This is a genomic window from Kitasatospora sp. Xyl93, assembly GCF_055383135.1.
Map to the genome: position 1 here is coordinate 1,703,962 of NZ_AP029185.1, position 55,364 is coordinate 1,759,325.

The window sequence follows — 55,364 nt, forward strand, 5'->3', positions numbered from 1 at the left end:
GTGCACGTCCTCGTCGGCGACGGTGCCGGTGAAGGTGCCCGCCTCGACGTCGGCGAGCAGCCGGTCCAGGCCGGCCAGCATGCCGGCCAGCTCCTCGTCGGAGAGCAGGCCCGCCTTGTGCAGGACCCGGGCGTGGGCCCTGGAGCCCGCGATGTCGTACGGCGCGAGGCGCCAGTCGAAGTGGACCGAGGCCGAGAGCCGGGCCAGCGCCTCGGACGGGCCGTCGGCGAAGCGCGCGCCCCAGAGGCGGACGTCGGAGGACTGCTCGGCGGTCATCGCGTGGCTCCTTCATGGATGTACGGTGGTTGGCATAAGTATGCACGAGGGCGTATGAAAAACAAACCCCGGCCGGACGGTCTCCGTCGGCCGGGGTCGTGGGGGGTCGGGCGGTGCCGCGCTCGCCGCGGCGGGGCCGCTACTGCGCCTTCGCCTGGGCGAGTTGCATGAGGTGGTCGGCGAGCGCCTGGCCGCCGGCCGGGTCGCGGCTGATCAGCAGGACGGTGTCGTCGCCGGCGATGGTGCCGATGATCTCGAACACCTCGGCCTGGTCGATCGCCGAGGCCAGGAACTGTGCGGCGCCCGGCGGGGTGCGCAGCACCACGAGGTTGCCGGAGGCCGTCGCGGAGACCATGAGCTCGCCGGCCAGCCGGGCCATCCGGCCCTCGCTGGCCGACTCCCCCATCGGGGCGCGCGGCGTGCGGTCGCCGCCCTCGGCCGGGACGGCGTAGATCAGCGCGCCGTCCCGGTTGCGGATCTTGACCGCGCCCAGCTCGTCCAGGTCCCGGGAGAGGGTGGCCTGGGTGACCACGAGTCCGTCGTCGGCGAGCAGCTTGGCGAGCTGGCTCTGCGAACGCACGGGCTGGCGGGTGAGCAGGTCCACGATCCGCCGGTGGCGCGCGGTGCGGGTCTGCGGGACCTGCGGCGTCGGGCCGGCGGCGGATGGGCCGGAGTGGGATGCGGTCATGTGATTATTCTCCCGGACGGCGGTCAACTCGCATCGGCCGGGGCGCCCTCGCGCACCGTCCGGAGGATGCCCGGCAGCGCGGCCAGGAACGCGTCCGCCTCCTGTTCGGTGAGCACCAGCGGCGGGGCCAGCCGGACGGCGTCCGGGACGGCCGCGTTGACCAGGAAGCCCGCCTGCTGCGCGGCGGCCTGGACCTCGGCCGCGACCGGCGCGGTCAGCACGATGCCGAGCAGCAGTCCCGCGCCGCGCACGTGCGAGACCAGCGGGTCGCCGAGCGCCTCGACGCCGTGCCGCAGCCGCTCGCCGAGCTTGCGGGCGTGCTCCAGCAGGCCCTCGGACTCGATGGTGTCCAGCACCGCGAGCCCGGCCGCGGCGGCCACCGGGTTGCCGCCGAAGGTGGTGCCGTGCTGGCCCGGGGTCAGCAGCTCGGCGGCCGGCCCGAAGGCGAGCACCGCGCCCATCGGCAGGCCGCCGCCGAGCGCCTTGGCCAGGGTGACCACGTCCGGCTCCACGCCCTCGTACGCCTGGTGGGCGAACCAGTGGCCGGTGCGGCCGACGCCGGTCTGGATCTCGTCCAGGACCAGCAGGGTGCCGGTGGCCCGGGTGATCTCGCGGGCCGCCCTCAGGTAGCCATCGGGCAGCGGGACGGCGCCGTTCTCGCCCTGGATCGGCTCCAGGAAGACGGCGGCGGTCTCCTCGGTGACGGCCGCGCGCAGCGCCTCGACGTCGCCGAACGGGACGTGGGTGACGTCGCCGGGCAGCGGGCGGAACGGGTCCTGCTTGGCGGGCTGCCCAGTGAGCGCGAGGGCGCCCATGGTGCGGCCGTGGAAGCCGCCCTGGAGGGCGACCACGTGGGTGCGGCCGGTCCGCCGGCCGATCTTGAAGGCGGCCTCGTTGGCCTCGGCGCCGGAGTTGCAGAAGAACACCCGGCCGCCGGGGCGGCCGTCCAGCTCCAGCAGCCGCTCGGCGAGCGCGATGGTGGGCTCGGCCATGAAGAGGTTGGAGACGTGGCCGAGGGTGGCGATCTGCCGGCTCACCGCCTCGACGACGGCCGGGTGGGCGGTGCCCAGGGCGTTGACGGCGATGCCGCCGAGCAGGTCGGTGTACTCCTTGCCGTCGGCGTCCCAGAGCTTGCTGCCCTCGCCGCGCACCAGCGGGATGCGGGGGGTGCCGTAGTTGTCGGTGAAGGAGTGCTGCCAGCGCTCGGCGAGCCGCTCGTTGTGGGTCGTACCGGTCCCGCCGGTCGTGCCGGTCCCGCCAGTCGTGCCAGTCATGCCAGTCCCCCGGTCACGGTCGGTTCGTCGTCCGGCACGACCATCGTGCCGATGCCCTCGTCGGTGAAGATCTCCAGCAGCAGGCTGTGCTGCACCCGGCCGTCCAGCACGCGGGCGGTGCCCACGCCGGAGCGGACGGCGCGCAGGCAGCCCTCCATCTTGGGGAGCATGCCGCTGGCCAGGTCGGGCAGCAGCTCCTCCAGCTCGCTCGCGGTGAGCTGGCTGATCACGTCGTCGGAGTTCGGCCAGTCCTTGTAGAGGCCCTCGACGTCGGTGAGGACGACGAGCATCTCGGCGCCGAGCGCGACCGCGAGGGCGGAGGCGGCGGTGTCGGCGTTGATGTTGTAGACGTGGCCGTCGGTGCCGCGGGCGATCGAGGAGATGACCGGGATGCGGCCGTCGGCGATCATCGCCTTCACCGCGCCGGCCTCGATGTTGACGATGTCGCCGACCAGGCCGATGTCGACCTGCTCGCCGTCCACCACCGCGTAGCGCTTGACCGCCGTCATGGTGTGGGCGTCCTCGCCGGTCATGCCGACCGCGAACGGGCCGTGCTCGTTGAGCAGGCCGACCAGCTCGCGCTGCACCTGACCGGCCAGCACCATCCGGACCACGTCCATGGTCTCCGGGGTGGTGACCCGCAGGCCGTTGGTGAAGCTCGACTCCAGGCCGAGCCGGTCGAGTTGGGCGCTGATCTGCGGGCCGCCGCCGTGCACCACGACCGGGTGCAGGCCGGCGTAGCGCAGGAAGACCACGTCCTGGGCGAAGGCGGCCTTGAGGCTGTCGTCCACCATGGCGTTGCCGCCGAACTTGATCACGACGGTCTTGCCGTGGAAGCGCTCCAGCCACGGCAGCGCCTCGATCAGCGTCATGGCCTTGGGCAACGCGGTGTTGTTGCGGGCCTGTTCGCCCTTGGGTGCGATCTGCACGGGTTCCCTCGTCGATGGGGGTCCCCCGGCCGGAGGCTGGGGGAGGATGTCGCGGATCAGGTGGCGCGGGCCGGGTGGCGCGGGTCCGGTTCCGCGGACCGGGTGGCGCGGCTCCGGTTCCGCGGACCGGGTGTCGCCGCTCAGGGTGCCGCGGAGGAAGTGACGCGGATCAGGTCGAGTAGGCGCTGTTCTCGTGAACGTAGTCGGCCGTCAGGTCGTTGGTCCACAGCGTGGCGCCCGCCGTACCGGCGTTGAGGTTCGCGGTGACGACGACCTCGCGGCCCTTCATGTCCACCAGGTCGCGGTCCTCGCCCACGCCGCCGGCCCGGCAGACCCAGACGCCGTTGATCGCGACGTCCAGCTCGTTCGGGTCGAACGCCGCGGAGGTGGTGCCGATCGCGGCCAGCACCCGGCCCCAGTTGGGGTCCTCGCCGTGGATGGCGCACTTGAGCAGGTTGTTGCGGCTGATCGTCCGGGCGACCTCGACCGCCTCGTCCTCGGTGGCGGCGCCGGTGACGTCGATCCGGATCTCCTTGCTCGCGCCCTCGGCGTCACCGATCAGCTGGCGGGCCAGGTCGGCGCTGACCGTCCGGACGGCCTCGGCGAACTCGGCCTGCTCCGGGGTGATGCCGGAGGCGGCGGAGGCGAGCAGCAGCACGGTGTCGTTGGTCGACATGCAGCCGTCGGAGTCGATCCGGTCGAAGGTGGTGCGGGTGGCGCCGCGCAGCGCGGCGTCCAGGCCGGCGCTGTCGACGGCGGCGTCGGTGGTGAGCACGACCAGCATGGTGGCGAGGCTCGGGGCGAGCATGCCCGCGCCCTTGGCCATGCCGCCGACCGTCCAGCCGGCCGGGCTGGTGAACCGGGCGGTCTTGTGCACCGTGTCGGTGGTCTTGATGGCGATCGCGGCGGCCTCGCCGCCGGCCTCGTCGAGCTCGCCCGCGGCCAGGGCGACCCCGGGCAGCAGGACGTCCATCGGCAGCCGCACGCCGATCAGGCCGGTGGAGGCGACGGCGACCTCGCCCGCGTTGAGGCCCAGCTCCGCGGCCGCCTTCTCCGCGGTGGCGTGGGTGTCCTGGAAGCCGAGCGGGCCGGTGCAGGCGTTGGCGCCACCGGAGTTGAGGACGACGGCGGAGACCCGGCCGCCCTTGAGGACCTGCTCGGACCAGAGCACCGGCGCGGCCTTGACCCGGTTGGCGGTGAAGACGCCGGCCGCGGCGAGCGAGGGGCCGTCGTTGACCACCAGGGCGAGGTCGGGGGTGCCGGAGGCCTTGATGCCGGCGGTCACACCGGCGGCGCGGAAGCCCTTGGCCGCGGTCACCCCGATGTTCGTGCTGTTGCTCACGGTGCGACTCCGTTCACGGGAAGGCCCAGCTCCTCGGGCAGGCCCAGGGCGATGTTCATGCTCTGCACCGCGCCGCCGGCGGTGCCCTTGACCAGGTTGTCGATCGCGCTGATCGCGATGATCCGCCCGGCGGCGGCGTCCAGGGCGACCTGGACCAGGGCGGTGTTGGCGCCGTAGACGCTGCTGGTCTGCGGCCACTGCCCCTCGGGCAGCAGGTGGACGAAGGGCTCGTCCGCGAAGGCCTCGGTGTACGCGGCGCGCAGGCTCCGGGCCGTCACCTCCGGCCTGGCCTTGGCCGAGCAGGTGGCGAGGATGCCGCGCGGCATCGGGACGAGGGTGGGGGTGAAGGAGACGGTGACCGGCTCGCCGGCGACCGGGGTGAGGTTCTGCGCCATCTCCGGGGTGTGCCGGTGGACGCCGCCGACGCCGTAGGGGCTGACGCTGCCCATCACCTCGCTGCCCAGCAGGTGCGGCTTGGCGGCCTTGCCGGCGCCGGAGGTGCCGGAGGCGGCGACCACCACGGCCTCCGGCTCGGCGAGCCGCGCGGCGTACGCGGGGAACAGCGCCAGGGAGACGGCCGTCGGGTAGCAGCCGGGGACGGCGATCCGGTTGCTGCCCTTCAACGCGGCGCGGTGGCCGGGGAGTTCGGGCAGGCCGTAGGGCCAGGTACCGGCGTGCGCGGAGCCGTAGAACTGCTCCCAGTCGGCGGCGGCCCTGAGCCGGAAGTCGGCGCCGCAGTCGATCACCAGGACGTTCGGGCCGAGCTCCTCGGCGACCGCGGCGGACTGGCCGTGCGGCAGCGCCAGGAACACCACGTCGTGGTCGGCCAGCACCTCGGGGGTGGTGGCCTCGAGGACGCGGTCGGCCAGCGGGAGGAGGTGCGGTTGGAGCGCGCCCAGTCTGGTGCCCGCGTTCGAGCCGCCGGTCAGCGCCCCGATCTCCACCTCCGGGTGGCCGAGCAGCAGGCGCAGCACCTCACCGCCCGCGTAACCGCTCGCGCCGGCGACGGCGACTCGCAATGCCATGGCGTTCCTCCTTCGACTTGGCATGAATATACGCCCGACGGAAAATTCATGCAAGGAGTTCATGCCGCATCCCGGCGGGGCGGAGCCGCCCGGGTCAGCGCTTGACGGCCCGCAGCACCACGAACTTGGGGTTGCCGGCGACGAGTTGGCAGTTGCCGAAGAGGCGGCGCAGCTTGACGTGGTAACCGAGGTGGCGGTTGCCGACCACCCAGAGTTCGCCGCCGGGCCGCAGCGCCCGCCTGGCGCCGGTGAACATCCGCCAGGCGGTGGCGTCGGTGGTGGCCTGGTGGGAGTGGAACGGCGGGTTGTTGAGCACCAGGTCCACCGAGCCGGCCGCGACCACGTCCGGGGCCAGGGCGTCGGCGGCCAGGAACTCGGCCGGGGCGTCCGGGCCCAGGTTGAGGCGGAAGGTCTCCTCGGCGGAGGCCACCGCCTGGTGCGACTCGTCCACGAACACCAGCTCCGCGCCGGGCCCCGCCAGCGCCGCGGCCGTGCCGACCACGCCGTTGCCGCAGCCGAGGTCCACCACCCGGGCGCCGGGGGCCGGGACGGGCAGGTGGGCGAGGAGGAAGCGGGTGCCGATGTCCAGCCGTTCGGCGCAGAAGGTGCCCGCGTGGTTGACGACGGTACGGCCGGAGGCGGGGCCGATGTCCGGGGGCAGCGCGTAGCGGTGCGGCCACGGACTGGGGCCGGGGTCGAGGGTCCGGTCCGGGGTGCAGAAGATCAGTCGGGCCTTGCGGACCGCCAGCGAGGTGCGGGTCGGGCCGAGGATCCGCTCGAACAGCTGGAGCGTGGAGGTGTGGATCTCGGTGACCATGCCGGTGCCGATCACCACGGTGCCCTCGTGGACGGCCGGGGCGAGCCGGTGCAGCTGGTCCTCCAGCAGGGCCAGGCTCTTGGGGACGCGCACCAGCAGCACGTCGATCCGCTCCGGCACCGCGTCCCGGGTGGTCAGCAGCCGCGACTCGTCGACGGCGGCGCCGGCCCGGGCCAGGTTGGCCAGGGTGGCCCGCCGGCCGAGGTGGGAGTCGGTGATCTGCAGCGGCCGGTGCCCGGCGAGCGCCGTGGTCAGCGCGCCCCAGCGGTCGCCGAGGACGACGACCGTGCGGCCGGCCAGTTCCGTCGCGGCGCCGGCCGCGCTGTCGGCCTCGCCCGCGAGGTGGCGCAGCAGGTACTCGTCGGCGGCGTCCCAGGCCCGGAGCCGCTCGCGCGGGTCCACCGGGAAGCGGGTCAGCTCCAAGGTGCCCCACGGGGTGGCCATGGTGGTGTTCGACGGGGTCGCGGCGGGCGTGGTCTGGGAATTCATCGTGCCCTCAGGCTATCCGACAGCCCCCGGGGGCGATTACGGACGGATACTGGAAGAGCCCGACCGAGAGGGGTGAGGGCGATGGAGTGGAGACTCGAAGTCGTGGTGGTCCCGGTGTCCGACGTGGACCGCTCGAAGCTCTTCTACGAGGAGCAGGTCGGGTTCACCGTCGACCACGACACCCTGCTGCGGGACGGGATCCGGGTGGTCCAGCTGACTCCCCCCGGCTCGCCCTGCTCCATCGTGGTGGGCAAGGGGGTGATCGACTCGCCGCCCGGATCGGTGAAGGGCCTCCAGCTGGTGGTGCCGGACATCGACAAGGCGCACGCCGAACTGACGGCGCGGGGCGTGCCGGTCAGCCCCGTCCAGCACTTCGTGACGGGGGGCCGGGTGGACGGGCACGGCGAGGCGTGGAACAACTTCGTGTTCTTCAACGACCCGGACGGGAACGGCTGGGCGGTCCAGGAGGCGCCGCGCGCCGGATAGGTCTTGGGTAGGCTCCGAGGATGGCTGAACACGAGGGAAGCGTGCGGGTGGACAGCTGGATCTGGTCGGTCCGGCTGGTCAGGACGCGGGCGCTGGCGGCCGCCGCGTGCCGGGCCGGGCACGTCCGGGTGAACGGCGAACGGGCCAAGCCCGCCCAGGCGCTGAAGCCCGGGGACGAGGTCCGGGTCCGCGAGGAGGGCTACGAACGGGTCGTGGTGGTGCGGAAGCTGATCCGCAAGCGGGTCGGCGCCGCGGTCGCCGCGGAGTGCCTGCTCGACAACAGCCCGCCGCGGCCGCCGCGCGAGTTCGTCGCGGCGGCCGGGACGCGGGACCGCGGCACCGGGCGGCCGACCAAGCGGGAGCGCCGCGAGCTGGACCAGCTGCGCGGACACTGAGAGGTACCGGTCCGTTACGCGGCGGCGGTGGCGAGCACCTTGTCGAGGAAGCCGCCGAGGTTGCCCACCGTACGGTCGATCTGCAGCTCCAGCGGCAGCGACTCGTCGGGCCGGGTGACCAGCGTGGACTTCTTCAGCCCGCGCACGTACAGCGAGCAGGCCAGGTCGGCGCAGATGTAGGTGCCGACCGTGTTGCCCTCGCGCCCGGCCGTCCCGGCCCGGCGGGCGGCGAGCAGCGCCACCCCTGACCCGGCGTGCGCGGTGATGCACAGCGAGCACACGTTGGTCTTGGTCAGGCTGCGCCGGATCACCGGCGAGCGCAGCGTCACGCCGACGAGCTCGCCGCCGTACGGCGCCACCAGGTACGCGCGGTCGGGTGCGCCTTGATCCCGCCAGCCGAGGAAGTCCAGGTGCTCCCAGGGCAGTTCGGCCAGGCCCCGGGGCAGGTTGAGCCGGCGGGCCTCGCCCTTGGAGCAGTTGACGAAGGACGCGCGGATCTCGTTCTCACTCAGGGGTTCCATGTCGCGGAAGCTAACACCGACCCGTCCGCCCTGTCGCGCCGTTTTCACCCGGTGCGCACCGGATGGGCGGCCTGGACGGCCAGCCGCCGCGGGGCGTCCTCGCCGATCCGGGTGAGCAGGTCGTCCAGCGCGAGGAAGTCCTCCCAGCGCCCCCTGCCGCCGGCGGCGAGGAGGTCCACCACGCGGTCCTCCAGGTCCTGGACGCGCTTGTTCTTCCAGGCCTTGTCGGCGAGGCTGACCAGCAGTTCCTCGACGGTCACCCCGGGTGCGCCCCAGCTCGCGTGGCTGCGGGCGAAGCGGGCGAGGTACTCGGGGACGCCGCGGGAGAGCAGCAGCCGGTGTCCGGCGGCCTCGTGCAGGGAGCCGGGGCCGGAGAGCTCCTCGGGGTGGAGGACCTTGCCGATGTCGTGGGTGGCGGCGCCGTAGCGGACCGCCTCGCGGTCGAAGGCCAGGCCCTCGCGGGCGCAGAAGTCGGCGATCTCCTCGGCCGCCTCGTGCACCAGCGCGAGGTGGGCGACCAGTCGGGGCGGGGCGTCGACGGCCCGCAGGAGGTCGGCGACGTCCGGGGGCAGCGGCGGCAGGGACTCGGTCACAGCGGCGGGCCGGCTCCGGGTGAGGGGATGTCAGTGAGGGTCCGTAGGCTTCTGCCGTCCGGTCCCGGCGCAGGAGGGAGGCGCCGGGGCCGGACGCGGCGGAGCGGGGAGGGGGCTACTTCTTGAAGGCGACGCCGGCGTACGCCGAGACGTCCTGCCAGCCCTCGGGGAGTTCGGAGGTGGGCACGTGGCCGGCGGTGGGGCGCCAGAGCGGGAGCTGGACGAGCCCGGGGCCGGCGAACTCGAAGTCGCCGAAGAAGGGTTCGACGCCGGAGCGCGGGCGCAGCACGAGCGGGGCGCTGGCGCTCCGGTAGATCCGGGTGCCCTCGGCGGCGCTCTCGCGGGAGGCGAAGTCGGGGCTGCCGTGGGAGAGGATCAGCGCGCTGCCGGGGGCGAGCGCGTCGCGCAGGGTGCGGACGATCCGCTGCGCGCCGTCCTCGTCGCGGATGAAGTGCAGGACGGCGACCAGCATCAGCGCGACCGGCTGGGAGAGGTCGACGGCGCCGGCCAGCGCGGGGTGGCCGAGGATCGAGGCCGGGTCGCGCAGGTCGGCCTCGATCACCGAGGTGTGCCCGGCGGGGTGGCTCGCCAGCAGGGCGCGGGCGTGGGTGGCGACGATCGGGTCGTTGTCCACGTACACCACCCGGGCGTCCGGGGCGACGCGCTGGGCGACCTCGCTGGTGGAGCCGACCGCCGGGATGCCGGTGCCGATGTCGACGAACTGGCGCACGCCCCGGCCCGCCACGAACTCCACGGCGCGTCCGAGGAACTGCCGGTTGGTGCGGGCCAGCAGCGGCAGCGCGGGGTAGGCGGATATCGCGGCCTGGGCGGCCTTGCGGTCGGCCTCGAAGTTGTCCTTGCCGCCGAGGTAGTAGTCGTACATCCGGGCGGTGTGCGGGACACCGGTGTCCAGCTCGCTCGGCGGCTGCCAGTCGTCGGCTCTGGCCCAGTCCCACTCGGTGCCCGCGCTCCGGCCGGTCGCCGCGCTGTCCTCGTACATCCTGTCCGCCCCCAATGCGCAATGCCGGAAGAGTCTGGCCACCGCCCGTCACGCGGTGCGCGGTGATCGTATCCAAGGACACTCCGCGGAAACAGCGGGAGTTCAGGTTCACGCAACACCCGGTGACGGACGGTGTCCACGTCAAGGGCCGGTGCGGCCGGTCGTACCGGATCGCCCGGCCGGACCGCGCTCTCTATGCTGGCTGCCGATGACTGCCGACCGCCGCACCGTGCTGCGCACCACCGCCCGACTCGCCGCCCTCGCCGCCACCGGCGGCCTGCTCACCGCCTGCGGCACCGGAACGCGCCGCCGGGCCGATCCGGGGGCGCTCTCCGCGCACCCGGGCACCGTGGACCCGCAGCACACCACCGACCCGGCCTGGAACGGCGGCGAGGGCCCGGGCTCCCCCGCGCCCTCCGCCCCGGCGGAGCCCGCTCCGGCCGGTGGCCCGACCGCCGCCGCGGCCGCCGCCACCCAGCCCTCCGCCCCGCCGGCCCCGCCCGCGCTGCCGCCGCTGGCGCCCGGCACCCCGGTCGAGGTCGCGTACGGGCCGCGCACCGGCCGGAACGTGGCGCTCACCGTCCACGGCAGCGGCGACCCGAAGCTGGCCACCGCCCTGCTGGAGGCCGCCGAGCAGCGCGGCGCCCGGCTGACCGTGATGGTGGTCGGCAGCTGGCTCGACCAGCAGCCGCAGATGGCCCGGCGGATCCTGGACGGCGGCCACGAGCTGGGCAACCACACCCAGAACCACCTCAACATCTCGGCGATGACGCCGGACCAGGCGCGCGCCGAGATCGCCCAGTGCGCGGAGCGCCTGCAGCGGCTCACCGGCTCGATCGGCCGCTGGTTCCGCCCCTCCGCCGCGCAGTACGCCACGCCGATGGTGCGCGAGCAGGCCAGGGCGGTCGGGTACGAGCACGTGCTGTCCTTCGACGTCGACCCGCGCGACTACGGCGACCCGTCGGCCGCCGAGCTGCAGCGCCGGGTGCTGAACTCGGTGCGCGGCGGCTCGGTGGTGGCGCTGCACATGGGGCACCAGTGCACGGTGGACGCGCTGCCCGGGATCCTGGACGGGCTGGCCAAGGCGGGGCTCAAGCCGGTGACCGCCAGCCAGCTCTGCGCCTGAGGACGCGTTCAGAGCATCGGGTCGTCGTCCTTGTACGGGCGCAGCCGCAGCGTGCGGGCGTCCGCGGCGCGGATCGCGTCGGCCCGGTTGACCAGCTCCTCCAGGTTGTCCCGGCCGGCGTGGATGAACCGCCCGTGCAGTGCGTCGAAGCGGCCGCGGGCGGCGTCCACGGTGACCGCGACCATGTACGGGATGGAGTCCCAGGACCTGGCGTCCTTGAACATCGGCATCCCGGCGGTCATGTCGGTGGCCACCGCGCCCGGGCTGATGTCGAGGACGACGATGCCGTTGCGGGCGAGCGAGTCCGCCATGTTGTCGGAGAGCTGGAGCAGCGCGCCCTTGGAGGTGGCGTACGCGGTGTAGTGGCCGTCCGGGCGCAGCGCGAAGCCGGAGTTGAGGTTGACCACCCGGCCGCGCCGGCGGGCGACCATGCCGGGCAGCACGCAGCGCAGCAGGTTGTAGGGGCCGCGCAGGTTGGTCTCGACCACCTGCCACCACTGGTTGGCGTCGGTCTCCCAGAGCGGCACCTCGGCGCGGTCGACCAGGCCGGCGTTGTTGACCAGCAGGTCGATCGGCCCGAGGTCGCGCTCGACCACCCGGACCGCCTCGCGCACCGACCCGGGGCGGGTGACGTCGGCGGTCACGGCGACGCCCCGGGAGCCCCGCCTGACGCACTCCTTGAGGGTGTCGGTCAGCGTCTCGTGGGTGCGGCCGACCAGGCCGACGGCCATCCCCTCGGCGGCCAGGCCGATGGCGAGCTCCCGGCCGATGCCCCGGCCGGCGCCGGTGACCAGGGCGACCTGTCCCGCGAGCGATCCCGTCGACACCCTGTGCTCCCTTCGGGCCCCCGGTCCGGTCCGCTTTCCGCCCCCTCCCCGTCTGCGGCATTCTGTCGGCCGCCGGGCGGAGCAGGCCCCGGGCACACGGGTCCGGGGGCGCCGCGTCACTCGTTCGGGGGATTCCCGGTGGTGGCACCCTGCCGGGGAGGGGGTGACCTACTGGCCGGTACGGAGTAGTAACGTCGTCGGGGCGGTGACCGGTGCACCCATTCCGGTACACCGGCCCGTCGTCCAGCAGCTCGCTGGGCCACCCGTAGCTGGGCGACCCCCAGCACCGTCGAAGGGCAACTGAGTGAGTGACATCGCGCGCGTCGGAGTGATCGGCTGCGGCCTGATGGGGTCGGGTATCGCCGAGGTCTTCGCCCGGGCCGGGCTGGACGTCCTGGTGTCGGAGGCCAGCGGTGAGGCCCTGGAGTTCGGCCGCACCCGGCTGACCAACTCCCTGGACACGGCGGTCAAGCGCGGCAAGCTGACCCCCGAGCAGCGGGACGAGGCGATGGCCCGGCTGTCCTTCACCGTCGACCTGTCCGACTTCGCCGACCGCGACCTGGTGGTCGAGGCCGTCGCCGAGCGCGAGGACGTCAAGGTCCGGATCTTCGAGACCCTGGACCGGGTGGTCGAGCGCCGCGACGCGATCCTGGCCTCCAACACCTCCTCGATCCCGATCGTGAAGCTGGCCGCCGCCACCACCCGCCCGGAGCAGGTGATCGGCCTGCACTTCTTCAACCCGGCGCCGGTGCAGAAGCTGGTCGAGGTCATCCCGACCCTGACCACCTCGGCGACCACCACCGAGCGGGTCGAGGCCTTCGCCTCCCAGGTGCTCGGCAAGGAGCCGATCCGCGCCCGCGACCGGGCCGGCTTCGTGGTCAACGCGCTGCTGGTGCCGTACCTGCTGTCCGCGGTGCGGATGTTCGAGTCGGGCGTGGCCACCGCCTCCGACATCGACAAGGGCATGGAGGCCGGCTGCGCCCACCCGATGGGCCCGCTGCGGCTGTGCGACCTGATCGGCCTGGACACCATCGTCTCGATCGCCGAGTCGATGTACGACGAGTACAAGGAGCCGCTGTACGCCGCTCCCCCGCTGCTGTCCCGGATGGTCGACGCGGGCCTGCTGGGCCGAAAGTCCGGCCGCGGCTTCTACGACTACACCGCGAGCGCCTGACCTGCGCGGCGCACCGGACACCAGGGGCCCGGCGGCCGGTTCACGGCCGCCGGGCCCCTCCGGTGCGGTGCGGCGTCAGCTGTTGATGGCGTAGCTGTCGCCGTAGACCTTCCACTTCAGCGGCGGGTTGAGGTCGAAGTTCTTCGCGTTGAGGAAGACCAGCTGCTCGGTGTCGACCCGGCTGGTGTCGGAGTGCGCCTCCTCCTTCTTCATGACCACCTTGCGGGCGTCCAGGAAGGCCTTGAGGTAGGTGGCCTCGTCGCCGCCCTGGGCGGGCGTCTTGGCCTTCTTCATGGCGGCGGCGCGGATGCCGCCGAAGCTGTCCGAGCTGTTGCCGGGGCCGTGCATGACGATGGCGTCGTAGTAGGCGAACTGGCCGAGCGCGCGCAGGCCGTCGCTCTTGGCCTGGTTGACGGCGGGGTTGAAGTACACCCGGTCGCGCTCGTCGTTCTGCGCCTGCTGGAAGACGGAGTCCTTGGCGGCGGTGGCCCAGGCCTTCTCGAACGCGGAGCCGAGGCCGGCGTGCGAGTCGGAGCCGTTGACCTTCTCCAGCGCCGGCAGGAACTTGGCCAGGACGTTGCCGGGCTTGAGGTCGGTGTAGTGCTGGACCAGCTCCAGCATGTCACCGGTGCCGGAACAGAAGCCGATGATGCCGGCGGTGTAGCCGCGGCCGTCCTTGATGTCCTCGATGTACTTGTACTGGGCCTTCCAGTCCAGCGACGAGTTCTCCGCGCTGGACACCAGCTGCATCGCGATGTCCTTCTTGTGCGGGTCGTCCAGCCCGACCCCCTTGAACTGGACGGCGGCGGCCGGCGACGGGGCGGCCTGGGCCGCCGAGGTGGCCGCGACGGTCAGGGGAGCGGCCACCAGGGCGGCGGCGAGGGCGATGCGGAGGGCACGACGGGGCTGAGGGCGCATGGGACGCTCCGATTCCTCGTGGGGTTAGGAAACTTTCCTAACGAGAAGTAGGAATACGCCTCCGGCCGTGCTCCCGCAAGGGTTTTGACGGAACGTCTTCAAGAGATCTTGGGCGGCCCGGCACCACGCACCCGGGCACCACGCGCCCGGGCAACGGAAAGGGCCCCGCCCCGGACGCGTGGTCCGGGCGGGGCCCTTGGGGCGCTGCCGCGTCAGGCGCCGCGCAGCACCGCGCCGGTGCGGGCGACGGCCTCGGCGACGGCCGCCTCACGGGCGGCGGTGGCCTCGTCGGCGGTCAGCGTGCGGTCGACCGCGCGGAAGCGCAGCGCGTACGCCAGCGACTTCCTGCCCTCGCCGACCTGCTCACCGGTGAACACGTCGAACAGCCGGATGGCCTCCAGCAGTTCGCCCGCGCCGGCGCGCAGCGCGGCCTCGACGTCGGCGGCCGGGACGGCGGTGTCGACGATCAGCGCGACGTCCTGGGTCGCCACCGGGAAACCGGAGACGGTCGGGCCGCCGACCCGCTCGGCGCCGTCGGCGGTGAGCAGGTCGATGTCGATCTCCATCGCGGCGGTACGGGCCGGCAGCCCGAGCGCCTTGACCACCCGCGGGTGCAGCTCACCGGCGTGGCCGACCACCCGGTCGGTGCCGGCCACCACCAGCTCGGCGCAGCGGCCCGGGTGCCACGGCGCCAGCTGGCCCTGACGGACGGTCAGCTCGACGCCGGCCGCGCGGGCCACCGTACGGGCCGCCTCGACGGCGTCCGCCCAGGAGGCCTGGGCGCCCTTGCCCCACCAGCCCGACGGCAGCCGCTCGCCCGCGAGGGCGACGGCGATCCGGCGCGGCTGGTCCGGCAGCGCGGCGTCCAGCGCGGCCAGCTCCTCGTCGCTGGGCCGGTGGTCGACCGCCGGGCGCGGGGCCACGCTCAGCTCGTCCTTGGGCAGGAAGACGGTGCCGGTCTCGTAGACCGCCAGGTCGGTGTTGCCCCGGCCGACGTTGCGGCGCAGCGCGCCGAGCAGGCCCGGCAGCAGCGTGGTGCGCAGCGCCGGCTCCTCGTCGTTCAGCGGGTTGACCAGCTTCACCGTGCGGCGGCGCCGGTCGTCCGCCTCCAGGCCGAGCGCCTCGAAGGCGGCCTCGCCGAGGAACGGGTAGTTGTTGACCTCGACGTAGCCGGCCCCGGCCAGCGCGACGCCGATCCGGCGGTTCACCCGCTGGGCCTCGGTCAGGCCCTTGCCCGGGGGCACGTTCGGCATCCGGGCGGGGACGTTGTCGTAGCCCTCCAGCCGGATGACCTCCTCGGCGAGGTCGTACGGGTCGGTGAGGTCGGGGCGCCAGGTCGGCGGGGTGACCTCCAGGACGTCGGCGCCGGAGACCGAGCAGCCGATCTCCTGCAGGCGCCGGGTGACGGTCTCGCGGCCGTACGCGGCGCCGGCCACCCGGTCGGGCAGGTCGGCGGCGATGGTGATGGTGCGCACCGGGTGCGGGGCGGCGATGTCGGTGACCCCGGCCTCGGCGGTGCCGCCGGCGATCAGGACCAGCAGGTCGACGGCGCGCTGCGCGGCGGCGCGGGCGGCCTCCGGGTCGACGCCGCGCTCGAAGCGCTTGGACGCCTCGGAGGGCAGCTTGTGCCGCTTGGCGCTGCGGGCGATCGCGACCGGGTCGAAGTGCGCCGCCTCGATGATCACCTCGGTGGTGCCCGGGCCCGCGGCCGGGTCGAGGATCTCGGTGGAGGCGCCGCCCATCACGCCGGCCAGGCCGATCGGGCCGCTGTTGTCGCAGATCAGCAGGTCCTCGACGGCGAGCTTGCGCTCCACCCCGTCGAGGGTGGTGAGGGTCTCGCCCTGCTCCGCCCGGCGGACCACGATGGGGCCGTCGACGCGCTGCTTGTCGTAGGCGTGCAGCGGCTGGCCGACCTCCAGCATCACGTAGTTGGTGATGTCGACGGTCAGCGAGATCGGGCGGATGCCCGACTTCTGGAGCCGGCGCTGGAGCCAGATCGGGGACTTGGCGTTCGGGTCGACGCCGACGACCGTACGGGCCACGAAGCGGTCGCAGCCGGCCTGGTCGTTGACCTTCACCAGGTAGCCGAAGGAGTTCGCCGGCGGCACGTCGAGCAGCGCCGGGTCGGCCAGCGGCAGCCCGTACGCGGCGGCGGCCTCACGGGCCACGCCGCGCATGGACAGGCAGTAGCCGCGGTCCGGGGTGACGGCGATGTCGAGCACCTCGTCGACGAGCTGGAGCAGCTCGATCGCGTCGGTGCCGGGCTCGTACTCCGGCGGGAGCACGATGATGCCGTTGTGGTCGTCGCCCATGCCCAGCTCGCGGGCGGAGCAGATCATGCCGGCCGAGGTGTGGCCGTAGGTCTTGCGGGCCGCGATCGGGAACGGGCCGGGCAGCACCGCGCCCGGGAGCACGACCACGACCTTGTCGCCGACGGCGAAGTTGGTCGCGCCGCAGACGATCTCCTGCGGCTCGCCGGTGCCGTTGGCGTCGCCGACGTTCACGAAGCAGTGCCGGATCGGCTTCTTGAAGCCGGACAGCTCCTCGATGGAGAGCACCTCGCCGACCACCAGCGGGCCCTTGAGGTCCGCGCCGAGCTGCTCGACGGTCTCGACCTCCAGGCCGGCCCGGACCAGGCGCTCCGCGACGTCACGGCCGGTCTCGCCGGCCGGCAGGTCGACGTACTCGCGCAGCCAGGAAAGCGGGACGCGCATCAGATCTCCATCCCGAACGGGAGGGTGAAGCGGACGTCACCCTCGACCATGTCGCGCATGTCGGCGACGTTGTGACGATTCATCAGGATCCGCTCCAGGCCCAGGCCGAAGGCGAAGCCGCTGTAGCGGTCGGGGTCGACACCGCAGGCGACCAGCACCCGCGGGTTGACCACGCCGCAGCCGCCGAGCTCGATCCAGCCCTCGGAGGAGCACGTCCGGCAGGGCCGGTCCGGGTTGCCGACGCTCGCACCGCGGCACACGAAGCACTGGAGGTCGATCTCCGCGCTCGGCTCGGTGAACGGGAAGTACGACGGGCGCCAGCGCAGCTCCAGGCCGCCGCCGATCAGCTTCTCGACCAGCACCTCGATGGTGCCCTTGAGGTCGGCGAAGGTGATGCCCTCGTCCACCGCGAGGCCCTCGACCTGGCGGAAGACCGGGGTGTGGGTGGCGTCCAGCTCGTCGGTCCGGTAGACCCGGCCCGGGCAGACCACGTAGAGCGGCGGCTCGCGGTCGAGCATGGTGCGCGCCTGGACCGGGGAGGTCTGGGTGCGCAGCACCACGCCGGAGTCGGCGGAGCCGTCCGGGGCCTGGACGAAGAAGGTGTCCTGCATCGAGCGGGCCGGGTGGTCCGGGCCCAGGTTGAGGGCGTCGAAGTTGAGCCACTCGGCCTCGACCTCGGGGCCCTCCGCGACCTGGTAGCCCATCGCGACGAAGGTGTCCTCGATGAGCTCGGCCATGGTGGTCAGCGGGTGCCGGGCGCCGCGCGGGGCGCGGTCGTACGGCAGCGTGACGTCCACCGCCTCCTCGACCAGCACGCGGGCGTCCCGCTCCGCCTCCAGCTCGGCCTGCCGCTTGGCGAGGGCCTGGTTGACGGCCCCGCGGGCCTGGCCGATCAGCTTTCCGGCGGCCGCCTTGGCGTGCGGGGGCAGGGCGCCGATCTCGCGGTTGGCGAGAGAGAGCGCGGAGCGGTCGCCGGTGTGGGCGACCTTGGCCTGCTTCAGCTCGTCCAGGGAACCGGCGGCGGCGAACGCGGCGACCGCCTCGTCCCGCGCCTGCTCCACCACCTCGGGCTTCAGGGCCTCGACCTCGACCGGGTCGTACGACTTGTTGGGTGCCGACATCTCTATCTTTCCCGTGCTCCTGCTCGTCCGTGCTCAAGGTCTTTGGGCCAACGCCAAAGGTCGAGTGTAGTCGCAGCGGGTATCACCGCTGCCGCGAAGCCCGTCCGGGGAGCGACGTCCGGCCCGCTCGGGAGCGGCCGGTACGGCTCGGAGCACGCGGTGCTCGTCGTCCACGCTCCTTCAGAGCATGAAGTCGGGTACCCCGGCGGGCAGGATGAATCGGAACCGGGCGCCGCCGCCGGGCGCGCGGTCGACGCGGATCGAGCCGCCGTGGGCCTCCACGATGCCCTTGACGATGTAGAGGCCCAGGCCCGTGCCGCCGCGCTTGGAACCGCGCCAGAAGCGGGTGAAGACGCGCGGCATCGACTCCTCGGGGATTCCGCTGCCTTCGTCGCTCACGGTGACCGCTGTGCCTTCCACGATGCGGGGCGGGGTGCCGCCGCGCTCCCACAGGGGTGCCTCGACGACCTCCTTGGCCGGTGCCACCTCGATGGTGACAGTTCCCTCGCCGTGCCGCACCGCGTTTTCCAGCAGGTTGGCGAGCACCTGGTCGACCTTGTCCGGGTCGGCCCACAGGACGGTCAGCGGCTCGGCGATCCGGATGTCGAAGCGGTCCTCGGCGATGCCGGTGGCGACCTTGCGCTCGACGTGCCGGCGCACCGCCGCGGCCAGGTCGACCACCTGCTTGCGCAGCTCCAGCCGGCCGGCGTCGATGCGGGAGATGTCCAGCAGCTCGGCGATCAGCCGGGTGACCCGGTCGGCGTCGGCGTCCACCGTCTCCAGCATCAGCCGCTTCTGCCCGTCGGTGAACCGCTCCCACTTGGCCAGCAGCGTCGCCGTGAAGCCCTTGACGCTGGTCAGCGGGGAGCGCAGCTCGTGCGCCACGGTGGCGATCAGCTCGGCGTGGCTGCGCTCGGTGCGGCGCCGGGCCTCGGTGCCGCGCAGGGCGATCACCAGCCGCTCCAGCGGCCCGCCCGGCGCGCTGCGCACGTACCGGGCGGAGACCAGCACCTCGCGCCCCCCGGGCAGGAGCAGGTTGCGCTCCGGCTGGCGGGTGCGGATGGCCAGGCCGCCGTACGGGTCGGTCAGCTGCCACCAGCGGCGGCCGTCCAGGTCCTCCAGCGGGAGGGCGTCCTCCAGCACGCTGCCGAGCGCGGCCTGCGGGAGCACGCCGGTGAGCCGGGCCGCGGCCCGGTTGAAGCAGACCACCCGGCCCAGCGCGTCGGCGACCACCAGGCCGTCCGGCAGGTCGTCCGGGTCGAGCTCGGGCCCGCTGCCGACCATGGGTTGCCTCCCCGATTACCCACCGTGCCGTTCCCCCCACCGAGGCAGACCCTAGCGCCTCCCAGGCCCGTGCAGTAGGGCTTGCAACGGGTGATCCGGACGCGCCCCCGGGCGGGTCAGGCGTTCGAGCGGCAGCCGCCGGGCGAACGCTGGGCGCGGGCCGAGGCGTACAGGCAGACGGCCGCGGCGGTGGCCAGGTTGAGGCTCTCCGCGTGGCCGTGGATCGGGACGCGCACGACCTCGTCGGTGAGCGCGCGGGTCTCCTCCGGAAGCCCCCACGCCTCGTTGCCGAACACCCACGCACCCGGCGCGCCCAGGGTGCCCTCGTCCAGCTCCCGGTCCAGGTCCCGCTCCCCCGCGCCGTCCGCGGCGAGCACCCGGACGCCGGCCTCGCGCAGCTTCCCGACGGCCTCCTCGACCGGCACGCCGACCGCCACCGGCAGGTGGAACAGGCTGCCCACGGAGGCCCGGACGGCCTTCGGGTTGTAGAGGTCCACCGAGGCGTCGGTGAGCACCACGGCGTCCGCGCCGGCCGCGTCGGCGGTGCGCAGCACGGTGCCGGCGTTCCCGGGGTCGCGCACGTGGGCGAGGACCGCGACCAGCTTGGGGCGGGCCTTGAGCACCTCGGCGAACGGGGTGTCGATGAAGCGGCAGAGCGCCACGATGCCCTGCGGGGTCACCGTGTCGCAGATCCCGGCGATCACCTCGTCGGTGGCGGTCAGCACCGGCAGCCCCTCGGCCAGGGCGGCGTCGACGATGCCGGCGTGCCGCTCGGCGGCCTCCGGCGTCGCGTAGACCTCGACCACCGCGTGCTCGCCGGTGCCCGGCAGCCTGCCGAACGCGACGGCCTCCCGGACCGCCTGCGGGCCCTCGGCCAGGAACCGGCGCTCCTTGGTGCGCTGGTTGCGCTTGGCCAGTCGGCGGGCGGCGACGACGCGCGGCGAGCGCAGGGAGGTCAGCAGGGGGGTGTCGGTGCTCGGCATGGTCTCGTTCTCTGGAGGCGCTGAAGGAGGGGCAGAAGCAGGACCGGACCCGCAGGCGAACCTGCGGGTCCGGTCGGAGCTCAACCGATCTCGGAAGATCAGGCGGCGTCGGCGGCGGCCTTCGGGGCGTTCACGTCGGCCGGCAGCGCCTTCTGGGCGACCTCGACCAGGGAGGCGAACGCACCCGGGTCGTTGACGGCCAGGTCGGCCAGCATCTTGCGGTCGATCTCGACGCTGGCGGCCTTCAGGCCCTGCACGAAGCGGTTGTAGGTGATGCCGTTGGCACGGGCCGCAGCGTTGATGCGCTGGATCCACAGCTGACGGAAGTCGCCCTTGCGCTTCTTGCGGTCGTTGAAGTTGTAGACCAGCGAGTGGGTGACCTGCTCCTTGGCCTTGCGGTACAGGCGCGAACGCTGGCCACGGTAGCCGCTGGCGCGCTCCAGGATGACCCGGCGCTTCTTGTGGGCGTTGACTGCCCGCTTGACGCGTGCCACTTGATTACTCCTTGGGTTGGACCACGGACTACTTCACGTGGTCCGTCATTCGAATGGGTCGGGAAGGATCAGCTGCCCCGCTCGCGGCTCGCGCCGGGCGGGAGGGCGATCACTTGCCGAGAAGCTTCTTGATCTTCTTGGCGTCAGCGGGGGCCAGCTCGATCGTCCCGGCCAGCTTGCGGGTCAGCGTCGAGGGCTTGTGCTCCAGGAGGTGGCGGCGGCCGGCGCGCTCGCGCAGCACCTTGCCAGAGCCACTGATCTTGAAGCGCTTGCTGGCGCCACTGTGCGTCTTCTGCTTCGGCATTTCGCCGTATCTCCTCGTCGGTCCCGTCCACGCCCGCGCGGCGGCTGCCACGCGGGCGTGAACTGGATGGATCTGCGGTGACCGGGCGGGCCGCCCCGTCACCCTGTGGGCCGGTCTCCCGGACCTCCTGGCCGGTGAAGGCTCAGGCGCCCTGGGAGGCGGCCGGCTGCTCGACCGGAGCGTCGGCCTCGGCGGCCGGCGCCTCGGCCGGGGCGTCCTGCGCCTCGGTCACGGCGTCGTCGTTCACGGCGTCCTCGTCGACCGCCACGTCGTCGTCCGCGGCGGCGTCGGAGCCGGCGGTGCGGCCCTGACGCTCGGCCTTGCGGGCGTCCGCGAGGGCGCGGGCCTCGGCCATCGCCTCGGTCTTCTTCTTGTGCGGGCCAAGGACCATGATCATGTTACGGCCGTCCTGCTTCGGCGAGGACTCGACGAAGCCCAGGTCCTGGACGTCGTCGGCGAGCCGCTGGAGCAGACGGAAGCCCAGCTCGGGGCGGGACTGCTCACGACCGCGGAACATGATCGTGATCTTGACCTTGTCGCCCTGCTTGAGGAACCGGACGACGTGACCCTTCTTGGTGTCATAGTCGTGCGGGTCGATCTTCGGCCGGAGCTTCATCTCCTTGATGACCGTGTGCGCCTGGTTCTTGCGCGCCTCACGGGCCTTCATGGCCGACTCGTACTTGAACTTGCCGTAGTCCATGAGCTTGCACACCGGCGGCCGGGCGGTCGCCGCGACCTCGACCAGGTCGAGGTCGTACTCCTGCGCGAGCTCCAGCGCCTTGGCAAGCGGCACGATGCCGACCTGCTCGCCGCTGGGACCGACGAGTCGCACCTCGGGGACGCGAATCCGGTCGTTGATGCGGGGCTCGGTGCTGATGGGGCCTCCTCGGTTGCACCTTCTGCGATGCGGCCGTCGGACGGCGGTCGCACGTAGTGGACTCGACCACTGGGCGGGGCTTCATTCGTGCTGCGCTGCCCGGTGGGTACACCGCCGCACGAAAAAAGCCCCGCTCGGTACAAGCGGGGCTCCACACAACCGGGGGCGACGCCCGGTGAGGGGCGTTGCGGGCGACTCGGCGCCAGGGGCGCCCGTCGCGGACCGGGACCCGTCGACCGCGAGGCCGATCGGGTGGGAGACTTTCGTGGTTTGCCCTCTCGGGCCTCCTCGGTGGAGCCTCCTCTTGCTGGCCAGGGACCCGTGAGGGAACCCGGCCGGTCAGTCTCGAAGCTTACAGCGTCGTGCCGTCGAACGCTATTCCGCCCCGCCGCGGGGCCCCTTGTACGCTCCACATGTACCCACACGGCACAACGGAACGAGCCCCCCTTGAGCAGCGAGCCCACCCAGAACCCCGGCGCTGAGGACGACGCGATCGGCTTCGACGACCTCACCCGCGACATCGCCGAGGTCCCGGCCGTCGAGGTGATCACCACCGTCGCGGTGCACCTGATGAGCGCCGCCGCCGTCAAGTGCGGTCTCGCCGAGGGCGGCGAGAAGGACAAGGACCTGGACGAGGCCCGCAAGCTGATCACCGCGCTGGCCGGGCTGGTCACCGCCGGTGCCCCGGAGATCAGCAACTTCCACGCCGCGCCGCTGCGGGACGGGCTGCGCTCGCTCCAGCTCGCGTTCCGCGAGGCCTCGGTCGTCCCGGACGCCCCGGGCGCGGGCCCGGGCGAGAAGTTCACCGGGCCGGTCTACTCCTGAGCCCGCTCGCGAAGGGAGCGCCCCGGGCGGGGCGCTCCCTTCGCGTCCACCACTGCCCGCGCCCAGCCGGCCGCCGGCGCTCTCGGGGGGCGGCCCCCGGGACTACCGCTTGTAGAGCGGCTCCCCCGGCAGCTCCGCGCCGGCCGGCAGCACCGCGAGGTCCAGCCCCCGGTCCAGCCGCACCCGCAGCACCGGGTCGGCGGCCACCGCCTGCCCGACCCGCTGCGCGGCCGCCTGCAGCCCGGCCTGGTCCAGCGCCGGGTCGAACACCACCGCGAGCACGCCGTCCGAACCGTCCGAGGCCGCCAACAGCCCGGTGACCACCTCCGGCTCGGCCGCCAGCAGCCCGCGGACCGCCTCGCGCACCTCCGGGTCCCGGACCGGCGGCAGGAACGGGCGGTTCTCCGCCAGCGCCCGCAGCCGGGCGCCGCTCAGCTGGAACGGCACCGGCCCGGCCGGGTCGATCAGCAGGGTGTCGGCGCGCTCCGCGAAGGCGACCATCGCGGCCTGCGGGGCCGCCGTCGGCGCCGGGCGGGCGTCGGCGCGCCAGCGGGTCAGCGATTCGAGCGAGGTGAAGGCCGGCAGCGCGCGGCGGCCGTCCGGGGCCTCCAGCACCGGCACGGCCATGTCGCTGGTCTTCTCGTGCCGGTGCCCCTCCGGGCTCACCTCGACCTCGCCGAGGATCGCGACGATCGGGACCATCAACCGGGTGGGGGTCAGCGCCGCCAGCACCTCCGGCTCGGCCGCGCGGTCCCGCGACCAGCGGTCGAGCGCCTCGGTGAGCGCCGGGTCGGCGGTGCCGTCGTCGTCGGAGAAGCCGGGATTCGGGATGCTCTTGCCGACGAACGCCGGGTTGGAGAAGTCTTTGCGGTCCACCCGTCCGACCCTATGCCACCGCGCCCGAGCGGCCCCATTCCGCTGCACGTCCCCCGCCTGCCAGGCCTTCCCGCACTTTCCCCGCACGGGGCCTACCCACCGGTAGTGCGGTGTGGCACCCTGCGGCCATGGTGATCCTCGACGCACCCGCGACCGCGCCCGCCCCGGTCTCCGACCGCCTCCGGTACGACCGCGCCACCGCCCACCTGGACGGGCCGGTGGCCGTCGTGGACCTCGCCGCGTTCGACGCGAACGCCGCCGACCTGGTCCGCCGGGCGGGCGGCAAGCCGATCCGGCTGGCCAGCAAGTCGCTCCGCTGCCGGGCGCTGCTGGAGCGGGCGCTGGCGGTGGACGGCTTCCTCGGGGTGATGAGCTTCACCCTGGAGGAGTCCCTCTGGCTGGCCCGCGCCGGCCTCCGCGACATCCTGCTCGCCTACCCCTCCGCCGACCGGGCCGGCTTCGCCGAGCTGACCGCCGACCCGGAGGCCGCCCGCGGGATCACCGTCGTCCTGGACGACCCCGCCCAGCTGGACCTGATCGACGAGGCCCGCGGCGGCGACGCCGAGGTCCGGGTCTGCCTGGAGCTGGACACCTCGCTGCACCTGCTCGGCGGCCGGGTCCGGGTGGGCGCCCGGCGCTCGCCGCTGCGCACCCCCGAGGACCTCGGCGCCTTCGCCGAGCTCGTCCAGCGCCGCCGGGGCTTCCGGGTGGTCGGCCTGATGGCGTACGAGGGGCACGTCGCCGGGGTGGGCGACCGGGTGCCCGGACGGCCGGTGCGCTCGCAGCTGATCCGGCTGATGCAGGCCAAGGCCCGGACCGAGCTGGCCGAGCGCCGGGCGGCGGCGGTCCGGCGGCTGCGGCAGGTCGCCGACCTGGAGTTCGTCAACGGCGGCGGCACCGGCAGCGTGGAGTCCACCGTGGCCGAGCGCGCCGTCACCGAGGTGGCGGCCGGCTCCGGGCTCTACCAGCCGCAGCTGTTCGACAACTACCGCTCCTTCCGGGGCCGCCCGGCCGCGCTGTTCGGCCAGCCGGTGGTGCGCCGCCCCGGCCTCGGCGTGGTCACCGTCCTCGGCGGCGGCTACCCGGCCTCCGGCGCGGCCGGGCCGGACCGCTCGCCGGTGCCGTACCTGCCCGCCGGGCTGCGCTACGACCCGATGGAGGGCGCCGGGGAGGTGCAGACCCCGCTGCTCGGCTCGGCGGCGGACGACCTGCTGATCGGCGACCGGGTCTGGTTCCGGCACGCCAAGGCGGGCGAGCTGTGCGAACGCTTCGCCGAGCTGCACCTGATCGAGGGCGACCGGATCGTCCGGACGGTGCCGACGTACCGGGGTGAGGGGAAGGCGTTCCTCTGACGCCCCGTCCGCCGTTGCCCTACCGTGGAGCCGACACCAAGGCAGTGACGAGGGGAGCGGCATGGACGCCGAAATCACCGAGATTGCGACGAGGGGCGCGACCGCCCTGGCCGGCCTCATGGTCACGTCAGCCTGGGAACGGGTCAAGCCGCGCGTAGCCGCGATGTTCGGTCGACGGGCGGAGTCGGTCTCCGAGGAACTGGACGAAACCCAGGCGGAGCTGATCGCGACACCGGAGGACGGTCGCGAGTCCGCCGCTCAGAGCGCGCAGGGGGAGTGGGAGCCCAAGCTGCGCCGACTGCTGGCCAACGACCCGGCCATGGTCGCCGAACTCCGGGCAATCCTCGATGAGTTCGCACCGGTTCGGCCCGAGCAGGTCCCCGGCACGGTGCACAACGAGATCGGCGGGAATGCCAGGATCCACGGCAAGGTCGTACAGGCCCACACGATCAACAGTCTGAACCTCTGACCTTTCCGGAGCCTTAAGCGGGCCCGATGGAACGGCTAACCACGCCGTCCGTCGGGCCTTTGCGCTGCTCGGGGCCCTACAGTCCGTCAACAAGCACAGCGCGCGCGGCTATTGCCATCTGGTCCAGACCAATCCTACGCTCTGGCCGGGGGCCGCGCGCCGGGCCGGCGGCTCCCGAACGGGCAGGCGTGCCCGTTCCCCCACACTCGCCCGGAACGACGGTCAAGGAGTCCCCACCCCATGTCCATCAAGCGAAGTGCCCTGTCCGTCGGCGTGATCGGCGCCGCGGTCGTCGCGGTGGCCGGTGCCACCGCCGGCACCGCCAGCGCCCACGGCACGATGACCAACCCCGTGAGCCGGATCGCCGCCTGCTTCGCCGAGGGCCCCGAGCACCCGGTGTCCCAGATCTGCAAGGACCTCGTCGCCGCGAGCGGCACCCAGCCGCTGTACGACTGGAACGAGGTCAACATCGGCAGCGCCGCCGGCAACCACCAGGCGCTGATCCCGGACGGCAAGCTCTGCTCGGCCAACCGCGACAAGTACGCGGCGCTGGACTGGCCGCGCACCGACTGGCCGGCCACCGCGGTGAAGGCCGGCGCCTTCACCTTCCAGTTCCGCGCCACCGCGCCGCACGTCGGCACCCAGACCGTCTACATCACCAAGGCGGGCTACGACCCGACCAAGCCGCTGAAGTGGTCGGACCTCGACCCGACCCCGGTGGCCAAGGTGCAGGTCGACCGCAATACCGTCAACGGCTCGTACTCCTACTCGGGCACCCTGCCGCAGCGCACCGGCCGCCAGGTGCTGTACACGGTGTGGCAGCGCAGCGACAGCCCGGAGGCCTTCTACGCCTGCTCCGACGTCGACTTCGGCTCCTCCACCACGGCCGTGTCGGCACTCGCCGCCCAGGCCCCGGCCGCGCCGAGCGACGCCCAGATCGCGGCCGACGCCTCCAGGTCCACGGTCGCCCACCACGGCCACGGCGGGGACCCGGACTCCCCGGCCGGCCAGGTGGTCCCGACCGCCGCCGCGGCCGTGGGCGGCACCTCGGCCACCGGTCCGCTGCTGCTCGCGGGCGCGGCCGCGATCGGTGCCGGCTGGGCCGGCATGGTGCTCCGGCGCCGTCGTGTCGAGGCTGTTCGACGCGACTCCTGACGCCGGGCGCGGGACCGGGCCGGCCATACCCCCGTCCGGCCCGGCTCCCGTGGCACGTTCCAAGAGCGGCGGCCCACCCGGAGGGTTCCCTCCCGGGTGGGCCGCCGCCGTGTGAGGAGCGCGGGGCTCAGGTGGTGGTGCCCCCGGGGCCGCCGGAGCCGGAGCCCGTCCCGGGCAGTCCGGGGATGCCCGGCAGCTTGCCCTTGTAGTCGGAGATGCCCTGGACGATGGTGTCCATCACCGCGACGTCCGGCGACTTGTCGGCGATGTCGAAGCCGAAGTGCACCGAGACCAGCGACTTCCCGTCGGCGGACGGGAAGACCACGGTCTGCACGGTGCCGTTGTTGCCCTTGGGCGCGTCCACCTTCCAGCGGACCAGGTAGCCGTCCTTGCCGTTGACCTTCACGGCCTCGGACTTGAGCTCCTGGTGCCCGGTGACGTCGCCGTACGCGTCCTTGGCCGCCGACGCGATGTCGGCCTTGGCCGCCGCCTGGACGTCGGTGCCGCCGCCGGCGATCCGGCCGGTGTTCACCCCGCCGAGGGAGCACTCGCCCTGGCCGCCCGCGCAGGTGTACGAGCCGACGCTGAGCATGGCGTAGCCCTTGTCGGTGGTGCCGGCCTCCCAGCCGTCCGGGACGGGCAGGGTGAGCCGGTTGACCACGTCGATCGCCTGGTCGGCGTTCGGGCGGGGCTTACCGCCGCCCTTGCCGCTCCCGCCGTTGCCGCCGCCCCCGCCCTTGCCGCTCCCGCCGCCGTTCCCGTCACCGCCGTTGCCGGGGTCGCCGAAGTCCGGGACGCCGCCCCACGGGCCGTTGCCGTCGGACTGCGGGGCCGGACGGGCGCTGCGCTTGGGGCGGTCCCCGTGGCCGTCCATCGCGAGGTAGGTGATGCCCGAGCCGGCGCCCAGGCCGAGCAGGGCGGCGACGGCGGTCGCCAGCACCAGCTTGGAGGGCCGGCGCCGGGGCCGGCGCGGCGGTCCGGCGGGCGAGCCGTAGGCGGTGCCGAAGGGCGGCGGCTCCGGGTAGCGGACGGTCGGGCCGCTGTCGAGCACCTCGCCCTCCAGCACCGTGGGCCGCCCGGCCGGTCCCGCCCCCGGGTCCGCGGCGGCGGCCGGCTCCCGCTCCGGAGCGGCCGGTGCCGGGGCGTCCGAGGGTGCGGGCCGGGTGTCGGCCGTCCAGCCCCTGCCGTCCCACCACCGCTGGGGCCTCGGGTCACTGGTGGTGTCCTTGGGGTCCGGGTACCACCCGGCGGGAATCTGCTCACTCACGACAGAGAATCTAAAGGCAGCCGGATAAACGCGAAATCAGCGCAGCACGGAATTCCCGCCGTTTTCGATGAGATTCCGGTGAGAACCCGCGCGCCGGGCCGGGCGGACCCTACAGCGGCGTCACGTAGGCCCCGGAGATGCCCCCGTCCACCAGGAACTCGCTCGCGGTGATGAACGAGGAGTCGTCGCTGGCCAGGAAGGCCACCGCGGCGGCGATCTCCTCGGCGCGGGCGAACCGGCCGAGCGGGATGTGTACCAGCCGGCGGGCGGCCCGCTCCGGGTCCGCGGCGAACAGCTCGCGCAGCAGCGGGGTGTCCACCGGCCCGGGCGAGAGCGCGTTGACCCGGATGCCCTCCCGGGCGAACTGCACGCCCAGCTCGCGGGACATCGCCAGCACCCCGCCCTTGGAGGCGGTGTAGGAGATCTGCGAGGTGGCCGCGCCCATCCGGGCCACGAAGCTGGCGGTGTTGATGATCGAGCCCCGCCCGTGCCGGCGCATGTACGGCAGCGCGGCCTTGCAGCACAGGTAGACCGAGGTCAGGTTGACCTCCTGGACCCTGCGCCAGGCGTCCAGGCCGGTGGTCAGGATCGAGTCGTCCTCGGGCGGGGAGATGCCGGCGTTGTTGAACGCGACGTCCACGCTGCCGCAGGTCTCGTACGCCTCGTCGAACAGCGCCTCGACCATGTACGGGTCGGTGACGTCGGTGTGCACGAAGAGCCCGCCGACCTCCTTGGCGGCGGCCCGTCCGGTCTCCTCGTCGAGGTCGGCGCAGACCACCTTCGCCCCCTCCGAGGCGAGCCGCCGGGCGGCGGCCAGGCCGATGCCGCTGCCCGCGCCGGTGACCACGGCGGTGCGGCCGACCAGCCGGCGGCAGACGGGTCCGTCCTGCGCGGCGTGCTTCTCGCTCATCGGGCTGTCACTCCTCGCTGTGGATGAAGACGTTCTTGGTCTCGGTGAAGTGGCGCAGCGCGTCCGGTCCCAGCTCACGGCCCACCCCGGACTCGCCGAAGCCGCCGAAGGGCGTCCAGTAGCGCACCGAGGAGTGCGAGTTGACCGACAGGTTGCCCGCCCGTACGCCCCGGGCCAGGCGCAGCGCGCGGCCGACGTCCCGGGTCCAGATCGAGCCGGACAGGCCGTAGCGGGTGGCGTTGGCCAGCCGCAGGGCGTCGGCCTCGTCGGTGAACGGCAGGACGGCGGCGACCGGGCCGAAGATCTCCTCGGTGACGGCCGGGACCTGCGGGTCCGCGGGGGCGATAACGGTCGGCGGGTACCAGTAGCCGGGCCCGTCCGGGACCTTGCCGCGGGCCAGCACCGGCAGCTCGGGGGTGAGGTAGGAGGCCACCCGGCGGACCTGGGCGGCCGAGATCAGCGGGCCGAGCTGGGTCTGCGGGTCGGTCGGGTCGCCGGTGCGCAGGGTCTCGACGGCGGGCAGCAGCAGGGCGAGGAAGTCCTCGTACACCTCGCGCTGGACCAGGATCCGGCTGCGGGCGCAGCAGTCCTGGCCGCTGTTGTCGGCGAAGGACATCGGGTCGGCGGCGCGGGCGAGGTCGGCGTCGGCGAAGACGATGCTGGGGCTCTTGCCGCCGAGTTCCAGGGTGACCCGCTTGGCGCGGGCGGCGCAGCGGGCGGCGACCTCCTTGCCGACCACGGTCGAGCCGGTGAAGACGAGCTTGCGGACGGCCGGGTGGTCCGCCAGGGCCCGGCCGGTGGTGGCGCCCGCGCCGGGGACGACCTGGAACAGGCCCTCGGGCAGGCCCGCCGCGAGGGCGAGTTTGGCCAGCCGCAGGGCGGTCAGCGGAGTGGCCTCGGCGGGCTTGAGCAGGACGGCGTTGCCGGCCGCCAGGGCGGGGGCGAAGCCCCAGGCGGCGATCGGCATCGGGAAGTTCCACGGCGCGATCACCCCGACCACGCCGACCGGCTCGTGGAGGGTCACGTCCAGGCCGCCCGCCACCGGGATCTGTCGGCCGGTCAGCCGCTCCACTCCCCCGGCGGCGTACTCCAGCAGGTCCCGGACGTTGCCGGCCTCCCAGCGGGCGTTGGCGGGCAGGTGGCCGGCCTCGTCCACCTCCAGGGCGGCCAGCTCGGGGACGTGCACCTCGACCTGGTCGGCGAAGCGGCGCAGCAGCCGGGCGCGTTCGCCGGGGGCGAGCGCGGCCCAGCCGGCCTGGGCCTTCACCGCCCGCCGGACGGCCGCGTCCAGCTGCTCGGAGGTGGTGTCCGGGACGGTGGCGAGCACCTCGCCGGTGGCGGGGTTGCGGACGGTGCTCGCGGCGGGCTCGGTCATGGGTCACATCCGTCGGTCATGGGTCACATCCGTTCGAAGGATCGGTAGCGCTCCCAGTCGGTGACCGCCCCGTCGTAGGCGGCCTGCTCGACCCGGGCCATGTTCAGGTAGTGCTCGACCACGTCGTCGCCGAACGCCTCGCGGGCCAGTTCGCTGCCGGCCCACAGCTCGGCCGCCTCGCGCAGCGATCCGGGCACCCGGGGGTACTCCTCGACCGCGTAGGCGTTGCCGAGGCAGGGCGCGGGCAGTTCCAGCTTGCGCTGCAGCCCGTGCAGGCCGGCCGCGATCATCCCGGCCACCGCGAGGTACGGGTTGACGTCGCCGCCCGGCACCCGGTTCTCCATCCGCAGGCCGGGGCCGTGGCCGACCACCCGGTAGGCGCAGGTGCGGTTGTCCCGGCCCCAGGCGACGGCGGTCGGGGCGAAGGAGCCCGGGCGGTAGCGCTTGTAGGAGTTGATGTTCGGCGCGTACAGCACGCTGAACTCGCGCAGCGCGACCAGCTGGCCGGCCAGGAAGTGCCGCATGGTGTCGGTCATCCGGCCGTCCCGGTCGGCGAAGGCGGGGGCGCCGACGGCGTCGCGCAGCGAGAGGTGGATGTGGCAGCTGTTGCCCTCGCGCTCGTCGTACTTGGCCATGAAGGTGAGCGCGCAGCCGAGTTGGGCGGCGATCTCCTTCGCGCCGGTCTTGTAGACGCTGTGCTGGTCGCAGGTGGTGAGGGCGTCGGCGTAGCGGAAGGCGATCTCGTGCTGGCCGAGGTTGCACTCGCCCTTGGCCGACTCCACCACCAGGCCGGCGCCGGCCATCTCGGTGCGGATCCGGGACAGCAGCGGCTCGACCCGGGCGGTGCCCAGCATCGAGTAGTCGACGTTGTAGAGGTTCGCCGGGGTCAGGCCGCGGTAGCCGCCCAGCCAGGCCTGCTCGTAGGTGTCGCGGAAGACCAGGAACTCCAGTTCGGTGCCGATGTCGGCGGCCAGGCCGTGCTCGGCGAGCCGGGCGATCTGGCGGCGCAGCAGCTGGCGCGGGGCGGCGTCCACCGGGTGGCCGCCGTGCCGGGCGAGGTCGGCGGTGACCTGGGCGGTGCCGGGCTGCCAGGGGGTGAGCCGCAGGGTGTCGAGGTCGGGGCGCATCGCGAAGTCGCCGTAGCCGGTGGCCCAGGAGGAGAAGGCGTAGCCGTCCACGGTGTTCAGGTCGACGTCGACGGCCAGCAGGTAGTCGCAGGCCTCGGCGCCGTGCTCGGCGACCTCGTCGAGGAAGAACCGGGCGGCGAAGCGCTTGCCCTGGAGACGGCCCTGCATGTCGGTGAAGGCGAGCGCGACGGTGTGCACCTCGCCGGCGTCCACCAGGGTGCGCAGCCCGTCCAGGGTCAGCGGCGGCCGGGGCGGCGAGCCTGCGGCAACCTGTTCGGACCTCTCGGACATTTCAGACATGGCCGAACCCTCCTCCTCGATCACTCTTCGAGATCAAGCGGTCACAGCGAACCGTACGGCCTGCGACTCGCGGGGCGGAAGAGGGCGGGTGGGTGTCGGGTGGCCGTGGCGCGCCGACGCGCGTGGCTGACGGTGGTTCAGGTGCCGCGGAGGGAGAATGCGCGCCATGGATCGCAGGCCTTTGATCGGCGTCAGCACCTACCTGGTGGACGCGAGTTGGAGCGATTGGCGGGACCGCCGGGTGGCACTGCTGCCCGAGCGGTACACCGCGCAGGTCCGGGACTCCGGCGGGATCGCGGTCCTGCTGCCGCCGGACGCCCCGGAGCGCGCGCCGGAGGTGCTGGCCCGGCTGGACGGCCTGGTGATCGCGGGCGGGCCGGACATCGACCCGGCGTACTACGGGGAGCCGGCCCATCCGGCGACCGAGGTGGACTCGCCGGAGCGGGACGCCTGGGAGGTCGCGCTGCTGCGGGCGGCGCTGGCAGCGGGGATGCCGCTGCTGGCGGTCTGCCGGGGGATGCAGGTCCTGAACGTGGTGTGCGGCGGGACGCTGGTGCAGCACCTGCCGGACGTGGTGCCGGTGGACGTGCACGGCGCACCGCCCGGGCGCTACGGCACCCACGCGGTGCGGCCGGTGCCGGGGACGCTGCTGGGCGGACTGCTGCCGGAGAGCGAGCTGGAGGTGCCGACCTTCCACCACCAGGCCGTCGACCGGGTCGGAACGGGGCTGCGGGTGAGCGCCCACGCGCCGGACGGGACGGTGGAGGCGGTGGAGGGCCCGGGGTTCGCGCTCGGAGTGCAGTGGCACCCGGAGCAGGGGGACGACCTGCGGCTGATGCGGGCGCTGGTCCGGGCGGCCACCGCGGCGGTCCTCGACGCGCTGGCGCTGGGATAGCGCAACTGGGCCCGGCGACAGGGGATTTCGGCTGTTCGGCGGGGTGCGGCGTACGGCGGATCCGGCCCTCCGAACGGCAACGACAACGGTCACCAGTACAGCCTTTGGATCTTTGTCGATTCTGCGGTTCACTTCGGTTGCGGGGCGGTCGCAGCGCGCCCCCTTTCGCACCCGTGCGCCCAGAGAGGACTTTCATGGCCGGGCACGAGCATTCGCACGATGATCATGTGCATGACCACCAGCACTCGGGTTCGCCGTCGCAGCCGCACTCGCGCTCGCACTCGCACGGGAAGGGCGGCCACGGGCACGGATCCGGGGGTCACTCGCACGGACCGGGGGGCCACGGCGGCCACTCGCACGGCGTCGCCGCCGACGCGGACCGCCGCTGGCTGCTCAGCGCGCTCGCCCTGATCGTCGTCTTCATGGCCGGCGAGGTCGTGGTCGGCTTCGCCGCCGGCTCCCTGGCGCTGATCTCGGACGCGGCGCACATGCTCACCGACGCCGCGTCCATCGTGCTCGCGCTGATCGCCATGCGGCTCGCCGCCCGCCCGGCCCGGGGCGGCTACACCTACGGCCTCAAGCGCGCCGAGATCCTCTCCGCGCAGGCCAACGGCGTCACCCTGCTGGTGCTGTCGGCCTGGCTGGGCTACGAGGCGGTCACCCGGCTGTTCGAGCCGCCGGAGGTCACCGGCTCACTGGTGCTGGTCACCGCGCTGGTCGGGATCGTGGTCAACCTCGCGGCCACCTGGTGCATGTCCAAGGCCAACCGCAGCTCGCTGAACGTCGAGGGCGCCTTCCAGCACGTGCTGACCGACCTGTACGCGTTCGTCGCCACCGCGGTCGCCGGTGTGGTCGTGGTGACCACCGGCTTCGCCCGGGCCGACGCGATCGCCTCGCTGATCGTCGTCGCGCTGATGCTCAAGGCCGGCGTCGCACTGGTCCGGGACTCCGGACGGATCTTCCTGGAGGCCGCCCCGGCCGGGATCGACCCGGACGCGGTGGCCGACCGGATGGTCACCGAGCCGCTGGTCGAGGAGATCCACGACCTGCACATCTGGGAGATCACCTCCGGCCAGCCCGCCCTGTCCGCGCACATCCTGGTCACCCCCGGCGGCGACTGCCACGCGGTGCGCCGCCGGCTCCAGGGCCACCTCGCCGCCGAGTACGGGATCACCCACAGCACCCTCCAGGTCGACCACGTCGGCGAGGACGAGTCCGGCGGGCTGCTCCAGATCGCCGGCCCCGGAGAGTCGGCCGTCGACGCCGAGCACTGCGCCGACGCCCACGGCCCGGTCCACCGCGCCGGGCCGCACGAACACTGACAACCACCCCGTCCGTCACCGCGGTGCGGCATGATGCTGAGTCGTGACCGCACCGCGACTGATGCTGCTCGACTCCGCCAGCCTGTACTTCCGGGCCTACTTCGGCGTACCGGACACCCTGCGCTCGCCGCAGGGCGAGCCGGTCAACGCCGTCCGCGGCCTGCTGGACTTCATCGCCCGGCTCGTCCACGACCACCGCCCCGCGGAACTCGTGGCCTGCATGGACGCCGACTGGCGCCCGCAGTGGCGGGTGGACCTCGTCCCCTCCTACAAGACCCACCGGGTCGCCGAGGCGGCCGAGGACGGCGAGGAGGAGGTGCCCGACACGCTGGCCCCGCAGGTCCCGGTGATCGAACAGGTGCTGGACGCCCTCGGCATCGCCCGGGTCGGCTCCCCCGGCTACGAGGCCGACGACGTGATCGGCACCCTCACCGCCCGCGCCACCGGGCCGGTGCAGATCGTCACCGGCGACCGCGACCTCTTCCAGCTGGTGGACGACGCCCGCGGGATCACCGTGCTCTACCCGGTCAAGGGGATGGGCAACCTCCAGGTCACCGACGACGCGCTGCTGCTGGAGAAGTACGGCGTGCGCGGCGCCCAGTACGCCGACATGGCCGCCCTGCGCGGGGACCCGTCGGACGGCCTGCCCGGCGTCAAGGGCATCGGCGAGAAGACCGCCGCCCAGCTGATCAACGAGTACGGCGACCTCGCGGCCATCCGCGCCGCCGCCCTCGACCCCGGTTCCAGGCTCACCCCGGCCCGCCGCCGCAACATCGTCGAAGGCGCCGCCTACCTCGACGTCGCCCCCAAGGTCGTCCGGGTCGCCGACGACGCCCCGCTGCCCGCCTTCGACCCGGCCCTCCCCCGCGAGCCGCTGTACCCGATGACGCTGGAGGAACTCTCCACCCGCTGGGGCCTCGGCACCTCCCTGGACCGCCTGCTGGAGGCCCTCGCCACCCGCTGAGCCGCCGTACGCCGAGGGCCCGCACGCTCCCGCCGGAGCGTGCGGGCCCTCGGTGTTCCTTGACGCCGCGTCACTTTGCAATGCAAAGTTCATGGCACAGCAAAGCAGATACGCGCGACAAGGGGTGGATCATGGCGTCGACACACCGGGCCGGCCCGGCCGAACTCCTCGCCGAGACGGAGGGGCTCCGGGCCCGGGCCCGGACCCGGCTGCGCGGATCGGGGGTGCCGCTGCTCGGGTTCGGCCTGCTCGCCCTGGCCGCCGTGCCGGTCTCCGGCCAGGCCTACAACTTCGGCGCCAACGGACGGTTCGTCGCCTCGTACCCGTCCTTCGCCTACTCCGAGCTCATCGACCTCTGCGTGCCGCACGCACCGGACGGCTCGTGCCGGACCGGCGACTTCGACGGCGCCGTGCTCCGCTTCCTGGCCTGGGGCGTCTGGTACGCCCTGCTCCCGCTCGCCTGGCTGGCCCTGGCCCGCTGGTACCGGCGGCGCGGCGAGGCCCGCGGGATCGTCCCGCACCGCGACGGCTGGGTCGGCGCCGCGGTCGGGATCGGCGTGCTGCTCACCGCCGTGCTGCTCGGCCTGGTCTTCGCGCGCCATGTGCCGTTCGGACTGTCCCTGCTCGTGAACACCTACGCCTCGCCCTGGTACGTGGTCGGCATCGGCCTGATCGTCCTCGGCCTGACCGAACGCAGCCCCCTGGTGACCGCCGCCGGCCTCGCCCACACGGCACTGCTCACCGGCTACCTCGCGGCCCCGTGGGAGAGCGGCTGGCTGCCCTGGCTCGACCGCGGCGACGGCGGCTGGGCCGACGGCCCCCAGCCGAAGGCCCTGCTGCTGGCGGCGGTCCTGCTGGCCGCCGGCCTGGCACAGTGGACGGCGGCCCGCCGCACACCGGGGGCATCCCGTACGGTCACCTCATGAGCGTTGCGGACGAAGCCGAGGAGCAGCACCCGACCCTGGCCCTGGACGACACCGTCCACCAGCGGGTCCGGCTCGGCATCCTGGCGATCGCCCGCGAGGCCGACCGGGTCGAGTTCGGCTTCCTCAAGGAGCAGTTGGGCGCCACCGACGGCAACCTGTCCCGCCACCTCAAGGTCCTGGAGGAGTCCGGCCTCGTCGCCGTCGCCAAGGGCTACGTCGGACGCCGCCCCCGCACCTGGGTCACCCTCACCCCCCACGGCGCCGACGCCCTCGACCGCGAACTCCGCGCCCTGCGCGCCCTCGTCCGCCGCCTCGACGCCGCCGCCCCCGGGCCCACCCCGGCGTAGGAAGTCGGCCGGGCCGACTTCCTACGCCGGGTCGGTTCCTGCCGCAGCTCCGGCAGCGGCGCCGTACTCTCGTGTCCGCCTCCGGACTTCGGCGTCCTTGAAGGCCAGCACCTCGTCGACGATCCCGCTCTTCGGCAACTCGGCCACGGGAACGCAGAGGTCCATCCGTTGGATGCAGACGCCCACCATGTACTCCCCCTGGTCGGTGAGGTAGAGGCGGATACCGTAGTAGCCCTCCTCACAGTCCGTGTCGTTGTTGAACCGGCACGACGCACAGGTGTCGGGGAGCCGCACGGCAGCAGCCGCTTCACGTACACCGCCCGGCTGCCGAGCGCCCGGTAGAGGGTGCGCTCGTCGGACGTACCGGCGGTGAACGTCCGGAGCACCGGCTCCGCACCGACCCGGGCCAGCACTTCGGAGATCGCCGCGACCGACTCCGGGCCGTCCTGGATGCTGGTGAGCATCCGCACGTCCGCGAACTGGCCGTACGACTCGACCAGGTGGACGACCCGGTCGACGTGGGCCGTTCCGGGAACGACGATGCTCACGGAGACCTTCACACCGTTGGAGACGGCAGCACGGATGGTCTGCTCCGCCGCGCGGATCTTCGCCTCGGCCAGGCCCGCCGTCCTGAAGCGCTCGGACTGGACGACCTGGAGTTCTTCGGCGGTCGTACCGAACACCGAGACGTTGACCCGATTGAGGCCCGCTGCCGAACACTCCGGCATGACCTGTCGGCCGCGCTCCCCGTTGCTGGTCATCCCGACGCTCAACCCCATGCCGGAGAGCGCCGCGACCAGCGCGGGCACCTCCGTGTGCAGCGTGGGCTCCCCACCCGTGAGGTGGACCTCGTCGGCACCGAACGCCCTCGCCACGGTTCGCACCGCCCGCCGGAAGGCCATGTCCGGGTCCATCCTGGCGGCCAGGAAGCCGACTCCGTTCGTCTCGCTGTAGATCGACACACGCCCGGTCCTGCCCGGGCCCGCGGCGAAGGGCAGTTCGGTGCGGCCCCGGTTGTCGGCGGTGACCGGTGTTCCCTCGTTGTGGCAGAACGTGCAGGCCAATCCGCAATCGTCGATCACCTTGATGCGGATGGTCCGGTCCCGGACGACCCTGACCGCAGGACGCTGGGTAGCTGACAAGGCTTCTCTCCCGTCACTCGAACGTGAGCCGGGGGGTCGACTCGATGTCGATCCCGTACCGGTGGTAGACCTTGGTCGTGTTCTCGCTCGTCAGCTCCTCGAGAGGGAGCTTGAGCGCGAGGGCGGTCGCGTGGACGTGTTCGGCGCTGTCGCCCTCGATCTCCACGTAGGGGGGAATCAGCGGCCAGTGGTCGATCTCGACGGCCGCGCCGGCCAGCCTCCACGAGGACCGACGGTTCTCCTGGTAGGCCTTCGGCTGGTAGCCGAGCTTGCCGAGGAGCGCGTTGGTGACGTCGAAGTCGCCGACGGTCGTCTCCGTCTCGGTCACGCCGTCGATCGCGTCGGAGTGGATCTCCTTGACGCACAGGGTGACGTCGGTGCCGGTGTCCCGCAGCCGGACCCACGCGCCCGGTCGGCCGGGGATGTCGTAGACGTAGCGGCGCTGGAACCGGTCGACCAGGTGCTCGGCCCCGGCCTCGGCCAGGAGCGCTCGCATCGCCTCCGGCTCGATGTTGAGGACCTTTGCCTCGAACTCAATTGCGGTCATGGAACGTTGCCTTCCTCGATGCGGTACGAGCATGCGAGCGCACGGTGTCGGCGATACCGCGCGCCACCTCCTCGGGCGGGCGGTCGGTGCCGTCCACCGGCAGCAGGCCCAACGCCCGGTACACACGGGAGCTCTCGGCCACGTTCGGCTCCTCGCGCTGGTGCCAGCAGGTCAGCGTTCCTTGTTCGGCGCGCTGATGAAGACGCTCCTGCCGTACGCGGTCGTCCACTTCCAGGAGGATCGGCACGTCCGGAACGAGGACCCCGTCGGGATACGCCGGCACGCAGTCCGTGCCCCATCGCCCTGTGCGTGGCGATCGTGCGCGGGAAGTAGGACTCGACCACCACCGTCCGACCGGACTCGATGAGCGCCCGGGCGGTCTCGGACTTGATGTGGTTGGCCATCATCCACCAGTGGAACCGCGCCGGCAGGGTGCCGACGGCGTCCACCTCCGCACGCGTGCGGGGGAACGTCGACAAGGTGCCGTCGGTGACGTGAACACCGTTGACGAGGGCGGCGACCAGCGGGGCGATGGTGGTCTTCCCGCTCGCGCTGAGACCGTCGATGGTGATGAAGAGTCCTCGGGTCACGTCCATGTGAACTCCATTCGTGGCCCCCAGTTCCACGGGGCCGGGCGGGCTCCGCGCAGGCATGCGACGCGGTGGGCGGCCTCCCGGAGGGTGTTGGCATCGAGGTGAGCGCGGCGCACGACGTCCATCACCGCAGTGAGGACGACGACGTCGCGTACGACCTGGTAACCGGACCAGGCGCCGATGTAGGGGTGAGCCGGAGCCTGGTCCTGACGCTCATAGGAGAGGTAGGTGTCGGCGTAGAGCCGGTGGTCCTGACGCCGGCCGATGAGCAGCTCGCTGCGCCAGCGGGCGGCGACCAGGTCCCACTCGCGGTGGCCGCGCGTCAGTGGGCGGCGCAGCAGGAGCCCGACGTGGACGCCGTCGTCGTGACAGGGGACCATGCCGAGGGCGCCGAGGATGACGGTGTCCGGTGTCGGCCAGTCGAGGTAGTCCCACTCTTCGCGCAGGCCAGCCGCGTGCTCGCGCAGGAAGCGGCGGGCGGTCTCGTTCAGCGGAGCGTCGTCCAGGCCGTCCAGCAGCCCGGCGAACGGGTCGTGCTCCCTGAGCCATGGGGCCGTCCCGGGGTCGATCCGATGGGTGAGGGCGGTCACCCATCCGGAAAGGGACGTGTCGGCGCTCGGTGCTCCTGGATCCTGCCAGAAGGTCACGGCCCGGCCTTCGGCGGTCGCGCGGACGTCCGTGTACCAGGGGGAGGTGACGGCGACCTGGTGCTGCCGCAGGAACTGCACGCCCTTGATGAGCGCCCAGGCCTCGTCCGGGTCGGGGTGCACGATGGCGAGCGCACGGGAGTCGGGCAGCGACCACAGGTGGTTCGGGCTGTCGCTGACCAACTCGGCCTTCGCGACGTCGTCACCGGTGAACACGCAGGCCTGTGTCAGGGCCTCGAAGGAGGCCGCGATGTCCAGCCTGCGAGCCGGGGTGGCGGTCTTGAGCAACAATCTGGTGCGCAGTCCGATGCTCACAGCGCAGTCCTCGGGTGGGCGTAGGTGGATGGAGCGAAAGGGAGATCGGTCCGGGAGGCCCCAATCCCATGGGGCCTACCGGGCCGCCGGCATTGGGAAGTCTGGTGGTGTCGCCGGCGCGAGGCGCCTTCGGGCGTCACCTGCGGACCAGCAGGTTGTCTACGCCGGTATCCGGTCGAACGTCGGACGCTCGGGCAGCCTGCCGCCGGCGGTCCGGTGGCGGAAGTCCCGCACGGCGGTGTCCGAGCGCGGCCCCCTGACCCGCTGGCCGATCTGCTCGGTCATGGCAGCCGCCACCATCGAATCGGGCAGCTCGATCTCCGCCCAGATCTCTTTGCCACCCTCGGGGAGGTCCTCGATGCCGACCCGGGACGCAAGCGCCGTGACCAGTCTCAAACCACGGCCATGGGTGGCCCCGTTGCTCGCCTGCCGGTACTCGGGCCTGCCGTCACCCGGGTCGGTCACGGACACGCGCAGCACGCCCGGGGCATACGTCAGAGAGGCCGTCAGCTTCACGCCCGGCTGGTCGCCGCCACAGCCATGCAGGACGGCGTTGGTGCCGAGTTCGGACAGAACGAGTTCCACGTCGCCCAGCACGCCACCGCGCTGCCGGTCGTCCAGGCCGAGGAGCGGCACGGCCGTCCTGGCCCAGTGACGGAGTTCGCCGATCCGTTCCCGTTCGGCGGGGAACCTCGTCGTGATGATGCGTGATCCAGGCTCCATGGGGGCGCCTCACTCACTCGGGTAGGTCTGTCGGAGGTCGGGCCGCGCTGTTGCCCCAATGACGGGACGTTCGCAATGCGGCCTGCAACTGCCTTGCACGAACAGCAAACCGCCCAAGGTGGCTGGGAGTAAGGTGTTAGCCACCGTCCGTTGTTGAACCGGTTAAACGGCATCGCCAGGAGACCCTCATGGGGCGTACTCGCCAACCCAATGAGCGGCTGGGACAGCTCATCCGGGAAGCAGGCCGGCCGAACGAAGCCCTCGCCCGGGCCCTGTGCGCCGTCGCGGCCCGCCACAACGATCCGGCGCGACCGAGCCGGGTGTCCGTCACGCAGTGGGTCCGCCAAGGCGTGACGCCCTCCGGGAACATCCCGCAGTATCTCGCCGAGGTGCTCACCAGTTGGCTGAACCGTGACATCACTCTGGCGGCAATGGGTCTCGGCAACGAGCAACCGGACCTGCGCGACTGGAACTTGGATACGCTGAAATCCCTGGCGGCTCTTGGACGGATCGACGTTGACGTGGAACGCAGACAGCTCCTCCGCACCCTCACGTACTCACTCGGGGCGCTGAGCATCCCGCCGGACAGTTGGTGGGAACACATGGCCCGGACCGGCAGCCGCGGCGTTACGCAGCGCCGCGCCGGTCAGGCCGACGTCGATGCCGTCCGGGAAATGGCTGGACTCTTCTCCCAACTCGACCAGCGCCGAGGTGGCGGCCACGGACGGACAGCCGTCGCGCAGTATCTCCTCACCGATGTCGGAGAGTTCCTGCACGGCACTTTTGCCTCCGACCAGATTCGGCGCGACATGTTTTCCGCTGCCTCGGAACTCGCTTACCTGGCCGGGTGGACAGCGTTCGACAACGGCGAGCACCCCATCGCCCAGCACTACTACACCGTCGCCGTGAAACTGGCGGCCGAGGCCGACGACCCCGCGATGGCCGGCCACGTCCTCCGCGCCATGGCCCACCAGGCGGTCGACCTCCGAAAGCCTCACCACGCGGTCAAGGTCGCCGAAGCTTCCGTGGCCGGCGACAGGTACGGGCTCGCCAGCCCGCGCGAACGCTCGCTGCTCGGCGTCGTCCACGCGCGCGCCCTGGCTGCGGCGGGGCGCACCACTGAGGCGAACGCCGCGCTACTCCGGGCCGAACGCGACCTGTCCGCGGCCTCCCTTGGCGACGACGAACCAGGCCGGGTGTTCTTCTTCGGCGAGGCCTCCTTGGCGCACGAGACCGCCTCGGCGCTGCGCGACCTCGGCGATCTGGACGGTGCAGCAAGGCAGTTCGCACGCAGCGTCGCGACACGACAGGCCTCCTCCTTCACCAGGACCCATGCCGTTACTCTTGGCCACCTGGGCCTCGTGAAAGCCCGGCAGCATGCCATTGAGGAGGCTTGCACTATCTGGTCGCGGTCACTTGACGCCATGCAGACTGTCCGATCGGCCCGCACCCGCGACGTCGCCCTGCAGATCCGCAGCGCGTTGTCTCCCTACCGCGGACGGAGGCTGGCGACCATCGACGTCGTCGACAGGCGTGCCGCTGAGTACCTGGCAACCACCATCTGACCCGCCGTCCCGGTGGGTTCGTTCACAGGAGGGGAAGCACGTGGGTGACGCCTTCAGCGTGGAAGCGCTCGGGCACGTTGTGGGAGGCCGAACGGAGCCGACCGATGACTACTGGGGAGGGACGCGGGCCATCATCCGGCTGGACGGCGACAGGTTTCCGCTCGACGCAACGAAGGGACTGGAAGAGTTCTCCCACCTCGACGTGATCTTCCGGTTTCACCGGACCGACCCGACCGACCTGAACTTCGGTGCGCGCCGCCCCCGGGACAACCCGGACTGGCCCGAGGTCGGCGTGTTCGGCCACCGGAACATGCGACGCCTCAACTGGCTCGGGTCCTCCCGCTGTCGACTCGTCAAGGTCGACGGCCTGGACCTGCACGTCGAGGACCTTGACGCCATCGATGGCACCCCGGTCATCGAAGTGAAGCCGTGGTTCGAGGAGTTCGGCCCGCGCGGAGAGGTTCGCCAACCCGCGTGGACCACCGAGATGCTCCGCGACTATTTCGCCCCGGCACCACCCACGGCCTGACGATAAGCATCGCCCCGTTTATTTCGGCTGCCTCCTCTCCGTGAGAAGTCGACCACATCGGCTTCCCCTGCAACCCCCTTCCGTTGCCGCTTCGGCCCCGCCGAACCGGCAACGGCTTGGAACGTCGCTTGTGCCGTCTCCATGGCTCTGCCCCCGCCCTCGGCGGGGGCAGAGCCATCTTTCTTCTGCGCAGGAAGTCGGCTGGACCGACTTCCTGCGCAACGCCGTGGAAGCCCGAGCGGCGAGGCAAAGCCGAAGCTGCACGGTGGGGGGTGGGGGGTGGGGGGTGGGGGGTGAAGCCGCCAAGGCCGCAGGCCTGGCGGCTTCACCCCCCACCAAAGATTTCTTCGGAAGCCGCCGGGGTTGTGGGGCACCGGCAGCTTCCACTTGTTCATCGCGGGGAGAGTCGGGAAGCCGAGGGGCCCGCCGCGCTCGGGGAGCGCGGCGGGCCCCTCGGGGGTGGCCGGTCAGCCGACGGAGGAGTAGGCGATGATGCCCCGGCGGAGGCCGTCGACGGCCTTGCGGGCCGTCCGGCGGAGTTCGGCGTCCTCGCCGGCGGCGTCCTGGATCTGGCCCAGGACGTCGATCAGCTGCTTGGTCCAGCGGACGAAGTCGCCGGCCGGCATGTCGGCGTCGCGCAGCACCTGGTCGAGGTTGTGGCCGAGCGCCCAGCGGTAGGCGACCCAGGCGAAGCCCAGATCGGGCTCGCGCTGGCCGACGCCCTCGGCGGTGTTGATCCGGTGCTGCTCCTCCAGGGCGTCCAGGTGGCCCCAGATCCGGACCATCTTGCCGAGCGCCTCCTTGGCCGCGCCCTCCGGCACCCGGGGGGCGCCGGCGTCGTCGGACTGGCGGGCCTCGTACACCAGCGCCGAGGCGCAGGCGGCGAGTTCGGCGGCGGCCAGGCCGCTCCAGACGCCCTCGCGGATGCACTCGGAGGCGAGCAGGTCGAGCTCGCCGTAGAGCCGGCCGAGCCGCTTGCCGTCGTCGGTGACGGTGTCGCCCTGCAGGTAGCCGAGGTCGGTGAGCAGCGCGCAGACCCGGTCGAAGGTGCGGGCGATGGTGTGGGTGCGCGAGCGCATCCGGCGTTCCAGCAGCTCGGTGTCGCGGTGCAGCCGGTGGTAGCGCTCGGCCCAGCGGGCGTGGTCCTCCCGGTCGGAGCAGCCGTGGCAGGGGTGCTGGCGCAGTTCGGTGCGCAGCCGGGTGATCTCCGGGTCGTCGGCGGCGGCCGCGCGGCCGCGCCGGAACCGCTCGGGCTCCAGGTGGCCGGCCTTGGTGCGCAGTGCCGAGGCGAGGTCGCGCCGGGACTGCGGGCTGCGCGGGTTGAAGGACTTGGGGATGCGGACGCGTTCGATCGCGGCGACCGGGTGCGGGAAGTCGATCATGGCGAGCCGCTTGACCTGCCGCTCGGCGGTGAGCACCACCGGGCGCGGGCCGTCCTGGAAGTCGGGGTGGCGCGGGCCGCCCCGGCCGGAGCGGTGGACCGGCGGCAGGCCCGGGTCGAGGACCAGGGCGAGGCCGGCGAACTTGCCGGTGGGCACGTGGATGACGTCGCCGGGCTTGAGCTGCTCGATGGACTCGACGGCGGCCGCGCGGCGCTGGCTGCTGCCCTCGCGGGCCAGCTCGTTCTCGCGGTCCTTGAGCCGGCGGCGCAGCTCCATGTACTCGTCGAAGTCGCCGAGGTGGCAGGTCATCGACTCGCGGTAGCCCTCCAGCCCCTCCTCGTTGCGCTGCACCTGGCGGGCGATGCCGACCACCGAGCGGTCCGCCTGGAACTGGGCGAAGGAGGTCTCCAGCAGCTCGCGCGAGCGGTGCCGGCCGAACTGGGAGACCAGGTTGACGGCCATGTTGTAGGAGGGCCGGAAACTGGACTTGAGCGGGTAGGTGCGGGTGCCGGCCAGGCCGGCCAGCGCCTCCGGGTCGAGGCCGCGCTGCCAGAGCACCACGGCGTGGCCCTCGATGTCGATGCCGCGCCGCCCGGCCCGGCCGGTGAGCTGGGTGTACTCGCCGGGGGTGATGTCGGCGTGGGTCTCGCCGTTCCACTTGACCAGCTTCTCCATGACCACCGAGCGGGCGGGCATGTTGATGCCGAGCGCCAGGGTCTCGGTCGCGAAGACGGCCTTGACCAGGCCCTTCACGAAGAGCTCCTCGACCACCTCCTTGAACCGGGGCAGCATCCCGGCGTGGTGGGCGGCGATGCCGCGCTCCAGCCCGTCCAGCCACTCGAAGTAGCCGAGGACGTGCAGGTCCTCGTCGGGGATGTCGGCGCAGCGCTCCTCGACGATCGCCCGGACCAGGGCGCGGTCGGAGTCCTTGTTGAGCCGCAGGCCGGAGCTGAGGCACTGCTGGACGGCGGCCTCGCAGCCGGCCCGGCTGAAGATGAAGGTGATCGCGGGCAGCAGGCCCTCGGCGTCGAGCCGGTCGATGACGTCCACCCGGCCCGGTGTCCAGACCCGGCCGGGACGGCCGTTGGGCATCGAGCGGCCCCGGCCGCGGCCGAAGCGGTCGCGCGGGTTGCGGTCGAGTTCGGAGCGGGCGAGCCGGACCAGCTCGGGGTTGACGGCCTTGCCGGGGTTCTTCAGGTTGTTCTTGGGGCGGCCGTCCCGGTCGGGGTTCGCGAACAGGTCGTACATCCGGTTGCCGGCCATCACGTGCTGCCACAGCGGCACGGGCCTGGTCTCGGAGACGATCACCTTGGTGCCGCCGCGCACGGTGTCCAGCCAGTCGCCGAACTCCTCGGCGTTGGAGACGGTCGCGGAGAGCGAGACGAGGGTGACCGACTCGGGGAGGTGGATGATGACCTCCTCCCAGACGGCGCCGCGGAAGCGGTCGGCGAGGTAGTGCACCTCGTCCATCACGACGTAGCCGAGGCCGTCGAGCGTGCTGGAGCCCGCGTAGAGCATGTTGCGCAGCACCTCGGTGGTCATGACCACCACGGGTGCGTCGCCGTTGACGGTGTTGTCGCCGGTGAGCAGGCCGACCTTGGCGGCGCCGTAGCGCTTGACCAGGTCGCCGTACTTCTGGTTGGAGAGCGCCTTGATCGGCGTGGTGTAGAAGCACTTGCGGCCCGCGGCCAGGGCCAGGTGCACGGCGAACTCGCCGACGATGGTCTTCCCGGAGCCGGTGGGGGCGGCGACGAGGACGCCGGATCCGGCCTCCAGCGTCTCGCAGGCCTCCAGCTGGAAGTCGTCCAGCGGGAAGTCGTACAGCTGCTGGAAGCCGTACAGGGCGGTGGCCTGCTCCTGGGCCCGGCGACGGCTGGCCGCGTACGCCTCGGCGGGGCTGAGCTCCTGGTCGCCCTGGGGCTCTGGATCGGGGGTGTTCATCGCCGTCCGGGTGTGGTTGGTGTGATCTCGCATCTCAGCGAGAGGTTACCCGGCGGGACTGACATCGATAGCACCGTTTTTCCGTGCGACGAGATCGCCCCCGGGGTCGCTCCCGAGGTCACTTCCCTCTCAGATCCATAGTGGCAAATGTCTTCGAGTGATCGGGAGGGGCCAGGTCCGAACGTCTCCGGTCATTCCCGGTGGCATCCGGTGGTTGCTCCCCACCGTCGTCGTCACAGCCGCGGACGGGCGCGGAACGAGCCGCGGATCAGCCGCCGACCCACGGGAGGACAGCCACGATGGCGAACCCCCCGCCACCGGCTCAAGCAGATCGAAGCCGCGCTGGAGACCCTGAACCGGGACCGACCCCGGGAAGGGGCCCGTGGCGACGGGGGCACGGGCGGCCCGGGCCGCCCGACCGCCTACCCGCGCAGCAGCTCCGCCAGCCCGTCCGCCAGCCGCTCGTACTCCCCCGGCCGGTTGTACAGCTGCGCGCTGACCCGCAGCACCCCGCCGCCGGCCCACGGGCGGACCGCGACCCGGGTGCCGAGCCGGCGCCACACCTCGGCCATCAGCGCCTTCACCTGCGGCTCGGTCTCGCCGTACCCGGCCGGCAGCCGGACGGTGCGCATCCACACCCCGGGCGTCGCGGGCAGCGCCGGCAGGCCGGCCCGCTCGACCAGCGCCCGGTGGCCGTACCCGGCGAGGGCGGTGTTGTGCGCGGCCACCGCGGCGCGGCCGAGTCCGCGGAGCAGTTCGAAGCCCGCCGGGGCGGCCAGCCAGGGCGTGTAGTCGCAGGTGCCGCGCCACTCGACGTTGCCCGGGAAGCCGCCGTCGTGCTCCCAGGAGAGCGCCAGCGGGCGCACCCGGCCGGTCCACTCGGGGCGGACGGCGAGCACCCCGGTGGCGCGCGGGGCGAAGGCCCACTTGTGCAGGTTGCCGAACCAGAAGTCGGCGTTCGGGTCGATCGGGGCGGGCAGCATGCCGGGGGCGTGGGCGCCGTCCACCACGGTGGTCACGCCGCGGGCGCGCAGGTCGGCGAGCAGGGCCGGGCCGGCCACCAGTCGGGCGGTGGGCGAGGTCAGCTGGTCCAGGACCGCGACGGTGGTGCGCCCGTCCACGGCGGCCAGCACCGCCTCCCGGACGGCCTGCTCGTCGGGGGCGTCCAGCGGCACCCGGGCGACCACCACCTCGGCGCCCGTCTCGGCGGCCTTGCGGGCGGCCGCCCGGGTCACCGCGCCGTAGCCGTGGTCGGTGACCAGGATCCGGTCGCCGGGCGCGAACGGGATGCTGTCCAGGGCGATCGCGGCGGCCTCGGTGACGTTGGCGACCAGCGCGAGCCGGTCCGGGTCGGTGTCCAGCTCGGCTGCGATCAGGGCGCGGGCGGCGGCGATCCGGGCCGGGAGGTCGGCGAAGAAGCCGTCCGGGTCCCGTTCGTGCTCGGTGCGCAGCCGCTGCTGCGCCCGCTGCACCGGGAGGGGCACGGCGCCGAAGGAGCCGTGGTTCAGATGGGCGGTCCCCGGGGACACACTGAACAGTCCGTCGGCGGCGGGCAGCGGTGCCGGGGGTTCGACGGTCCGCAGGTCCTCGATCACGGTTTCCTCCGCTTGCACCAGACTGATGTGTGACATTTCACATGACAGACTACTGGTCGGGACACGCACCTCGCGACCACCATCGGGCCGTGACCATCACCGACGCCTTCCTTGCCCTCAGCGCCCGTACCGGTCGGTTCACCTTCGGCGCGCCGCGTGCGTTCACCCTCGCCGAGGACGGTACCCGGCTGCTGCTGCTCCGCTCGACCGGTCCGGAGGATCCGGTCGACCGCCTCCACCTGCTGGACACCACCACCGGCGAGGAACGGCTGGTCGCCGACCCGGCCGCGCTGCTGCCCGGCCGCACCGGCCGGCGCGACGACCTGCCCGCCGTCGAGCGCCGGCTGCGCGAGCGCACCCGGCTGGTCGCCGCCGGCATCGGCACCTACGCCGCCACCGCCGACCTCGCCACCGCCGTCTTCACCCTGGACGGCCGGCTGTTCCGCACCGACACCGCCGCCGGCACCAGCGACGAACTCCCGGTCGCCGGGCCCGCGTTCGACCCCCGGCCGGACGCCACCGGGCAGCGCGTCGCCTACGTCGCCGAGGACGCCCTGTACGTCACCCCCGCCCTCGAACCGTTCTCCCCCGCCGACGGCGCCCGCTGGGGCGTCGCCGAGTTCGCCGCCGCCGAGGAGCTCGGCCGCGCCCGCGGCCACTGGTGGCGCCCGGACGGCGGCGCGCTGCTGGCCGCCCGGGTGGACGAATCCGCCGTCCCCCGGCGGTACTTCGCCGACCCGGCGCACCCCGGCGAGGCGCCCGAGGACTTCGCCTACCCGCAGGCCGGCGGCCCCAACGCGGACGTCCAGCTCTGGGTGCTCGGCCTCGACGGCACCCGGGTCCGACTGCGCTGGGACGCCGAGGAGTTCCCGTACGTCTGCGCCGCCTCCTGGGCCTCCGCCGAGGAGGTGCTGCTCACCGTCGCCGACCGCCTGCAGCAGACCGTACTGCTGCTGAGCGCCGACCCGGCCACCGGCGAGACCGGTGAACTCTCCCGCACCACCGACGAGTTCTGGGTGGACGACCTGCCCGGCACCCCCGCCCGGCTGGCCGACGGCCGGCTGTTGACCGTCCACGACACCCCGCAGGCCCGCGGCCTCGCACTGGACGGCAAGCCGCTGGACACCACCGGCCTGCAGATCCGCCGGGTGGTCGGCCGGCTGCGCGGCCGGCTGCTCTGCGAGACCGGCGAGGGCGACCCCTTCGACCAGTACGTCCACCTGATCGACCCGGACGGCGGCGAGCCCGAGCCGCTCACCCCCGGCCCCGGCCTGCACTCGGCCCTCGCCACCGCCGACGTCCTGCTGCTCACCTCGGCCACCGCCGACGGCGTGCGCCGCGTCGTCAGCCGCGACGGCCGCGAGCTGCCGCTCACCGACCGCAGCGCCCCGCTGCCCCACCGGGTGGAGCCTCGGCTCGCCCGGGTCACCGAACGCGCCCTGCCCAGCGCCGTGGTGTACCCGCGCGACCACGTCCCCGGCCGGCGGCTGCCCGTCCTGCTGGACGTCTACGGCGGGCCCGGCTACCAGGCGGTGGCCGCCGAGCCGCGCCGCTGGCAGCTCAAGCAGTGGTGGGCCGACCAGGGCTTCGCGGTGGTCACCGTCGACAACGGCGGCACCCCGTTCGTCTCCCCGGACTTCACCCGGACCATCTTCCGCCGCTTCTCCCGGGTGGCGCTGGACGACCAGGTCGACGCCCTGCACGCGCTCGCCGAGCGCCACCCGGACCTCGACCTCGGCCGGGTCGGCGTGCGCGGCTGGTCGTACGGCGGCTACTTCGCGGCGCTCGCCGTACTGCGCCGCCCGGACGTCTTCCACGCCGCCTGCGCGGGCGCCCCGCCCACCGACTTCCGGCTCTACGACACCGCGTACACCGAGCGCTACCTCGGCCTGCCGCAGGACAACCCCGAGGGCTACGCCGACGACTGCCTGATCACCGACGCGCCCGGCCTGAGCAGGCCGCTGCTGCTGATCCACGGGCTGGCCGACGACAACGTCCACCCCTCGCACACCCTGCTGCTCTCCCAGGCGCTGACCAGGGCCGGCCGCCCGCACAGCGTGCTGCCCCTGCCCGGGGTCACCCACATGACCCCGGGCGGACTGCTGGAGCAGCTGGCGCAGGCCGAACTCGCCTTCCTGCGGGCCTCCCTGGGGTGATCCGTCGCGCCGCCCGGGCCCGGTGAGGAGAGGGCGCCGCCACCCCGAGGGTGCGGCGCCCTCTCGCTTGCTCCCGACCCCTTCACGTAATCCGTGACATGTGAAATATTACCTGCGCTTCAGCTACCGACCCCGGAGCACCGGAACACCCTCCGAAGCACCCCATCCCCCGAAAGGACCGGTCAGTTGCGCAGACTGTCCGCGGCCCTCGCCGCCGCGCTCACCACGAGCGCGATAGCGGCCACCCTGCTGGGCACCCCCGCCCAGGCCGCTCCCCCCGCCACCCTCACCGCCACCGCGGCCGCCGAGTCCGCCCAGCAGGGCGCCGAGGCCCCGCCCGCGCCGATGGCCCCGCAGGAGCGCGAGCGCCAGGCCCTGCGCGGCAAGGCCCTGGAGCAGCTCAACAAGGGCGCGCTCGACCAGGGCGCCGCCGCCAAGTCCGCCGCCAAGCGGGCCCCGGCGAAGGTGCGGATCGGCGACGACTACGTCCAACTCGCGCACCAGCGCACCGACAAGGTCTTCGTGATCCTCGCCCAGTTCGGCGACCAGGTGGACGACACCACCCAGTGGAACGGCCAGCCCCGCTACGGCGGCACCCCGGGCCCGCTCCACAACCGGATCCCCGAGCCGGGCAAGGACGACAACCACACCCTGTGGTCGGCGGACTTCGACCGCGCCTACTACCAGAAGCTGTTCTTCGACGACACGCCCGGCACCGTGTCGATGCGCAACTACTACCGCACCCAGTCCTCCGGCCGGTACGACGTCGAGGGCACCGTCAGCGACTGGGTCACCGTCCCGTACAACGAGGCCCGCTACGGCAGCAACAAGGGCCCGCAGGGCTCCGGCGCCTGGACGCAGGGCCAGGAGTTCATCCGGGACGCCGTCAAGGCCTGGTACGACGGCGAGATCGCCAAGGGCCGTTCCGCCGCCGACATCAGGGCGCAGCTCGCCCAGTACGACGTCTACGACCGCTACGACCACGACAAGGACGGCGAGTTCGGCCGGCCGGACGGCTACCTGGACAACGTCGTCGTGGTCCACGCGGGCGTGGACGAGACCTGGGGCGGCGGCGCCCAGGGCGCCGACGCGCTGTGGGCGCACCGCAGTTGGGCCTTCCCGGACGCGACCGGGCAGACCGGCCCGGAGGGCAACCGGATCGGCGGCGCCCCCGTCGGCGACAGCGGCCTGTACGTCTACGACTACGTCCAGGGCGGCGAGAACAGCGGCGTCGGCCTGTTCGCCCACGAGTACGGCCACAACCTCGGCCTGCCCGACCTGTACTCCACCACCGGCGGCGACAACAGCGTCAACTTCTGGTCGCTGATGTCCTCCGGCTCCTACCTCGGCAAGGGCCCGAACACCACCGGCGCCTACCCCGGCGACCTCGACGCCTGGAGCAAGCTGCAGTTCGGCTGGCTCGACTACGACGAGGCGCAGGCCGCCACCCGCTCCACCCACGCCCTCGGGGTCAGTGGCTACAACACCGACCAGGCCCAGGCCGTCCTCGTCCACCTGCCCGACGGCACCACCCGCACCGACCTCGCCGACCCGTACGAGGGCGGCAGGCAGTGGTGGAGCGACACCGGCGACAACCTCGACAACTCCCTCGCCCGGGAGGTCGACCTGCGCACCGCCGTCGGCCCGGCCGCCCTGGACGCGGCGGTCTGGTACGACACCGAGCAGGACTACGACTTCCTCACCGTCGAGGCCTCCACCGACCAGGGCCAGCACTGGACCGCCCTCGGCGGCACCGTGGACGGCGCCCCGATCGGCAGCACCAACGCCAACGTCCCCGGCCTGAGCGGCAGTTCCGGGAGCTACAAGCAGCTGCACATCCCGCTGGACGGCTACCTCGGCCGGCAGGTCCGGCTGCGCTTCCACGTCACCTCGGACGGCAACACCCACGGCCGGGGCGTGCTGGTGGACGCCGTGAAGGCCACCGCCGGCACCGCCGTGCTGTTCGCCGACGGCGCCGAGAACGGCACGGACGGCTGGACGGCCAACGGCTTCACGGTCATCACCGGCCGCACCGCCGTCAAGCAGCACCCGCGCGCCTACCTCGCCGAGAACCGCCGCTACACCGGCTACGGGGCGTTCCTGAAGACCGGCCCCTACAACTTCGGCTACACCGGCGTCGCGGGCAAGGCCAACGTGGTGGACAACTACCCGTACCAGGAGGGCGTCCTGATCTGGCTGTGGGACACCTCGTACGGTGACAACAACACCAAGGACCACCCCGGCGGCGGGCTGATCCTGCCGATCGACGCCCGCCCGGCGCCGGTCCGCTTCGCCGACGGCACGCTGGTCAACGGGCGGGCGCAGACCTACGACGCGACCTTCTCCCTCAAGCCGACCACCGCGTTCACCCTGCACAAGGGCGGCGTCGCGGTGCGCGTGCCGGCCAAGCCGGCCGTCCCGGTGTTCAACGACCGCACCGGGGTGTACGGCGACGCGGCCACGCCGCAGCTGACGGTGAAGGTGCCGGACACCAACACGAAGATCGAGGTGGTCCGGGAGTCCCAGGGCGGGAGGATCACCACCGTCCGGGTGGGCCCCGCCTCCTGACCCCACGGCCTGACGCGGCCTTCTGAGCCGACCGGCCGGCCTGACCGGCCTGACGGACCGACCCGACCGGCTCGACCCGCTCGACCGGCCCCTCGGAACGCGCGAAACGGCCCCGGATCCCCCCGACGAAAGGGATCCGGGGCCCGCTCGTGCGCCCGGAGGCAGTCCGGTGCCCCTCAGCGCCCCGGGCCGCGGGCGGTGCGCGCGGCGGTGGCCACCCCGAGGACGGTGATCGCGGCGATCCCGAAGGTCATGTAGCGGGCCGCGTCGACCGGGCGTCCCCGCCCAGGTTGACCAGGGTCCCGGCCAGCGCCGAGGTCACCGAGAAGGCGATCAGCTGGGTGGTGTTGATCGCCGCGGCCGCCTTGCCGCCCTCCGCCGGATCGTCGCTGCTGCGCATCGCCGCCACGCTCAGGTGCGGGAAGGCCAGCCCGATCCCGGTGCCGGCGACGAACAGCGCCGCCGCCCACAGCACCACCCGGAGCCCGGAGGCGTGCCCGGTCTGCGACAGCCCGTAGACCAGCAGGCCGCCGACCAGCACCAGCGGGGCGGTGCGGACCGCCAGGGCCCGGCCGCGGGCCGACTCGATCCCCACGCTGAACAGCTGGGCGGTGGTCCAGCCGGCCGAGACCGCGGCACCGAGGAATCCGGCCACCAGCGGGCCGAGGCCGCCCAGCTGCTGGCCGAACAGCGGGATGAAGTTCTCCGCCACCACGCCCGCGCAGAGCACCGCGACGGTCAGGTAGAGCCACTTCAGCGGGCTGCCGGCCCGGTAGGTCTGCTGCGGCAGCACCGTCGCCGCCGCGCGGCGCTCGACCGCCACGAAGCCCGCCAGCAGCGCCACACCGGCGAGCAGGCAGACCGCCGTCGGCCAGCCGCCCGGCACGGTCGAGCTGACGCTGAAGGCCGCCGCCGCCAGGGTGAGCAGCAGCAGCGAGGGCATCGGCACCGGGCCGCTGCCGTGCCCGTCGCCGGAGCGTCCGGGCAGCACCCGGCGGGCCAGCAGCGCCAGCACCAGCGCGGCGACCAGCAGCAGGACGTACGCCCCGCGCCAGGCGCCGAGCTGGGCGAACAGCCCGCCCAGCGACGGTCCGACCAGGGTGCCGACGCCCCACATCGCGGAGACCAGCCCGGCCGCGCGGGTCCACAGCCGCTCCGGCAGGGCGCCGCGGATCACGGCGTAGCCGAGCCCGGCCACCAGCCCGCCGCCGAGGCCCTGCACCACCCGGCCGAGGATCAGCGCCGCCATCGACGGACTGAGCGCGTTGAGCACCGCGCCGGCGCCGAACACCAGGAAGCCCAGCACGTAGGCCCGGGCGGCACCGAGGCGGTCCAGCAGCCGGCTGACCAGCATCGAGGCGATGACGGCCGCCATCAGGAAGCCGGTGGCCACCCACGCGTAGTACCGCTCGCCGCCGATGTCGGCGACGATCGAGGGCATCAGGGCGGCGGTGAAGTAGAGGTTCATCGCGTACAGCGCGACGCCCCCGGCCAGGATCGAGGCGGGGGCGGCGTACCGGCGGGAGAAGAGTTCACGCCACCCGCCGCAGGCCCCGGCGGTCGGCGTCTTTGCCGGGTAACCATCCAGCTCGGCAGCGGTGGTGGCGTTCTTGACGGCAGCTGATTTGGTCACGTCCGGTACGCTAGGACTTCAACAGAACTTGAAGTCAAGGAGCCCGCCATGACCACCGCGCCGGTCGATCTGCTGAGCGTCGGCGAGGTGGCCCGGCGGGCCGGGATCGCCACCTCGGCGGTGCGCTTCTACGAGGACCAGGGGCTGATCTCCTCCGAGCGCACCACGGGCAACCAGCGGCGCTACCGGCGGCACGTGCTGCGCCGGATCTCGCTCATCCTGGTCGCCAAGCGGCTCGGCATCCCGCTCGCCGAGGTCGCCGAGGTCTTCACCGGCCTGCCCGAGGACCGGATGCCCGGCAAGCACGACTGGGAGCGGATCTCCCGGCGCTGGGCCGAGCAGCTGCGCGCCCGCCGGGCCGAGCTGGAGCGGCTGGAGGACGAGCTGACGGGCTGCATCGGCTGCGGCTGCGTGTCGCTGCGCCGCTGCCGGGTGCTCAACCCGGGGGACGAGCTGGCCGCCGAGGGCCCGGGCCCGCGCCGGCTGCTGCCGGAGGAGGGCCTGCTGCCCGTCGAGGAGTGACCGGGCCGAGGAACGACCGGGCCCAGGAACGACCCGGACGGGGAACGACCGGGGCGGGGAACGACCGGGACGGGAAGAGCTGGAGCCGGGTGGAACCCGGTCGGACGCGGCCCTCGCAGGGTTCCCCGCCGCGTCCGACCGGGGGTCTTGTGGCGCCTCAGGCCTCCGGGAAGTGGCAGGCCGCCCGGCGCTCGCCGGGCCCGGCGATCCTCAGCAGCGGCCGCTCGGTCCGGCAGAGGTCCTGGGCCTTCGGGCAGCGCGGGTGGAAGCTGCACCCGGGCGGCGGGTCGGCCGGGCTCGGCGGGTCGCCGAGCAGGACGATCCGCTCCCGGTTCCGCTCCGCCTCCGGGTCCGGCAGCGGGACGGCGGACAGCAGCGCCCTGGTGTACGGGTGCGCGGGGCTGCCGTACACCTCGGCCTTGTCGCCGATCTCCACGATCCGGCCCAGGTACATCACCGCGACCCGGTCGCAGACCCGCTTGACCACCGAGAGGTCGTGCGCGATGAACACGTACGCCAGCCCCAGCTCCTGCTGGAGCCGCTCCATCAGGTTGACCACCTGGGCCTGGATGGAGACGTCCAGCGCGGAGACCGGCTCGTCGGCGACCACCAGCCGCGGCGAGGTGGCCAGCGAGCGGGCGATGCCGATGCGCTGGGCCTGGCCGCCGGAGAACTCGTGCGGGTAGCGGTCCAGGTGCTCGGGGATCAGCCCGACCAGCTCCATCAGCTCGGCGGCCCGCTTGCGCGCCGCCGTCGCGCTCTCGCCCTGGACGAGCAGCGGCTCGGAGATGATCCGGGCCACCGTCTGCCGGGGGTTGAGCGAGGAGTACGGGTCCTGGAAGACCATCTGGAGGTCGCGCCGGTGCGGCCGCAGCCGGGCCTGGGAGAGCCCGCCGATCTCGGTGCCGTCGAAGGTGACGGTGCCCGAGGTCGGGTCGAGCAGCCGGACGATCATCCGCCCGGTGGTGGACTTGCCGCAGCCGGACTCGCCGACCAGGCCGAGCGTCTCCCCCGCCCCGACGTCGAAGCTCACCCCGTCCACCGCCCGGATCGGCGCTCCGGGCCGGCCGGTGCGGCCGCGCCGGCCGGGGAAGGTCTTCACCAGGTCCCGTACGGACAGCAGCGGTTCGGCCGCGCCCTTCGTCGACGGCGTGGTCATCACAGCACCCCTTCCGGCACCAGCGGCAGGTGGCAGGCGGCCTGGTGGCCGGGGGCGAGCAGGTCGAGCGGGGGGCGCTCGGCCAGGCAGCGGGCGTGCTCCTCGGCGGACGCGGCGGCGGTGCGGGCGCAGCGCGGGGCGAAGGAGCAGCCGGGGGCGGGGGCGATCAGCGACGGCGGGCTGCCGGGGATGGCCCGCAGCGGGGTGTCGTCGGTGTCGTCCAGGCGCGGCAGCGAGTCCAGCAGGCCGCGCGTGTACGGGTGCGCGGGCCGGGCGAACAGCCGGTCCACCGGGGCCTGTTCGGCGGCCCGGCCGCCGTACATGACCAGCACCTCGTGGGCGACCCGGGCGACCACGCCGAGGTCGTGGGTGATCATCACGACGCCGAGGCCGCGCTCCTGCTGGATCCGGGCGATCAGGTCGAGGATCTGCGCCTGGACGGTGACGTCGAGCGCCGTGGTGGGCTCGTCGGCGATCAGCAGCTCGGGCTCGCAGGCGAGCGCCATCGCGATCATGACGCGCTGGCGCATGCCGCCGGAGAACTGGTGCGGGTACTCGTCGACCCGGCGGGCCGGCTCCG

Annotated in this window: 52 protein-coding genes and 1 pseudogene (2 of these 53 only partly in view); 18 read left to right on the top strand and 35 right to left on the bottom strand. The window is 73.1% G+C overall.

Features of this window, described 5'->3' with window-relative positions:
* From argH to ACZ5GH_RS07150, 7 genes are all read right to left on the bottom strand, one after another.
* A protein-coding gene (gene argH / locus ACZ5GH_RS07120; RefSeq protein ID WP_464333734.1) for an argininosuccinate lyase crosses the window boundary here: on the bottom strand, positions 1-276 show its beginning. It extends 1,149 nt beyond the left edge of the window; only the first 276 of its 1,425 coding nucleotides appear in the window; it begins with the start codon at positions 274-276; the stop codon falls past the left edge of the window.
* Between the two features lie 139 nt (positions 277-415).
* Positions 416-964 (bottom strand): arginine repressor, encoded by a 549-nt coding sequence (locus tag ACZ5GH_RS07125; RefSeq protein WP_049652068.1) that lies wholly within the window; start codon positions 962-964, stop codon positions 416-418.
* 23 nt (positions 965-987) lie between these two features.
* A complete protein-coding gene (locus tag ACZ5GH_RS07130) occupies positions 988-2,238 on the bottom strand; it encodes an acetylornithine transaminase (protein ID WP_387750731.1) in 1,251 nt (416 codons plus the stop codon).
* Positions 2,235-3,110 (bottom strand): acetylglutamate kinase, encoded by an 876-nt coding sequence (gene argB, locus ACZ5GH_RS07135; protein WP_387751910.1) that lies wholly within the window; start codon positions 3,108-3,110, stop codon positions 2,235-2,237. The genes ACZ5GH_RS07130 and argB overlap by 4 nt, the downstream gene beginning before the upstream one ends.
* Positions 3,111-3,336: 226 nt before the next feature.
* A complete protein-coding gene (argJ, locus tag ACZ5GH_RS07140; RefSeq protein ID WP_464336801.1) occupies positions 3,337-4,491 on the bottom strand; it encodes a bifunctional glutamate N-acetyltransferase/amino-acid acetyltransferase ArgJ in 1,155 nt (384 codons plus the stop codon).
* Between the two features lie 14 nt (positions 4,492-4,505).
* On the bottom strand, positions 4,506-5,534 hold the full coding sequence (gene argC, locus ACZ5GH_RS07145) for an N-acetyl-gamma-glutamyl-phosphate reductase (protein ID WP_387750725.1): 1,029 nt from the start codon (positions 5,532-5,534) through the stop codon (positions 4,506-4,508).
* 94 nt (positions 5,535-5,628) lie between these two features.
* Positions 5,629-6,795 (bottom strand): methyltransferase, encoded by a 1,167-nt coding sequence (locus tag ACZ5GH_RS07150; RefSeq protein ID WP_387751907.1) that lies wholly within the window; start codon positions 6,793-6,795, stop codon positions 5,629-5,631.
* A gap of 126 nt (positions 6,796-6,921) precedes the next feature.
* Between ACZ5GH_RS07150 and ACZ5GH_RS07155 the strand changes: the two genes are divergently transcribed.
* Complete coding sequence (locus ACZ5GH_RS07155; RefSeq protein WP_464333735.1) at positions 6,922-7,326, top strand: VOC family protein; 405 nt, start codon at positions 6,922-6,924, stop codon at positions 7,324-7,326.
* A 20-nt stretch (positions 7,327-7,346) separates the two neighbouring features.
* Positions 7,347-7,721 carry an RNA-binding S4 domain-containing protein gene (locus tag ACZ5GH_RS07160; RefSeq protein WP_387750719.1) on the top strand — a complete coding sequence of 125 codons (375 nt, stop codon included), beginning with the start codon at positions 7,347-7,349 and terminating at the stop codon, positions 7,719-7,721.
* A 14-nt stretch (positions 7,722-7,735) separates the two neighbouring features.
* Here ACZ5GH_RS07160 and ACZ5GH_RS07165 read toward each other — a convergent pair whose 3' ends face one another.
* The 3 genes from ACZ5GH_RS07165 to ACZ5GH_RS07175 all read right to left on the bottom strand — a co-directional run bounded on the left by ACZ5GH_RS07165 (position 7,736) and on the right by ACZ5GH_RS07175 (position 9,835).
* Positions 7,736-8,242, bottom strand: a complete 507-nt coding sequence (locus ACZ5GH_RS07165; RefSeq protein ID WP_387750716.1) for an FBP domain-containing protein — start codon at positions 8,240-8,242, stop codon at positions 7,736-7,738.
* Between the two features lie 44 nt (positions 8,243-8,286).
* Positions 8,287-8,835, bottom strand: a complete 549-nt coding sequence (locus ACZ5GH_RS07170; protein WP_464333736.1) for an HDIG domain-containing metalloprotein — start codon at positions 8,833-8,835, stop codon at positions 8,287-8,289.
* Between the two features lie 115 nt (positions 8,836-8,950).
* A complete protein-coding gene (locus tag ACZ5GH_RS07175) occupies positions 8,951-9,835 on the bottom strand; it encodes an SAM-dependent methyltransferase (RefSeq protein WP_464333737.1) in 885 nt (294 codons plus the stop codon).
* A gap of 208 nt (positions 9,836-10,043) precedes the next feature.
* Here ACZ5GH_RS07175 and ACZ5GH_RS07180 point away from each other — a divergent pair, with 208 nt between their 5' ends.
* Positions 10,044-10,961 carry a polysaccharide deacetylase family protein gene (locus tag ACZ5GH_RS07180; RefSeq protein ID WP_464333738.1) on the top strand — a complete coding sequence of 306 codons (918 nt, stop codon included), beginning with the start codon at positions 10,044-10,046 and terminating at the stop codon, positions 10,959-10,961.
* Positions 10,962-10,969: 8 nt separating this feature from the next.
* Here the strand turns inward: ACZ5GH_RS07180 and ACZ5GH_RS07185 are convergent, their stop codons facing one another.
* A complete protein-coding gene (locus tag ACZ5GH_RS07185) occupies positions 10,970-11,788 on the bottom strand; it encodes an SDR family NAD(P)-dependent oxidoreductase (protein ID WP_387750704.1) in 819 nt (272 codons plus the stop codon).
* Positions 11,789-12,092: 304 nt separating this feature from the next.
* On the opposite strand from ACZ5GH_RS07185, the gene ACZ5GH_RS07190 reads away from it, so the two are divergent.
* A complete protein-coding gene (locus tag ACZ5GH_RS07190) occupies positions 12,093-12,962 on the top strand; it encodes a 3-hydroxybutyryl-CoA dehydrogenase (RefSeq protein ID WP_387750702.1) in 870 nt (289 codons plus the stop codon).
* Positions 12,963-13,037: 75 nt separating this feature from the next.
* Here ACZ5GH_RS07190 and ACZ5GH_RS07195 read toward each other — a convergent pair whose 3' ends face one another.
* From ACZ5GH_RS07195 to infC, 8 genes are all read right to left on the bottom strand, one after another.
* A complete protein-coding gene (locus ACZ5GH_RS07195; protein WP_387750699.1) occupies positions 13,038-13,880 on the bottom strand; it encodes a chitosanase in 843 nt (280 codons plus the stop codon).
* A 212-nt stretch (positions 13,881-14,092) separates the two neighbouring features.
* Positions 14,093-16,594 (bottom strand): phenylalanine--tRNA ligase subunit beta, encoded by a 2,502-nt coding sequence (gene pheT, locus ACZ5GH_RS07200; protein WP_464333739.1) that lies wholly within the window; start codon positions 16,592-16,594, stop codon positions 14,093-14,095.
* On the bottom strand, positions 16,594-17,715 hold the full coding sequence (pheS, locus tag ACZ5GH_RS07205; protein WP_387750694.1) for a phenylalanine--tRNA ligase subunit alpha: 1,122 nt from the start codon (positions 17,713-17,715) through the stop codon (positions 16,594-16,596). The genes pheT and pheS overlap by 1 nt, the downstream gene beginning before the upstream one ends.
* 180 nt (positions 17,716-17,895) lie before the next feature.
* Positions 17,896-18,999: a sensor histidine kinase gene (locus ACZ5GH_RS07210; RefSeq protein WP_387750691.1), complete on the bottom strand. Its 1,104-nt coding sequence runs from the start codon at positions 18,997-18,999 to the stop codon at positions 17,896-17,898.
* Between the two features lie 116 nt (positions 19,000-19,115).
* The gene (locus tag ACZ5GH_RS07215) at positions 19,116-19,982 is read right to left on the bottom strand and encodes a TrmH family RNA methyltransferase (protein ID WP_387750688.1); all 867 of its coding nucleotides are present in this window, start codon (positions 19,980-19,982) and stop codon (positions 19,116-19,118) included.
* A gap of 98 nt (positions 19,983-20,080) precedes the next feature.
* The gene (rplT, locus tag ACZ5GH_RS07220) at positions 20,081-20,476 is read right to left on the bottom strand and encodes a 50S ribosomal protein L20 (RefSeq protein ID WP_030055649.1); all 396 of its coding nucleotides are present in this window, start codon (positions 20,474-20,476) and stop codon (positions 20,081-20,083) included.
* Positions 20,477-20,585: 109 nt separating this feature from the next.
* Entirely contained in the window at positions 20,586-20,780 is a 195-nt protein-coding gene (gene rpmI, locus ACZ5GH_RS07225) for a 50S ribosomal protein L35 (protein WP_045701618.1), read from the bottom strand.
* Positions 20,781-20,922: 142 nt separating this feature from the next.
* Positions 20,923-21,657, bottom strand: a complete 735-nt coding sequence (infC, locus tag ACZ5GH_RS07230; RefSeq protein ID WP_387751903.1) for a translation initiation factor IF-3 — start codon at positions 21,655-21,657, stop codon at positions 20,923-20,925.
* Between the two features lie 447 nt (positions 21,658-22,104).
* On the opposite strand from infC, the gene ACZ5GH_RS07235 reads away from it, so the two are divergent.
* The gene (locus ACZ5GH_RS07235) at positions 22,105-22,482 is read left to right on the top strand and encodes a DUF1844 domain-containing protein (RefSeq protein ID WP_387750686.1); all 378 of its coding nucleotides are present in this window, start codon (positions 22,105-22,107) and stop codon (positions 22,480-22,482) included.
* 102 nt (positions 22,483-22,584) lie between these two features.
* On the opposite strand, the gene ACZ5GH_RS07240 is transcribed toward ACZ5GH_RS07235, so the two are convergent.
* Positions 22,585-23,358 (bottom strand): SseB family protein, encoded by a 774-nt coding sequence (locus ACZ5GH_RS07240; protein ID WP_387750683.1) that lies wholly within the window; start codon positions 23,356-23,358, stop codon positions 22,585-22,587.
* A gap of 128 nt (positions 23,359-23,486) precedes the next feature.
* Here ACZ5GH_RS07240 and ACZ5GH_RS07245 point away from each other — a divergent pair, with 128 nt between their 5' ends.
* From ACZ5GH_RS07245 to ACZ5GH_RS07255, 3 genes are all read left to right on the top strand, one after another.
* Positions 23,487-24,710, top strand: a complete 1,224-nt coding sequence (locus tag ACZ5GH_RS07245) for an amino acid deaminase/aldolase (protein ID WP_387750680.1) — start codon at positions 23,487-23,489, stop codon at positions 24,708-24,710.
* A gap of 61 nt (positions 24,711-24,771) precedes the next feature.
* Positions 24,772-25,179 (top strand): hypothetical protein, encoded by a 408-nt coding sequence (locus ACZ5GH_RS07250; RefSeq protein WP_464333740.1) that lies wholly within the window; start codon positions 24,772-24,774, stop codon positions 25,177-25,179.
* 240 nt (positions 25,180-25,419) lie between these two features.
* Entirely contained in the window at positions 25,420-26,334 is a 915-nt protein-coding gene (locus ACZ5GH_RS07255) for a lytic polysaccharide monooxygenase auxiliary activity family 9 protein (RefSeq protein ID WP_387750674.1), read from the top strand.
* A 127-nt stretch (positions 26,335-26,461) separates the two neighbouring features.
* On the opposite strand, the gene ACZ5GH_RS07260 is transcribed toward ACZ5GH_RS07255, so the two are convergent.
* From ACZ5GH_RS07260 to ACZ5GH_RS07275, 4 genes are all read right to left on the bottom strand, one after another.
* Complete coding sequence (locus ACZ5GH_RS07260; protein WP_464333741.1) at positions 26,462-27,601, bottom strand: DUF2510 domain-containing protein; 1,140 nt, start codon at positions 27,599-27,601, stop codon at positions 26,462-26,464.
* A gap of 109 nt (positions 27,602-27,710) precedes the next feature.
* A complete protein-coding gene (locus tag ACZ5GH_RS07265) occupies positions 27,711-28,511 on the bottom strand; it encodes a 3-oxoacyl-ACP reductase (protein ID WP_464333742.1) in 801 nt (266 codons plus the stop codon).
* 7 nt (positions 28,512-28,518) lie between these two features.
* Positions 28,519-29,886, bottom strand: coding sequence for an aldehyde dehydrogenase family protein (locus ACZ5GH_RS07270; protein ID WP_464333743.1), 1,368 nt, complete (start codon positions 29,884-29,886; stop codon positions 28,519-28,521).
* A gap of 23 nt (positions 29,887-29,909) precedes the next feature.
* Positions 29,910-31,313 carry a glutamine synthetase family protein gene (locus ACZ5GH_RS07275; RefSeq protein WP_387750662.1) on the bottom strand — a complete coding sequence of 468 codons (1,404 nt, stop codon included), beginning with the start codon at positions 31,311-31,313 and terminating at the stop codon, positions 29,910-29,912.
* Positions 31,314-31,479: 166 nt separating this feature from the next.
* Here ACZ5GH_RS07275 and ACZ5GH_RS07280 point away from each other — a divergent pair, with 166 nt between their 5' ends.
* From ACZ5GH_RS07280 to ACZ5GH_RS07300, 5 genes are all read left to right on the top strand, one after another.
* Positions 31,480-32,208, top strand: coding sequence for a gamma-glutamyl-gamma-aminobutyrate hydrolase family protein (locus ACZ5GH_RS07280; protein WP_387750659.1), 729 nt, complete (start codon positions 31,480-31,482; stop codon positions 32,206-32,208).
* 227 nt (positions 32,209-32,435) lie between these two features.
* Positions 32,436-33,530 (top strand): cation diffusion facilitator family transporter, encoded by a 1,095-nt coding sequence (locus ACZ5GH_RS07285; protein WP_464333744.1) that lies wholly within the window; start codon positions 32,436-32,438, stop codon positions 33,528-33,530.
* Between the two features lie 61 nt (positions 33,531-33,591).
* On the top strand, positions 33,592-34,494 hold the full coding sequence (locus ACZ5GH_RS07290) for a 5'-3' exonuclease (RefSeq protein WP_387751900.1): 903 nt from the start codon (positions 33,592-33,594) through the stop codon (positions 34,492-34,494).
* Positions 34,495-34,625: 131 nt separating this feature from the next.
* Entirely contained in the window at positions 34,626-35,420 is a 795-nt protein-coding gene (locus ACZ5GH_RS07295; protein WP_464333745.1) for a hypothetical protein, read from the top strand.
* Complete coding sequence (locus ACZ5GH_RS07300) at positions 35,417-35,767, top strand: winged helix-turn-helix domain-containing protein (RefSeq protein WP_387750649.1); 351 nt, start codon at positions 35,417-35,419, stop codon at positions 35,765-35,767. The genes ACZ5GH_RS07295 and ACZ5GH_RS07300 overlap by 4 nt, the downstream gene beginning before the upstream one ends.
* Positions 35,768-35,788: 21 nt before the next feature.
* Here the strand turns inward: ACZ5GH_RS07300 and ACZ5GH_RS07305 are convergent, their stop codons facing one another.
* From ACZ5GH_RS07305 to ACZ5GH_RS07330, 6 genes and pseudogenes are all read right to left on the bottom strand, one after another.
* Entirely contained in the window at positions 35,789-36,061 is a 273-nt protein-coding gene (locus ACZ5GH_RS07305; RefSeq protein ID WP_387751940.1) for a hypothetical protein, read from the bottom strand.
* Positions 36,062-36,354: 293 nt separating this feature from the next.
* A pseudogene (locus tag ACZ5GH_RS07310) lies at positions 36,355-36,849 on the bottom strand (radical SAM protein); the annotation flags it as partial.
* A 73-nt stretch (positions 36,850-36,922) separates the two neighbouring features.
* Positions 36,923-37,456 (bottom strand): class IV adenylate cyclase, encoded by a 534-nt coding sequence (locus ACZ5GH_RS07315; RefSeq protein ID WP_387750646.1) that lies wholly within the window; start codon positions 37,454-37,456, stop codon positions 36,923-36,925.
* Positions 37,443-37,703 carry a hypothetical protein gene (locus ACZ5GH_RS07320; RefSeq protein WP_387750643.1) on the bottom strand — a complete coding sequence of 87 codons (261 nt, stop codon included), beginning with the start codon at positions 37,701-37,703 and terminating at the stop codon, positions 37,443-37,445. The genes ACZ5GH_RS07315 and ACZ5GH_RS07320 overlap by 14 nt, the downstream gene beginning before the upstream one ends.
* 339 nt (positions 37,704-38,042) lie before the next feature.
* Complete coding sequence (locus tag ACZ5GH_RS07325; protein ID WP_387750640.1) at positions 38,043-39,011, bottom strand: hypothetical protein; 969 nt, start codon at positions 39,009-39,011, stop codon at positions 38,043-38,045.
* A gap of 159 nt (positions 39,012-39,170) precedes the next feature.
* Entirely contained in the window at positions 39,171-39,734 is a 564-nt protein-coding gene (locus ACZ5GH_RS07330; protein WP_387750638.1) for an ATP-binding protein, read from the bottom strand.
* A 188-nt stretch (positions 39,735-39,922) separates the two neighbouring features.
* Between ACZ5GH_RS07330 and ACZ5GH_RS07335 the strand changes: the two genes are divergently transcribed.
* On the top strand, positions 39,923-41,299 hold the full coding sequence (locus ACZ5GH_RS07335) for a Tat pathway signal protein (RefSeq protein ID WP_464333746.1): 1,377 nt from the start codon (positions 39,923-39,925) through the stop codon (positions 41,297-41,299).
* A 40-nt stretch (positions 41,300-41,339) separates the two neighbouring features.
* A complete protein-coding gene (locus ACZ5GH_RS07340) occupies positions 41,340-41,828 on the top strand; it encodes an SAM-dependent methyltransferase (protein WP_387750633.1) in 489 nt (162 codons plus the stop codon).
* Positions 41,829-42,295: 467 nt separating this feature from the next.
* Here the strand turns inward: ACZ5GH_RS07340 and ACZ5GH_RS07345 are convergent, their stop codons facing one another.
* Both ACZ5GH_RS07345 and ACZ5GH_RS07350 read right to left on the bottom strand, forming a co-directional pair.
* The gene (locus ACZ5GH_RS07345) at positions 42,296-45,151 is read right to left on the bottom strand and encodes a DEAD/DEAH box helicase (RefSeq protein ID WP_387759932.1); all 2,856 of its coding nucleotides are present in this window, start codon (positions 45,149-45,151) and stop codon (positions 42,296-42,298) included.
* 422 nt (positions 45,152-45,573) lie between these two features.
* Positions 45,574-46,782 carry an aminotransferase class V-fold PLP-dependent enzyme gene (locus tag ACZ5GH_RS07350; RefSeq protein WP_387759920.1) on the bottom strand — a complete coding sequence of 403 codons (1,209 nt, stop codon included), beginning with the start codon at positions 46,780-46,782 and terminating at the stop codon, positions 45,574-45,576.
* 53 nt (positions 46,783-46,835) lie between these two features.
* Here ACZ5GH_RS07350 and ACZ5GH_RS07355 point away from each other — a divergent pair, with 53 nt between their 5' ends.
* Entirely contained in the window at positions 46,836-48,902 is a 2,067-nt protein-coding gene (locus ACZ5GH_RS07355) for a S9 family peptidase (RefSeq protein ID WP_464333747.1), read from the top strand.
* A 186-nt stretch (positions 48,903-49,088) separates the two neighbouring features.
* Positions 49,089-51,470, top strand: a complete 2,382-nt coding sequence (locus ACZ5GH_RS07360) for an immune inhibitor A domain-containing protein (RefSeq protein WP_464333748.1) — start codon at positions 49,089-49,091, stop codon at positions 51,468-51,470.
* 250 nt (positions 51,471-51,720) lie between these two features.
* On the opposite strand, the gene ACZ5GH_RS07365 is transcribed toward ACZ5GH_RS07360, so the two are convergent.
* Positions 51,721-53,103 (bottom strand): MFS transporter, encoded by a 1,383-nt coding sequence (locus ACZ5GH_RS07365; protein ID WP_464333749.1) that lies wholly within the window; start codon positions 53,101-53,103, stop codon positions 51,721-51,723.
* A 48-nt stretch (positions 53,104-53,151) separates the two neighbouring features.
* On the opposite strand from ACZ5GH_RS07365, the gene soxR reads away from it, so the two are divergent.
* Positions 53,152-53,625, top strand: a complete 474-nt coding sequence (gene soxR / locus ACZ5GH_RS07370) for a redox-sensitive transcriptional activator SoxR (RefSeq protein ID WP_387759915.1) — start codon at positions 53,152-53,154, stop codon at positions 53,623-53,625.
* A 157-nt stretch (positions 53,626-53,782) separates the two neighbouring features.
* Here soxR and ACZ5GH_RS07375 read toward each other — a convergent pair whose 3' ends face one another.
* The gene (locus tag ACZ5GH_RS07375) at positions 53,783-54,784 is read right to left on the bottom strand and encodes an ABC transporter ATP-binding protein (RefSeq protein WP_387759914.1); all 1,002 of its coding nucleotides are present in this window, start codon (positions 54,782-54,784) and stop codon (positions 53,783-53,785) included.
* A protein-coding gene (locus tag ACZ5GH_RS07380) for an ABC transporter ATP-binding protein (RefSeq protein WP_387759912.1) crosses the window boundary here: on the bottom strand, positions 54,784-55,364 show its 3' portion. The gene runs 418 nt beyond the window's last position; the window shows 581 of its 999 coding nt (coding positions 419-999); its start codon lies off the right edge, out of view; the stop codon is at positions 54,784-54,786. The genes ACZ5GH_RS07375 and ACZ5GH_RS07380 overlap by 1 nt, the downstream gene beginning before the upstream one ends.

What these genes read in the sequence shown, in the direction of transcription:
- soxR (WP_387759915.1), top strand. Translation starts at nt 53,152, where the DNA reads ATGACCACCGCGCCGGTCGATCTGCTGAGCGTCGGCGAGGTGGCCCGG.
- ACZ5GH_RS07125 (WP_049652068.1), bottom strand. Translation starts at nt 964, where the DNA reads ATGACCGCATCCCACTCCGGCCCATCCGCCGCCGGCCCGACGCCGCAG.
- pheS (WP_387750694.1), bottom strand. Translation starts at nt 17,715, where the DNA reads ATGTCGGCACCCAACAAGTCGTACGACCCGGTCGAGGTCGAGGCCCTG.
- ACZ5GH_RS07290 (WP_387751900.1), top strand. Translation starts at nt 33,592, where the DNA reads ATGCTGCTCGACTCCGCCAGCCTGTACTTCCGGGCCTACTTCGGCGTA.
- ACZ5GH_RS07215 (WP_387750688.1), bottom strand. Translation starts at nt 19,982, where the DNA reads ATGCCGAGCACCGACACCCCCCTGCTGACCTCCCTGCGCTCGCCGCGC.
- ACZ5GH_RS07245 (WP_387750680.1), top strand. Translation starts at nt 23,487, where the DNA reads ATGGTGATCCTCGACGCACCCGCGACCGCGCCCGCCCCGGTCTCCGAC.
- ACZ5GH_RS07295 (WP_464333745.1), top strand. Translation starts at nt 34,626, where the DNA reads ATGGCGTCGACACACCGGGCCGGCCCGGCCGAACTCCTCGCCGAGACG.
- ACZ5GH_RS07250 (WP_464333740.1), top strand. Translation starts at nt 24,772, where the DNA reads ATGGACGCCGAAATCACCGAGATTGCGACGAGGGGCGCGACCGCCCTG.
- ACZ5GH_RS07165 (WP_387750716.1), bottom strand. Translation starts at nt 8,242, where the DNA reads ATGGAACCCCTGAGTGAGAACGAGATCCGCGCGTCCTTCGTCAACTGC.
- ACZ5GH_RS07180 (WP_464333738.1), top strand. Translation starts at nt 10,044, where the DNA reads ATGACTGCCGACCGCCGCACCGTGCTGCGCACCACCGCCCGACTCGCC.
- ACZ5GH_RS07280 (WP_387750659.1), top strand. Translation starts at nt 31,480, where the DNA reads ATGGATCGCAGGCCTTTGATCGGCGTCAGCACCTACCTGGTGGACGCG.
- ACZ5GH_RS07265 (WP_464333742.1), bottom strand. Translation starts at nt 28,511, where the DNA reads ATGAGCGAGAAGCACGCCGCGCAGGACGGACCCGTCTGCCGCCGGCTG.
- ACZ5GH_RS07210 (WP_387750691.1), bottom strand. Translation starts at nt 18,999, where the DNA reads ATGGTCGGCAGCGGGCCCGAGCTCGACCCGGACGACCTGCCGGACGGC.
- argC (WP_387750725.1), bottom strand. Translation starts at nt 5,534, where the DNA reads ATGGCATTGCGAGTCGCCGTCGCCGGCGCGAGCGGTTACGCGGGCGGT.
- ACZ5GH_RS07335 (WP_464333746.1), top strand. Translation starts at nt 39,923, where the DNA reads ATGGGGCGTACTCGCCAACCCAATGAGCGGCTGGGACAGCTCATCCGG.
- ACZ5GH_RS07350 (WP_387759920.1), bottom strand. Translation starts at nt 46,782, where the DNA reads ATGTCACACATCAGTCTGGTGCAAGCGGAGGAAACCGTGATCGAGGAC.
- rpmI (WP_045701618.1), bottom strand. Translation starts at nt 20,780, where the DNA reads ATGCCGAAGCAGAAGACGCACAGTGGCGCCAGCAAGCGCTTCAAGATC.
- argB (WP_387751910.1), bottom strand. Translation starts at nt 3,110, where the DNA reads ATGACGCTGATCGAGGCGCTGCCGTGGCTGGAGCGCTTCCACGGCAAG.
- ACZ5GH_RS07275 (WP_387750662.1), bottom strand. Translation starts at nt 31,313, where the DNA reads ATGTCTGAAATGTCCGAGAGGTCCGAACAGGTTGCCGCAGGCTCGCCG.
- ACZ5GH_RS07270 (WP_464333743.1), bottom strand. Translation starts at nt 29,886, where the DNA reads ATGACCGAGCCCGCCGCGAGCACCGTCCGCAACCCCGCCACCGGCGAG.
- ACZ5GH_RS07315 (WP_387750646.1), bottom strand. Translation starts at nt 37,456, where the DNA reads ATGACCGCAATTGAGTTCGAGGCAAAGGTCCTCAACATCGAGCCGGAG.
- ACZ5GH_RS07130 (WP_387750731.1), bottom strand. Translation starts at nt 2,238, where the DNA reads ATGACTGGCACGACTGGCGGGACCGGCACGACCGGCGGGACCGGTACG.
- ACZ5GH_RS07300 (WP_387750649.1), top strand. Translation starts at nt 35,417, where the DNA reads ATGAGCGTTGCGGACGAAGCCGAGGAGCAGCACCCGACCCTGGCCCTG.
- ACZ5GH_RS07195 (WP_387750699.1), bottom strand. Translation starts at nt 13,880, where the DNA reads ATGCGCCCTCAGCCCCGTCGTGCCCTCCGCATCGCCCTCGCCGCCGCC.
- ACZ5GH_RS07160 (WP_387750719.1), top strand. Translation starts at nt 7,347, where the DNA reads ATGGCTGAACACGAGGGAAGCGTGCGGGTGGACAGCTGGATCTGGTCG.
- pheT (WP_464333739.1), bottom strand. Translation starts at nt 16,594, where the DNA reads ATGCGCGTCCCGCTTTCCTGGCTGCGCGAGTACGTCGACCTGCCGGCC.
- ACZ5GH_RS07255 (WP_387750674.1), top strand. Translation starts at nt 25,420, where the DNA reads ATGTCCATCAAGCGAAGTGCCCTGTCCGTCGGCGTGATCGGCGCCGCG.
- ACZ5GH_RS07345 (WP_387759932.1), bottom strand. Translation starts at nt 45,151, where the DNA reads ATGAACACCCCCGATCCAGAGCCCCAGGGCGACCAGGAGCTCAGCCCC.
- ACZ5GH_RS07175 (WP_464333737.1), bottom strand. Translation starts at nt 9,835, where the DNA reads ATGTACGAGGACAGCGCGGCGACCGGCCGGAGCGCGGGCACCGAGTGG.
- ACZ5GH_RS07375 (WP_387759914.1), bottom strand. Translation starts at nt 54,784, where the DNA reads ATGACCACGCCGTCGACGAAGGGCGCGGCCGAACCGCTGCTGTCCGTA.
- ACZ5GH_RS07330 (WP_387750638.1), bottom strand. Translation starts at nt 39,734, where the DNA reads ATGGAGCCTGGATCACGCATCATCACGACGAGGTTCCCCGCCGAACGG.
- ACZ5GH_RS07155 (WP_464333735.1), top strand. Translation starts at nt 6,922, where the DNA reads ATGGAGTGGAGACTCGAAGTCGTGGTGGTCCCGGTGTCCGACGTGGAC.
- ACZ5GH_RS07150 (WP_387751907.1), bottom strand. Translation starts at nt 6,795, where the DNA reads ATGGCCACCCCGTGGGGCACCTTGGAGCTGACCCGCTTCCCGGTGGAC.